This window comes from Roseomonas chloroacetimidivorans, assembly GCF_049629625.1.
Lineage (GTDB): Bacteria > Pseudomonadota > Alphaproteobacteria > Acetobacterales > Acetobacteraceae > Roseomonas > Roseomonas chloroacetimidivorans.
This window is the reverse complement of sequence record NZ_JBNBZS010000045.1, coordinates 1-44,675: the sequence shown is the minus strand read 5'-3', so window position 1 is coordinate 44,675 and position 44,675 is coordinate 1. Positions and strand designations below refer to the sequence as shown.

At 67.3% G+C, this 44,675-nt stretch carries 37 protein-coding genes and 1 pseudogene; 20 read left to right on the top strand and 18 right to left on the bottom strand.

Annotated elements, in window-relative coordinates; all coding sequences use genetic code 11:
* The 5 genes from ACO1BU_RS25145 to ACO1BU_RS25125 form a co-directional block, all read right to left on the bottom strand.
* The coding region (locus tag ACO1BU_RS25145) for a zinc-dependent alcohol dehydrogenase family protein (RefSeq protein ID WP_424138718.1) at positions 1-688 on the bottom strand (688 nt) is incomplete at its 3' end.
* Between the two features lie 5 nt (positions 689-693).
* Positions 694-1,098 (bottom strand): LLM class oxidoreductase, encoded by a 405-nt coding sequence (locus ACO1BU_RS25140; RefSeq protein ID WP_424138717.1) that lies wholly within the window; start codon positions 1,096-1,098, stop codon positions 694-696.
* Positions 1,099-1,309: 211 nt separating this feature from the next.
* Positions 1,310-1,621 (bottom strand): excalibur calcium-binding domain-containing protein, encoded by a 312-nt coding sequence (locus ACO1BU_RS25135; RefSeq protein WP_424138720.1) that lies wholly within the window; start codon positions 1,619-1,621, stop codon positions 1,310-1,312.
* Positions 1,622-1,800: 179 nt separating this feature from the next.
* Positions 1,801-2,388, bottom strand: a complete 588-nt coding sequence (locus ACO1BU_RS25130; RefSeq protein ID WP_424138716.1) for a FlgO family outer membrane protein — start codon at positions 2,386-2,388, stop codon at positions 1,801-1,803.
* 31 nt (positions 2,389-2,419) lie between these two features.
* The gene (locus ACO1BU_RS25125; RefSeq protein ID WP_424138715.1) at positions 2,420-3,064 is read right to left on the bottom strand and encodes a hypothetical protein; all 645 of its coding nucleotides are present in this window, start codon (positions 3,062-3,064) and stop codon (positions 2,420-2,422) included.
* Positions 3,065-3,686: 622 nt separating this feature from the next.
* Here ACO1BU_RS25125 and ACO1BU_RS25120 point away from each other — a divergent pair.
* Together ACO1BU_RS25120 and ACO1BU_RS25115 are read left to right on the top strand one after the other, a co-directional pair.
* Positions 3,687-5,876, top strand: coding sequence for a phage/plasmid primase, P4 family (locus ACO1BU_RS25120; protein ID WP_424138714.1), 2,190 nt, complete (start codon positions 3,687-3,689; stop codon positions 5,874-5,876).
* A gap of 470 nt (positions 5,877-6,346) precedes the next feature.
* Entirely contained in the window at positions 6,347-7,378 is a 1,032-nt protein-coding gene (locus ACO1BU_RS25115; RefSeq protein ID WP_424138713.1) for a tyrosine-type recombinase/integrase, read from the top strand.
* A 58-nt stretch (positions 7,379-7,436) separates the two neighbouring features.
* On the opposite strand, the gene ACO1BU_RS25110 is transcribed toward ACO1BU_RS25115, so the two are convergent.
* Complete coding sequence (locus tag ACO1BU_RS25110) at positions 7,437-7,631, bottom strand: hypothetical protein (protein WP_424138712.1); 195 nt, start codon at positions 7,629-7,631, stop codon at positions 7,437-7,439.
* A 28-nt stretch (positions 7,632-7,659) separates the two neighbouring features.
* Between ACO1BU_RS25110 and ACO1BU_RS25105 the strand changes: the two genes are divergently transcribed.
* From ACO1BU_RS25105 to ACO1BU_RS25095, 3 genes are read left to right on the top strand one after another with little or no spacing between them, the layout of a single operon-like run.
* A complete protein-coding gene (locus tag ACO1BU_RS25105) occupies positions 7,660-8,394 on the top strand; it encodes a hypothetical protein (protein WP_424138711.1) in 735 nt (244 codons plus the stop codon).
* Positions 8,378-9,214 (top strand): segregation and condensation protein A, encoded by an 837-nt coding sequence (locus ACO1BU_RS25100; RefSeq protein ID WP_424138710.1) that lies wholly within the window; start codon positions 8,378-8,380, stop codon positions 9,212-9,214. Before ACO1BU_RS25105 ends, ACO1BU_RS25100 begins: the two co-directional genes overlap by 17 nt.
* Before the next feature lie 22 nt (positions 9,215-9,236).
* On the top strand, positions 9,237-10,100 hold the full coding sequence (locus ACO1BU_RS25095) for a gamma-glutamylcyclotransferase (protein WP_424138709.1): 864 nt from the start codon (positions 9,237-9,239) through the stop codon (positions 10,098-10,100).
* A gap of 287 nt (positions 10,101-10,387) precedes the next feature.
* Here the strand turns inward: ACO1BU_RS25095 and ACO1BU_RS25090 are convergent, their stop codons facing one another.
* From ACO1BU_RS25090 to ACO1BU_RS25080, 3 genes and pseudogenes are all read right to left on the bottom strand, one after another.
* On the bottom strand, positions 10,388-11,020 hold the full coding sequence (locus ACO1BU_RS25090) for a hypothetical protein (protein ID WP_424138721.1): 633 nt from the start codon (positions 11,018-11,020) through the stop codon (positions 10,388-10,390).
* 79 nt (positions 11,021-11,099) lie between these two features.
* A pseudogene (locus tag ACO1BU_RS25085) lies at positions 11,100-11,608 on the bottom strand (IS5 family transposase); the annotation flags it as partial.
* A gap of 131 nt (positions 11,609-11,739) precedes the next feature.
* A complete protein-coding gene (locus ACO1BU_RS25080; protein WP_424138708.1) occupies positions 11,740-13,893 on the bottom strand; it encodes a Calx-beta domain-containing protein in 2,154 nt (717 codons plus the stop codon).
* Between the two features lie 1,576 nt (positions 13,894-15,469).
* On the opposite strand from ACO1BU_RS25080, the gene ACO1BU_RS25075 reads away from it, so the two are divergent.
* Positions 15,470-16,024, top strand: coding sequence for a hypothetical protein (locus ACO1BU_RS25075; RefSeq protein WP_424138707.1), 555 nt, complete (start codon positions 15,470-15,472; stop codon positions 16,022-16,024).
* A 165-nt stretch (positions 16,025-16,189) separates the two neighbouring features.
* Here the strand turns inward: ACO1BU_RS25075 and ACO1BU_RS25070 are convergent, their stop codons facing one another.
* The gene (locus ACO1BU_RS25070) at positions 16,190-18,547 is read right to left on the bottom strand and encodes a heavy metal translocating P-type ATPase (protein WP_424138706.1); all 2,358 of its coding nucleotides are present in this window, start codon (positions 18,545-18,547) and stop codon (positions 16,190-16,192) included.
* Positions 18,548-18,850: 303 nt separating this feature from the next.
* Between ACO1BU_RS25070 and ACO1BU_RS25065 the strand changes: the two genes are divergently transcribed.
* Positions 18,851-19,564: a CBS domain-containing protein gene (locus tag ACO1BU_RS25065; protein WP_424138705.1), complete on the top strand. Its 714-nt coding sequence runs from the start codon at positions 18,851-18,853 to the stop codon at positions 19,562-19,564.
* A 625-nt stretch (positions 19,565-20,189) separates the two neighbouring features.
* On the opposite strand, the gene ACO1BU_RS25060 is transcribed toward ACO1BU_RS25065, so the two are convergent.
* The 5 genes from ACO1BU_RS25060 to ACO1BU_RS25040 form a co-directional block, all read right to left on the bottom strand.
* Positions 20,190-20,381 carry a hypothetical protein gene (locus tag ACO1BU_RS25060; protein WP_424138704.1) on the bottom strand — a complete coding sequence of 64 codons (192 nt, stop codon included), beginning with the start codon at positions 20,379-20,381 and terminating at the stop codon, positions 20,190-20,192.
* Positions 20,382-20,424: 43 nt separating this feature from the next.
* A complete protein-coding gene (locus ACO1BU_RS25055; protein ID WP_424138703.1) occupies positions 20,425-21,180 on the bottom strand; it encodes a hypothetical protein in 756 nt (251 codons plus the stop codon).
* Between the two features lie 320 nt (positions 21,181-21,500).
* Positions 21,501-21,668: a hypothetical protein gene (locus ACO1BU_RS25050; RefSeq protein ID WP_424138702.1), complete on the bottom strand. Its 168-nt coding sequence runs from the start codon at positions 21,666-21,668 to the stop codon at positions 21,501-21,503.
* 15 nt (positions 21,669-21,683) lie between these two features.
* Positions 21,684-21,845, bottom strand: a complete 162-nt coding sequence (locus ACO1BU_RS25045; RefSeq protein ID WP_424138701.1) for a hypothetical protein — start codon at positions 21,843-21,845, stop codon at positions 21,684-21,686.
* A 548-nt stretch (positions 21,846-22,393) separates the two neighbouring features.
* Entirely contained in the window at positions 22,394-23,089 is a 696-nt protein-coding gene (locus ACO1BU_RS25040; RefSeq protein WP_424138700.1) for a helix-turn-helix domain-containing protein, read from the bottom strand.
* Positions 23,090-23,430: 341 nt separating this feature from the next.
* Here ACO1BU_RS25040 and ACO1BU_RS25035 point away from each other — a divergent pair, with 341 nt between their 5' ends.
* A complete protein-coding gene (locus ACO1BU_RS25035; protein WP_424138699.1) occupies positions 23,431-23,922 on the top strand; it encodes a response regulator transcription factor in 492 nt (163 codons plus the stop codon).
* Positions 23,923-24,011: 89 nt separating this feature from the next.
* Here the strand turns inward: ACO1BU_RS25035 and ACO1BU_RS25030 are convergent, their stop codons facing one another.
* Positions 24,012-24,698: a response regulator transcription factor gene (locus ACO1BU_RS25030; protein WP_424138698.1), complete on the bottom strand. Its 687-nt coding sequence runs from the start codon at positions 24,696-24,698 to the stop codon at positions 24,012-24,014.
* 11 nt (positions 24,699-24,709) lie between these two features.
* Positions 24,710-27,700 carry a PAS domain S-box protein gene (locus tag ACO1BU_RS25025; RefSeq protein WP_424138697.1) on the bottom strand — a complete coding sequence of 997 codons (2,991 nt, stop codon included), beginning with the start codon at positions 27,698-27,700 and terminating at the stop codon, positions 24,710-24,712.
* Between the two features lie 473 nt (positions 27,701-28,173).
* On the opposite strand from ACO1BU_RS25025, the gene ACO1BU_RS37765 reads away from it, so the two are divergent.
* The 9 genes from ACO1BU_RS37765 to ACO1BU_RS24980 all read left to right on the top strand — a co-directional run bounded on the left by ACO1BU_RS37765 (position 28,174) and on the right by ACO1BU_RS24980 (position 37,446).
* Entirely contained in the window at positions 28,174-28,848 is a 675-nt protein-coding gene (locus tag ACO1BU_RS37765; RefSeq protein ID WP_481133239.1) for a P-type ATPase actuator domain-containing protein, read from the top strand.
* A 9-nt stretch (positions 28,849-28,857) separates the two neighbouring features.
* Complete coding sequence (locus tag ACO1BU_RS37760) at positions 28,858-30,870, top strand: HAD-IC family P-type ATPase (protein ID WP_481133238.1); 2,013 nt, start codon at positions 28,858-28,860, stop codon at positions 30,868-30,870.
* Between the two features lie 194 nt (positions 30,871-31,064).
* Positions 31,065-31,484 (top strand): Hsp20/alpha crystallin family protein, encoded by a 420-nt coding sequence (locus ACO1BU_RS25010; protein WP_424138696.1) that lies wholly within the window; start codon positions 31,065-31,067, stop codon positions 31,482-31,484.
* Between the two features lie 94 nt (positions 31,485-31,578).
* A complete protein-coding gene (locus ACO1BU_RS25005; RefSeq protein ID WP_424138695.1) occupies positions 31,579-32,217 on the top strand; it encodes a hypothetical protein in 639 nt (212 codons plus the stop codon).
* 106 nt (positions 32,218-32,323) lie between these two features.
* Positions 32,324-32,668 (top strand): c-type cytochrome, encoded by a 345-nt coding sequence (locus tag ACO1BU_RS25000; protein ID WP_424138694.1) that lies wholly within the window; start codon positions 32,324-32,326, stop codon positions 32,666-32,668.
* A 140-nt stretch (positions 32,669-32,808) separates the two neighbouring features.
* Positions 32,809-33,078 carry a hypothetical protein gene (locus ACO1BU_RS24995; protein ID WP_424138693.1) on the top strand — a complete coding sequence of 90 codons (270 nt, stop codon included), beginning with the start codon at positions 32,809-32,811 and terminating at the stop codon, positions 33,076-33,078.
* On the top strand, positions 33,075-35,162 hold the full coding sequence (locus ACO1BU_RS24990) for a glycogen debranching protein (protein WP_424138692.1): 2,088 nt from the start codon (positions 33,075-33,077) through the stop codon (positions 35,160-35,162). Before ACO1BU_RS24995 ends, ACO1BU_RS24990 begins: the two co-directional genes overlap by 4 nt.
* Before the next feature lie 17 nt (positions 35,163-35,179).
* A complete protein-coding gene (gene glgP / locus ACO1BU_RS24985; RefSeq protein WP_424138691.1) occupies positions 35,180-36,868 on the top strand; it encodes an alpha-glucan family phosphorylase in 1,689 nt (562 codons plus the stop codon).
* A 419-nt stretch (positions 36,869-37,287) separates the two neighbouring features.
* The gene (locus tag ACO1BU_RS24980; RefSeq protein ID WP_424138690.1) at positions 37,288-37,446 is read left to right on the top strand and encodes a hypothetical protein; all 159 of its coding nucleotides are present in this window, start codon (positions 37,288-37,290) and stop codon (positions 37,444-37,446) included.
* A 1,783-nt stretch (positions 37,447-39,229) separates the two neighbouring features.
* On the opposite strand, the gene ACO1BU_RS24975 is transcribed toward ACO1BU_RS24980, so the two are convergent.
* Positions 39,230-40,069, bottom strand: coding sequence for a hypothetical protein (locus ACO1BU_RS24975; RefSeq protein ID WP_424138689.1), 840 nt, complete (start codon positions 40,067-40,069; stop codon positions 39,230-39,232).
* 187 nt (positions 40,070-40,256) lie between these two features.
* Here ACO1BU_RS24975 and ACO1BU_RS24970 point away from each other — a divergent pair, with 187 nt between their 5' ends.
* Genes ACO1BU_RS24970 through ACO1BU_RS24960 form a run of 3 tightly spaced genes read left to right on the top strand, consistent with a single transcriptional unit; the run spans position 40,257 to position 44,598 of the window.
* Positions 40,257-41,366 (top strand): HlyD family secretion protein, encoded by a 1,110-nt coding sequence (locus ACO1BU_RS24970; protein ID WP_424138688.1) that lies wholly within the window; start codon positions 40,257-40,259, stop codon positions 41,364-41,366.
* The gene (gene rbbA / locus ACO1BU_RS24965) at positions 41,366-44,095 is read left to right on the top strand and encodes a ribosome-associated ATPase/putative transporter RbbA (protein ID WP_424138687.1); all 2,730 of its coding nucleotides are present in this window, start codon (positions 41,366-41,368) and stop codon (positions 44,093-44,095) included. The genes ACO1BU_RS24970 and rbbA overlap by 1 nt, the downstream gene beginning before the upstream one ends.
* 5 nt (positions 44,096-44,100) lie before the next feature.
* Positions 44,101-44,598 (top strand): ABC transporter permease, encoded by a 498-nt coding sequence (locus ACO1BU_RS24960; RefSeq protein WP_424138686.1) that lies wholly within the window; start codon positions 44,101-44,103, stop codon positions 44,596-44,598.
* Positions 44,599-44,675: the final 77 nt, after the last annotated feature.

The window sequence follows — 44,675 nt, the reverse complement described above, 5'->3', positions numbered from 1 at the left end:
CGAAGGACGGGCCGCCGACCGGATCGAACACGACCCGAGCGCCCTTGCCGCCGGTGATCTCCATGACGCGGGCCGCGAGGTCCTCCTCCTGGGTGGCGATCACGTGGTGGGCGCCTGCCTCCAGCAGAGCCTGCTTCTTGGCGCTGGTCCGCGTCGTGGCGATGACCGTCGCACCGACCATGCGGGCGATCTGGAACGCCGCCAGGCCCACGCTGCTTGATGCCGCGGTGACGATGACGAAATCGCCCCTCGCGAGCTTGGCCTGCTCAATCAGGGCGCCCCAGGCCGTGACGTACTGCATCCAGGAGGCGGCGGCCTCCTCGAAGGTCAGGTTCTCTGGATGCTTGACCAGGCTGCGGGCAGGAACATTGGCCACCTCCCCATAGGTGCCCCAGCGCGCGATGTCGTGAGGCGGTATGAGGCTAACCGCGTCCCCTTGCTGGAAGCCTGTGACCGACGCGCCGATTGCCTGGACGACCCCGGACGCCTCGTAGCCGAGGCGGCTCGGAAACACGGCCTCCTGCAAATAGGCGTGGTTGCGGAACATGACCTCGGCGCGGTTCAGCCCGATGCTGCGGACAGCAATCTGGACCTCGTCGGCGGCGGGAGGCGGAACCTCGATGTCCTCGATCTTGAGCACGCTAGCATCGCCGTACTGATGGATGCGGACCACTTTGGTCATGGTCATTCCCTTCAGGCTGATATCGTTGAGATGGGGTTTAATGAGTGGCTGGCTTGGAGGCGGAGCAGGACGTGCTCGGCCGACTCGTCCAGCGCCTCCATGGCGGGACCTAGCAACGTCTTGAGGCTGTGCGCGACGTGGGAAACGCCCCCGTCCTGTTGGTGCTTCCAGAGTTCGATAGACGCCCCACGACCGACGCTGACGCCTTGCCCGACGCGCAGAGGCGCATCGGGGTCCCCGTCCAGGTCGAAGAACATGGTGTAGCTGTAGGGCTCGGAGGCATCATCCGGCACGGCCGCCCGCCAGCCCAACACGATGTCAGGCAGGCACAGGAAATCGCTCTGGCGCCAGATCCAGCCATCTATCCGCTCCGCGATCCATTCGATGGTCTGCCAGACCTGGTCCGCTTTCGGCAACAGGTGTGTACTCCTCACGGGGCCGGCATGGGCGCGAAGCCGACGCTCCTGCTGTTTCCGTATGGATGACTGCTTCGCCTTCAAAACCAAACTTTGTTAGGTGGGATTAGAAGAGTTGGAACCGGTCATTCACCAGGGCGGCTGGTATTAGGAGTTCGCCTCTGCTTTGCACAAGGTGGAGCGCGCTCCCGGCCTTGGCTTGCGGCTGTGGTTATCGCGAGCGGCTATGCGGCCATGGCTCACACGCAACCCCATCATTATCTGCGTCGAGATGCGGCCAGTAACCAGGCTCTCCCCGTCCCGCAGGGGCAAGACCCACTGCACGGGCAGTGTCGCAGTTTCGAGCTGCCAGCCGGTGTCGGGCCTCGACCGTCAGCGATGATACGTCTTGGGCTCCAGAAAACCTCCAAGGCGCAGAAGAGCCTTGGCCCGAGGTGGATGCCCAATAGCTGCCCACTAGCAAGAGAAGGACGGTGATCGGAGCGTATTGCAGAGCGCGCCGCAGCTGCCGACGCCGCCGCATTGTACGGTCGTGGCGATGCCAAGTGGACAGCTTCTGCCGCTTCGAGAACCTGATCACCCTCCCTCCTTACGATGGCGGGCCGGAATAACAGCCTTCGGGGAACAGACGAACAGCCCGCCCTGAAAAACCGTAAGATAGGGGTAAGTCGCCCTAGCCGTTCCAGCTTGGTGCGCCAAGCCTCAGCGAGAACTCACTCGCCGTTCCAGCACTGCCGGCCGCAGAAGACTCTCGACATCACCCTGGCGCGTCAGGGCGAAATCGGATGCGCCAAGCACCTGCGCGTCCAGTCCGGACACCAGCTTCAGGCTGACCCAGACCCGTTCGCCGCCAACTGCGTAGGTCCCGGTAACAATCCCCGCAACATTGGGGGAGGAGAGGAGTGCGCGAGTTTCTCGCGAGAGCATCAGCTCTCCCTGCCCGGGAGCGAGCCGCATTGCTGACCGCAGGCGTACTTCCGACACCCGCATGCCACGCTGCGCCAGCCTGGAGCGGATCATGTCCGCCACGATGTTTCCGAAAAGGGAACTCTGCTCGAGTTGTTGAGCATCGGTGAGTGAGGCGACAATGAGTGGTGTGCCAGGCGGCAACCCGACAGCTGTATCGAGCATCTTGTCCACCGCTCGATAGGTGAGATGCCCCATGTCGCCCTGCACTGAGGACCGGTCATCCGTCGAGGAGGACGCGACTGTTTCAGGAAAGCTGGGCGCAGCACAACCGGCGACGCCCAGGGCAAGCAACATCGGCGCGAGTTTGCGGAGGGGCGGCATCGGCCGTGGTCCTTCGGACGCTGGAGGATAGTTAACGAGCGAATTGAAGAGGCCGCGATATCAGCGCGACACTTGGCCCGGGCGACGGGATCGGACCAGTGCGGGTGCTCGCATGGTAAAGGGGAAGATCCGAGGTCTCGACGTAGATCGGCTCCCGGACGTGGAACAGAACCTGTGTGGGCGACACGATATACGCGCGCCAGGCTGCCTCGGAGCCCTGGGTGGGCGTGAGTGCTCGGACAACATCTGCGGTGAGCCCTAGGCCAGCTGTGAGTGCTGCAATCTCCAGGGGAGCAAGCTGCGCAATTTTGTCGGCTGGTGTACCGGCGCCGAGATCGAGTGCGCTGACGAGGAGGCCGGTCTTAAGACCCGAGAGGGTGCCGGTTCCATTCGGTGCTGCCGGCCTCGACCCCCAGCGGACCCAATCGACGTCCAGGTTAATGACGGTGGCTCCGGCCGGGAGGGCAGCGACCGAGCCTCCACGGAACAAGATTTCGGAGGTCAGCGCGTCTCGGACCGAATTCAGGAAAGCGGAGCCATTCGATACTGCATGGATGTAGTAGGCCTTGGGCGCTAGCGCCTGACCAGGAGAGGCCATGGTGCCCGGCAGCAAACCGCTTCGTTCCATGTCGCTCGCAATATGGTTGGCGACGCGGTCCCAGTCGCGCACTGTCACGGCGCTTTCCTGGAAAGCAGGTGGCTTCGGCGCTACCGCGGGCTGGGTACAGGCTGACAGCAGAGCAAGTGTAACTGCAAGTGCCGGCACGAGGCAGATATGCTTGGCGTTCACGCTTGACCTTGCAGCGATTCTGAATGCTGCAACCTACGCTAGAAAAATCCCGAACAAAATATCTGTTTTCATCTTGCGGTTGAATGGCCGTCTTCAGCTGTGCGGTTCACTCGTCGCCCAGCCGTTGGCCTTACGGGAGGCGAACCACTCGCGCCTAATTCGAAAAAGACGGTGGCGCTCGTCGGGTACGTGGTGGGATACAGAATGAGGATTGGACCCTAGTTCATCAGCCTTAGCGGCTCGGGGGTCCGCAAGGGGGCCGCTGCCGCAATGACAAATTCAGAATGCAGATCGACGTGCGGCAATTGAGGGCCGGAAAACAAGCCAAAATCAACGCTAAACGAATGGTGCCCAGGGGCGAGCCGAGAAAGGCTCGGTAGAACAGCATCCTAACCCGGAGTGGGACTTTTCGGGAACCCAAGAAATCACAGGGGTTCCCAAGGCCAAGTGTCCCACTGATGATTTCGATGGCGTTACGCTAAGTGCGCTTGGCAAGCTTCCCCGGTGGGTGGCGTGGCAGGAGGAGTATCAGAAAGGGAGGCGGACGAAGGTTCCCTATGATCCGGCGACGGGCAGGCAGGCGGCGTCCAACCGCCAGTCCACCTGGGCGGTACGGGCAGCGGCTGAAGAGCGCGTCCCGAAGCTGCGGCTGCCCTGCGGCACGGGCGGCATCGGGATCATGCTGGGCCACCAAGCCGGCCTTACTATCGGCGGCATCGACCTGGATACCTGCCGGGCCGAGACGGGCGACCTAGCGCCGTGGGCGCTGGAAGTGGTGCGCCGCTTTTCGACCTATGCCGAGGTGTCTCCCTCCGGGTCCGGGGTGAAACTGTTCTTCCTCTACGACCCGAAGGAAGCGACCGCGATTCGGCAGGCCATGGGCACGGCGACCGGCCGGAAGTGGGCCTGGAAGGGCGGCGACCATCCGCCGGGGATCGAATTCTACATCTCCGGCAGGTTCTTCGCCGTGACCGGCGAGCGGCACCCGGGGGCGCCGGAGGAACTGCGCCGCGTGGCGCTGGCCGACTTGGAGTGGCTGATTCGCGAAGCTGGCCCGGCGATGGCGGGGAAATGCGAAGCGTCCGCCCGCAAGCCTGGCCGGATCAGTAAGGCGCTGGGCGTGAAGCCAAAGGCCGGAGACGGCAGCCGCAGCGCCATGGCCTTCAAGATCGCAGCTCAGGTGAAGCGAGAGTGCGGAGACTTCCCCGCCTTCCTGGATGCGCTGGACGGCAACCCTGACACAGCCGACTGGAAGGCGGAGAAGGGACAGGCCGAAGGCGGCCGGGAGCTGCGGCGCTGCTGGGAGCGGGCCGGGGAGGCGGTAGAGCAGGACGTGCTGCTGACCGAGCACGGCGTGGCCCTGGCCTTCACCAAGCGGTTCAAGGACCGGCTTCGCTACTGCCACGACACGGGCGCTTGGTTCGAGTGGACGGGCACCCACTGGCGGAAGGACCGCAAGCACGCGGCCTTCAGCTTCGCCCGGCGACTAGTGGCCGATGCCAACCGGAAGGCGGAGTTCAAGACGCAGGCCGTTACCGGCAAGGCCGCCTTCGCTGGCGGGGTAGAGAAGTTTGCCCAGCGCGATTCGGCGCACGCTGTGACCAACGAGGCCTGGGACCGCGATCCCTACCTGCTGGCGACGCCGGGAGGGGTGGTGGACCTGCGGACGGGCCGAATGCGGACCGCCCAGCCGGCCGACATGATGACGAGGATCACCGCCGTGGCGCCCTCGCGTGCGACCCCGCCCGATCTGTGGCTCCGATTCCTGGACGAGACCACGGGCAGGGATGACGAGCTGATCGACTTCCTGAAGCGGTGGTGCGGCTACTGCCTGACCGGCGACACGAATGAGCATGCCCTGCTGTTCGGGCACGGGCCGGGCGGTAACGGCAAGAGCGTCTTCCTGAACACTGTGGCGCGCATCCTGGGCGACTATGCTGCAGTGGCGGCCATGGACACCTTCACCGCCAGCTTCGGGGACAAGCACCCCACCGACCTCGCCATGCTGCGCGGTGCACGGCTGGTGACGGCGACCGAGACGGAGGAGGGCCGGGCCTGGGCGGAGAGCCGCATCAATCAGATGACTGGCGGCGATCCCATCTCTGCCCGCTTCATGCGGCAGGACTTCTTCACCTACCGGCCGCAGTTCAAGCTGACCATCGTGGGCAATCACAAGCCCATCCTGAAGAACGTGAACGAGGCGGCGCGGCGCCGGTTCAATATTGTCCCCTTCACCCGCAAGCCGGTGACCCCTGACCGGGAGCTAGAGGCCAAGTTGGAGGCGGAGTGGCCCGCCATCCTGGCCTGGATGATCGAAGGGTGCCTGGAGTGGCAGGAGAGCGGCTTACCCCGGCCCAAGGTGGTGGCGGAGGCTACGGCAGAATACTTCGAGGCACAGGACCATTTCAGCCGGTGGCTGGAGGAGTGCTGCTTCCGCGATCCTGTGGTGAGTGAGCGGCCGGGCAAGCTCCTCGCCAACTTTACCGCCTGGTGCGACGCGAACGGCGAAGACACGGCCGACAACCGCCGGCTGCGCGGGATGATCGAGCGTGTGCCCGGCCTCCGGTACGCGAAAGTTCAGGGCTTCCCGTGGGTGCGGGGGCTGCGGCTTCTGACTGAGCAGGAGCGGGGTCAGAAGCAGGAGGAGGCCGAACAGCAGGGCGAAGGGGGGAAGGGTGGGGAGGGGTCAAATCCATGATTTGCCACACGCGCGCACCTATGTGTGGGAACAGTCTAGCCCTTCCTCACCCCTCCCCCTAGACCCGATCAAGTTGCAGCTGCTGCCCGATGCGCCGGGCAGCGATGGAGAGCCACGGGCAGGGCTGCTGATCCCGCCGGGGCCGTCTTCGGCCACTCGGGCGCCTGTGCTGCTGGTCTTTGCGACAGTCGCGGCAGCCCTGGAAGTGGCAGCCGATCCGGGCACAACGCGCATCTCCGGCGGGCCCTTGGGCACGGTAACACTTCATTATCGTGCCCAAGGGGGAAGGCGAGGGGGATTGCCATCAAGACACCGGCCCTGGCACTCTCGACGGGGCCGTAGAGGCGGGCGCGGGGGCGCCGGCTGGGACGGCTCGAGAGGGGCAGGGGGCCTGGGGCAGTGGACGCGACGGTCGCGCGGAACCGGGCAAAGTCTGAGGTTTTTGGATTTCTTCGACCGGGGCTGCGGCCGTGACCCCGCCCGACGGCGCCGGCGACAGGCCGCTTCCCCCGGCGGTGCGGCGCCTGGTGGGGGAGGCCCTTCCACCCGGGGCCCTGGCCGTGCTCGCCGGTCCGGTCGGCGAGGCGGTGGCGAGGGCGGCCGGCTATGCCGGCCGGGCGCTCTCGGAGAACACCCGGCGCGCCTACGAGAGTGACTGGCGGGCCTTTTGCCGGTGGTGCGAGGCGGGCGGCATTTCTCCTCTCCCAGCCGCTCCGGTCGTGGTCGCCGGCCATCTTGCCAGTCTCGCCAAGACGCTGGGCCGCAGCGGGCTGCGCCGGCGGCTGGCCGCCATCGCCCACCATCACCGCGGGGCCGGGCACCCCTGGGAGACGCGGCACCCCGCGATCGCGGCCACGATGCGGGGCATCCTCGCGACTCACGGCAAGACCTCGCGCCCTGCCGCGGCGCTCACCTCGGCCGAGGTGAAGCGGCTGCTCGCGGCCTGTGGCACCGACACCGCCGGCCTGCGTGACCGGGCGCTGCTGCTGCTGGGTTTTGCCGGGGCGCTGCGGCGGTCGGAACTGGTCGCGATCGACCGCGAGCACCTGCGCTTCACGGGCGAGGGCATGACCCTGTTCATCCCGCGCTCCAAGCGCGACAGGGAAGGGGAGGGGGCCACTATCGGCATTCCCAGGGGGCTGAACCCGCTCTCCTGTCCGGTGCGGGCAGTGGAGGCGTGGCTCCGCCAGACCCGCATCGAGTGGGGGGCGGTGTTCCGCCGGCTCAGCCCCGGGGGCGCGCTGGAGGATCGGCTGAGCCCTCAGGGGGTGTGGAAGATCCTGAAGAAGCGGGCGGGCCTCGCCCGACTCACGGTGGATGAGACGGAGCGCCTGTCCCCGCACGGGCTCCGGGCGGGGTTCATCACCGAGGCCTATCTCAAGGGTGCGCTCGATGAGCAGGTGATGCACCACACCCGGCAGAAGAGCATCGCCACCACCCAGGGCTACCGGCGCCGGGCCCGGATCACGCGGGACAGCCCGGCCCGGCTGCTCGACCTTTGACGGGGGCGAGCGAGCGGAGGACGGGGGAGGGCTGCCGTCGGGCGCACGATGGCACGCGTCAGCGGTTCAGGACGCGGCGGCCAGCCTCATACGCGGCCTCGGCACCTGAGAAACCCTGGGCGGCGCGGGAGACGAGCGTCGTCCCGCGCCAGATCGCCCAGCGCCAGCTGTTCCGGCCAGAGCCCTCCTTGCTGACCCGGATCTCCTTGGCCTCGGGGAGGTCCTGCATGGGGCGGAGTTGTTTCGCGAGCATGGCCAGCCTCTAAGGACGCCAGCGAGGGATGCCAAGTCAGGAGAACGAAACTTCCGCCCCCACCGATCGAGACGACGCGGCCTCCCCCGTCTGGCAGCCCACCCCAGTCCCGGTGGATTGGCTGTGGAACGTGCTGGAGGTGGGCGGGCCGGCGGAGAGGGTCGCGCACTTCCAGGCGGCCGCGGCCGGGCCGGGGGTGATCCCCTGGGTGCTGGATTTGGCCGGGCTGGAGGAGGAGTTCCTCCTGCCCATGGCGGCCCCGCAGGACGGGGTGCGGGCGATCAGCCTCTCAGGTGCCAAGATCCTGGCGCGCCGCTTGCGGGACGCCATCGCGGCCAATCACCAACGGGCGCTGGCCCGCATGAGCACCGACCGGAGCTGCCCGTTGGACCTGCACCGGCTCCTGCCGATCCCGGCATCAATCCTCGCCCTCGGGCCGGAGGAGGAGGTGAGTCGCGAGTGGCTCCGCGCCCACTGGGGCGTGACCCGGCCGCTCCGGCACGTCCAGGCGCTGCCGAGCACGCTGGACGGCCGCAAGAAGCGGATGGGCCAGCTACGGGTCGGGTTCTGGTCGGCCGACTGGTCGCCCTGGCAGGCCGTCGCGCGCCTGCGCCGCGCCTGGCCCGACCTCACCTTTGATCTGCGGCCGGACTACGCGCCGGGCACGGGGGGTGATGGTACCGGGGCCGAGGAGGGCGGGTCGGGCCCGGAAGGCAAGGGCCGAAAGCCCGGCAGCCTGCGCGGGCGTGCCGCGCGTGGCTAGGGCCGCCACCCTCGAGGCGCCGGGTGAGAGCCCGGACGGGGAGGGGAGGGAGGGCCGCGCCTCCCAGGGCAACGCCACCCCGCATCTGAGCGTGGACGGCTTTGAGGGGCCGCTCGACTTCCTCCTCGAGATGGTGCGCCGCCAGCGTGTCGACCTCGGCCAACTTTCCATCCTGACCCTGACGGATCAGCTGGTCGCCGCCATCGAGAACGGCGGCGGTCGCATTCGCCTCGAGCGCCGGGCGGAGTGGCTGGTCCTGGCGAGCCAGCTCCTGCTGCTCAAGGCAGGGCTGCTGGCCCCTGCCAGCCCGGAGGAGGCCGAGGAGGCCGGGGCGGAGGCGCGCAGGAGGCTGGCTCAGCTCGACGAACTCGCCCGCATGCGGGCCGGGGCGGACTGGCTCACGGCCCGGCCGCAGCTTGGGAGGGCGGTGTTCGGCCGGGGAGGGAGCACGCTACCCCAAGCCCGGCCACAGACAGAGCTGTACCTGGCCTTCCTGGAGGCGACGCTGGCCATGCTGGAGGGGAGGGAGGGGCAGACCACCGAGCCCGCCCCCGCCTATCGGCCGAAGCCGCCCGATCTCTGGCGCATCCCGGATGCCATCCGCCGCATCACCGAGATCCTCCCGCAGCACCCGGCCGGGCTGCCCCTCGAGCGATGCCTGCCACTCATCCCGCCCCGCGCCCCCGACCGCCCCATCCGCCTCCGGGCGGCGCTGGCCAGCACCTTCGCGGCAGGGTTGGAATTGACGCGGGATGGTACGGCCACGGTTGAGCAGCACGATCCGTTCGGCCCCATTGTCCTCGAGCCCGCTCAAATCTGAACCGCGATGATGAGACAGATGAATGTCGAGACTGCCCAAGGGTAGCCCTTCCCCATCGGATTCCGGCCAATCCGCCGCCCCAGCCTCTCCGGCTCGTGGCGGATTGCAGTCTGACCTGGCGAGCACCAGGCCAGGCGGAACGCAGGGCCAGTTTTCTCGGGGAACCGACTGGGCGGCCCCGGAAGAGCTTTCCGAGAGCGAGGGCCCGGCCACGCCGCATGCCCTGACACGCGAAAGGCTGCTGAGCGGGGCCGTGGAGCGGATGGTCCGCGATGCGGGCAGCGCGGTGCTGACCGATGCGGAACGCCAAAGATCCCTACAGGAAACGTTGGCCGCTCGCCCGGATCGGTGCTCGCCCGTTTGGCTGTTCGGCTACGGTTCTCTGATCTGGAACCCGACCATCCATTACGTGGAGAGCCGGACCGCCACGGTGCGGGACTGGCAGAGGACGTTCTGTCTTTCGACCCCGGCCGGACGCGGGACCCCGGACAATCCAGGTCTGGTCCTTGCCCTCGACCGTGGCGGATCCTGCACCGGGGTAGCCTTCCGGATCGCCGAAGAGGAGCTCTTCGAGGAGCTCTCCATCGTCTGGCGACGGGAGATGCTGACCGGAGCTTATGTCCCGCACTGGGTCGCGCTGCACGACAGCACGGGACAGGTGTTTGGCAATGGGATCGCCTTCACCATCAACCGGAGCGGGCCACAATATGCCGCGCTGCCCGAGGACGTGGTCATCCGGCGTCTCGCGACGGCGAAGGGGCAGCTCGGAACAGCGGCGGAGTACCTGTTCCAGACCCAGGATGGCTTGCAGCGTCTCGGGATCCACGATCCGCTGATCGAGCACGTGGCGCGAGCAGTGTCCGAGGTGCAGGAGCCCCAGCAGTGACGGTATGACCTATGTCCTCACTCTGGCCGTCGTAGCGCTTATGCGCGGCGGGAGTGTGCCGCATCGGTCGGCTCGGCGGTCCGCCGCGGTGGAGGGGTGTGGGCGAGGCCGCCATCACTCATAGCAGTTCGGCTCGGAGGATCTGACGTGTCTGACCTTCGGGATCGGGTGGTGCGGGAGGCCAAGGGGGTCGTCCCTTCGCCATGGACGCGCATCCATGGCAGCCGAGGCTGCGCCGCCCGGTGCATGAAGATAGCGGCCGGACGCCACCGCGCTCCTGACCCGTGCTAACGCGTCGTCGATGGCATCGCCGTGCGGCGTCTTCGCCCAACAACCGCAAGATCGAAACCGATAGGCTCGTAGCCGACGATGCCCTGCTGGGCGCAGAGCCCCTTGATGCGGTCCACGTGCCGGCCACGCTCCTTGATCAGGTTCTGCCGTTCCCGGTGCGGCCGGCGTGTATCTTCCTCCTCGACCGTCGGCACCCGCACCACGGACCAGACGCGGCCCTCGCCGCGGTGATGGGCCATGAGGCTTCGCAGAAGCGCCTGGACGTCAATGCGGTCAGTCTTCGCCCTGCGAGCCCGGCGGTCGACATGGATGCTGGCCGGGTCGACCACGTGGTTCACGACACCCGCAGTCGTCAGGGCCCGATGGAGCCAGAAGCCGTCATGCCCAACCTCGTGGCAAGCCAGCACGGGCACCTCGCTCCCAGAAGACTCTGCCGCGGCATGGCGAGCCCGCGCAATGAACGCGATGAGCCCAGCTGCATTACCTGCCGGTAACCGATGGAGTGAGATCCGGTCGCCGGCCAAGCCGCGTATCGCCACCAGCCAGCCCTTCTTGCTGAGCTCCACCGCCACGTAGACCGCCCGCTTTACGCCGGCGTCTGTCGTGACCTCTGTCGCTGCCGATCCCATTGCCCACGCTCCTCTGCTTCCGCCAGGGATGCCGGCATCTTGCCTCCAATCCGGTCGCCAATGCCCGCCTGCATAGGATCTTGTCGCCGATGAGGACCTTGGCCCGGGGCAGGCTGGATAGCATCTGCGCCGCGCCCTTGTGGTCGCTCATCTGACCTTCGGAGAGGAGAAGGACCGCGGGGCGGCCCTGACCGTCGCAGACGGCGTGGAGCTTGGAGTTCAGGCCGCCTTTGGTGCGTCCAATACGGCGGGGAACAGTCCCTTTTGGAGGAGGCTAGCGGCCGTGCGGTGCGCCTTGAGGTGAGTGGCGTCAATCATGAGCCGGTCCGGCTCGCCTTTGCGCCCGGCGAGCCCGGCGAAGATGCGGTTGAACACGCCGAGGCGGCTCCATCTCACGAATCGGTTGTAGAGGGTCTTGTGCGGCCCGTACTCGGCCGGGGCATCGCGCCAGCGCAGCCCGTTGCGGATGACGTGGATGATGCCGCTGACCACCCGCTGGTCATCCACCCGCGGCACCCCGTGCGGGAGCGGGAAGTAGGGCGCGATCCGCCGGATCTGCGCCTTTGTCAGCCAGAACAGGTCAGTCATGGTAGCACCTCCGGCCGCCTTGGAATCAGCCAATTAGATCAGGCGCTACCCCGAATTAACGGGTCCTGAGCCTAAGCGAGATTGTACGCCACGCCCAGCATTCGCGTCGTTCTGGAGCAGGTCACAGATGGTCAGGCGAACGTAAACCAATCGGCCAAGAGTGCTGAAGGCTGCAAGTCTCGAAGGGTAAGTGTTTGCCCCGCGTAGTGCAGCGCGGTGCCACCAGCACCGTCACTCGTGGCAGTGGCTATTAGCGCTGCAACATCGCTCTCGGTGGAGACTTCGATCCGGTCCCCCTCGCTTGAGGCAATCCGGACATCAGATACTTCAGCAGAAGTTACGAGCACGCCGGAGTGGCGCTCGAACCGCTCGGATTCGATAACCAGCTTCTCTATATTCCGCCAGCCCAGATGAAAAACTCTGTTACCCACAGTCGTAGAGATCTCTTCGACGATCTGGCCGCCAGAATAGGCTCTGATGAAGACCCGGAGGTCCAGAATTGACCCCGGGGGGGCACCGCCGAATGCAGAGAGATCAACGCTGCCGGGATCCGCGACATAGACGCTGCGCAGATTGAAGACCTCGCCCGGTGCGTAACGCCCGTCTGGCAGGGAGGCGAGCACCGTGTCCTCACCAGGTGAGAAGTCAGTGATGCTGTCATCGCCCTCGGACAGCGCAAAAGTGTCGGCCCCAGCTCCCCCGGTCATGATGTCATCTCCGGAGCCACCAAAGAGCCAGTCAGCCCCGGCGTCACCCCAGAGCTCGTCCTTACCGCTGCCTCCATGGAACTGGTCATCGCCATCCCCGCCATGGAGCTGGTCTTTGCTGTCGTCGCCATAAAGCAGATCGTTCCCGCCCTCACCCCAGAGCCGATCTTTTCCACCGTCTCCGTGGACCACATCGTCGTCCTCGCCACCGCGGATTTCGTCTTTGCTGCCGCCACCGTGAAGCAAGTCGTTCCCAGTCTCACCCCAGAGCCGGTCCTTTCCATCGTCTCCGTAGATCACGTCAGCACCGCCGCCACCGCGGATCTGGTCTTTACCGCCACCACTGCGGATGAGGTCAGCGCTCGAGGCTGCTGGACCACCACTGACGCCTGGCGACACAGAGGTGCTGTCGATGACGTCATTCCGGTTCGTACCGTTGATCTGTCGCACGCCGTCGTCATTCAGGATCGTGAGCGTGGTCCAGCCTTTACCGATCGGCGCCGATTCCCCTGTCGTGGAGCCTGATCCCTGCGCGCCAGCAATGCGCACCGTGAAAGCCTCGTCCAGTTCGAGTTGGCCGTCACCCCGCACAGCCACATCCAGTGTCTTCTTCGTCTCACCCGGAGCAAAATGGAGCGCGACCGCTTCAAAGCCATTGGCTAAGTCACTCGGATCGGCAGTATTGGGGCTGCTCGCATCTGGTTCCACCAAAAGGAAGACACTCGTGGGCTGATCGAGATCTCCTCCTGCGCGGTTTACACTTAGGTGAAACACAGCACCGGTGTTGCCATCACCCTCGGGCACCACAGCAGTGCTGACGAAGATGGAATGCTCGGGCAGGGGGTCATCGTCACTGATGCTGCCCTCTACGACCGACGGTCCTCCGATCGTGGCGTTGAGGCCGTCGTACAATGCTAGGGCGAACGCCTCGCCCCGTTCGTGCCGGGTGTCATCCGCGATTTGGTAGGTGACGACTTTGGTCGTCTCGCCCGGTTCGAAGATGACAGTTCTGGGCGAGATGTCCCCCACAAAGTCGCCCTTGCCGGCGACGCTGCGCGTTCCGGCGACTGAGATGAAGTGCACCTCGACCGAGCTCACCTCATCCACCTGAGCGCGGCTCAGTATGACGTGGAAGCTGTCGCCTTCTGTAACTGGTCTCCCTGGGCCCTGGAGGCTGACCATCGGGCGGGATCCTGCGTCGTCGTTGCGGATTGTTGCATCAGCAGTAGATCCTGCCACGTTCAGGCGAAAGGTCTCGTCAGGCTCCGCGAATCTATCACCCCGGATCGGGACTAAGACTGTATCCTCGGCCTGCCCCGCAGACAGATGCAGCTCGCCTTGTCCCGTGAAGGGCTGCCCATCGGAAGTCACTGCGAAGTCACTTGCCCGAAGATAGGGACCATCGCTCAGGCTGATCTCTCCTGGACCTGTCCATGCGAGAAGAGAACTAACGCCGTAGTGCAGGGTCGCCTCGTCGGTTGGATTGGCACGTGTAATGGTAAAGCGGAACTCCGTCATGCCTGTGTTGCCCTCGTCTCTGACGGGCATATCCGTGTGAACGGTAAGCGTATCGCTCATCTACCGGGCTCCCAGTGCTAACTCAACCGAATGCTCGAACTCGGACCGCTGGTGCATCTCCGGGGCGCGTGATCGTAGCCCAGCCGTTGGCGCAGCTGGCCCGCAAGCGGTCCCGTGCAATGCGGTCCGTCAGGAAGGATCCACCGCAGCCAGGAGTGCAGCGGATTTTGCCGCTACACTCCTGCGCGGCCTCGCTGCGCCTCTATGAGGTGGGCGCCATGGCAAGCGGCTCCCGACGCCGCACGACCGATCTGCTGCCATTGGCGCCGACGAGCTCGACGGCCTCCAGGCCTGAGGGCCTCACGGGCCCGCAGTAGGACTTCCACTCGGACTGATCGAGCTTGCCCGTGCTCGTCACGATCTCCCATCAGCATCTCGGGGACGGCGGCATGGCCGCCTCCGGCCATCCTGCTGCGCCGGTAAATTGGTCCCATCGACGGAGGTCTGTCACTGACACAGATCAGCCCGCTCGGGCGTAATCAGGATCAATGAAGGGCGCATCGCGCGCGGTAACGGCGGAGAACCGGCCGGGTGCCGAGATGTGGGCGCGGGGCGGTCCGGCAGGACCGGCTCAGGCTCAGGCTCAGGACTCTGGATAGGAGTTCGGGCGGGCGCTCCGTCCCACGAGGATCCCAGCCCCCGGAATACGGGAAACGGCTTGATCGGGTGCTGAGCACGGCGGGAACGTAGGTGCAGATGACTTGGACGCGGATGATGAGTTTAATCTCACGCCTTCGGGTGGGGCCAGCCTGGTTATTGCTCTGGCGGTGCGCGCTCGCGTGGGCTTGCTGCTGGTCCAGTGGTGTACCGGCCGCGGCGCGTGCAGAGACTGTTTGGTCGCGCTGGTTCGGTGCCTGGGAGGTGTCGCTCGACTGGCAGCCAGAGGGCGGAACTTGCCTCTGGTCAACCTACGACGGGCGTCCTCCGAGCAACATCCGTAGGCTCACCTTTGCGATAAGCCGGACGAGTGACGTCGTCGTCATCGTCTCGGATCGGCGCGAGCCGATCCATCGTCTCCCTGCTGGGCCGAGCGCGACGCTTAAGCTCGGCGAGCAAACATACGCACTCGAGCTCGGCCTGGGCATCCCTCTGAGCGGCGTGCCGGGAGGCATGCTGATTGGCCAGCTCGCCGTAGGGAGGGCGTCGGACTTCGTGCACGATTTCGGACGGCGCCGCAATGGAGATCCGGGGCGTCTACAGGTGACAGACCGCTGGGTATGGCACTTCAGCCTTCGCGGCGCCGCCAGCGCAGCGGAGGAGGTAGCGTCGTGTATGGAAGTGCTCTCCCGCTCCAGGACGGGCTGAGAGCAGCAGGCCTGACCAGCCAGGCCGCTAACAGCCGCCGAACCACAGTGCCGGACCAGCTGCCGATTAGCATCCTGATGCAGATCAGTGCGTGGCGGCCGCGTGCATCACAGCGTAGGGTGGCCAAGCAGGAACGGAGGTCGAGATGCGACGCCGACACATGAGGGCTTACTCTGCCGCATGTCCGCTCATGCACAGCGGCTGGAGGGCCACTCATCACGCGGGCCGCAGTATGACCGGGCGGAAGCAGACATGCAGCATTGCAGCAGCGGTGCTGTTCAGCACCGCGGTGGTTTCCCAACCGATTCTGGCGAAGCCAGCTGACATGCATCCCTGCCCCGGCTACATCTCCGCCAACGCTGTGCGACCGCTGCCTCCCGATGCCCGGATCGATGTGCGACCGACCAGCGACAGCAGGATCGATCGCGCCCTGCGTGAGCAGGCACTCTTCGCTTTGCGTGCAGCCGGCAGGAACGTCGGAGAGCCAGCGACCCACGTCTTGTCCTGGCGCGGCAGCCTTGACGTCCAGGAGGGGGCGTCCTCGCTCCCGGAGCTTTATGGATCGGCGGAGGCGTCTCAGGGCAGCGACGACCTACGCTGGTTGGAGAACCTTCCCCGCCAGCCGTGGCGCCGCAGGGCAGCACCTCCTGTTAAGCTGCGCCTCGACGCCTTCGTCGAACTCCGTGATGTTGCCTCCGGTCGAATCGTCTGGACCGGCGTTCTCTCGTGCGAGCGACGCGGCGGTGATCAGGATGCCCTTATTGGGGTCTTGAGCAGGGCGGTTGCCCCGACGGTAGGGCAAACCATTTTGGGGCGTGAATTCTGAGGCGAGGGCACCCGCACTTGCGAGTGCGCTCCGCGTGTCTCGGGAGTCCAGCAAGCAAAGTTTTCTCCGGGGACGGGAAGCTTCGCTAGGCGGCAGGAGCGACTGCCGATGTGGGATCGGGAAGGGCCGCTCGCGCGGCTTGGACCGTCGGCCACCCCCGGGGGCCTACACGGCAACGGATGAACCGGGCGCTTGGTGCTCGTCCCCGATGGTTCTGGTGGCGCCTGCTGCCGGCCGAGGCTGCTCTGCCGGGCCATCGGCGAGATCCGCCAGCATCTCCTCCTCGACGCTCAGGTGCAGCCGCAACAGTGCCTCGAGGGCGAAGAGGGTCTGCCGCAGCTCGGGGGCCACTGCGTTCCAGCCATCCTCCCGGGTCGAAAGCTCAAGGAGGACGGACAGCCGCTCTGCAAGCGCCTCGATCTCGGCATGCATCCGGATCAACGGCGCCATCGGGTCCGTCCCGCCCAGGCGGATCGCTGCCTCTGGATAGAGGGTGCGCTCTTCCGCGTGCTGGTGCGGCAGCAACTCGTCGCGAAGCCTTGCGGCCAGCCCGGCGAGCTCAGGCACTTCCACCGGCTCCGTACCGATCGCCTGCGCAGCCTCACCGAGGGCCTCCGCCAGCTGGCGCAGACCGGTGTGTTCCTGGTACCGCTCGGCATAGCCGGACTCAGGCGGCAGGCCCGCTGGCTCTGCCTCCCCTGGCCCGGGGCGAAGCGCGGTCAGCGCGTAGAGGATGGCGAAGACGTCCACGGCCTCCTGGGTAACCGCGCCGGCGAGCGGGGTGAGCCAGCCGGCGGCCGCCACGGCCATCGCCGCGCCCGACATCCCCATGCCCACTGCGATGGCGCGCAAGGCAACGCGGCGCGAGCGCGCCGCGATGGCAACGGCGTCAGCCACCCGGTCCACGCGGTCGGTCAGAAGCACCACCTCGGCCGCCTCCGCCGCAGCGGCGGTACCGGCAGCGCCCATGGCGACGCCGACGTCGGCTGCGGCCAGTGCGGGCGCGTCGTTCACGCCGTCTCCGACCATCATGGTTGGCGCGGCCGCCACCTCGGTTCGCACGGCCGCGATCTTGTCCGCCGGTGCTTGGTCGGCGAGGACCGCGTCGAGACGCAGTGCGCGGCCGACCGGGGCAGCCGCGGCCGCGCGGTCACCGGTGACCAGGACGACTCGTTGCACGCCGAGCGCGCGCAGGCGACGCACTGCCCTCGGCGCCTCGCGCCGCAGCCCGTCGGCCATGACGAAGGCAGCCGCTACTTTGCCGTCCGCGGCCAGCCAGGCGACCGAGCTGGCTGCGGCGGCGACCTGGGCCGTCAAGGCAAAGCCCGCCTGCGGGTCGATCCCGGCCGCCTGGAGGAAGCCCTCGGATCCGAGCAGGAGCGCGTGACCCTCGACCAGCCCGGTAAGTCCGTCGCCCGATGCCTCCCGGACGTCCTCGGGAGTAGGCAGGTCGACGCCTCGGGACCTGGCGGCGGCGACGAGCGCCGCCGAGATGGGGTGGGTGGAGCCCTGCGCCAGCCCAGCGGCGAGCTGCAACGCCGCGTCCCGCCCCAGGGCGGGGGTGGCATCCACGGCAGCCAAGCGAGGGCGGCCGGGCGTCAGGGTCCCCGTCTTGTCGAACAGGACCGTCCTCACCCGGGCTAGCCGCTCCAGCGCGCCGCCGCCCTTCACGACGACGCCCCGCCGCGCAGCACGACTGACCCCGGCGACGAGGGCCACCGGCGCCGCGAGGATGAGCGGGCAGGGGGTGGCCACTACCAGGACCGAGAGGGCGCGTACCGGGTCGCCGGTCAGCGCCCAGGCGCCGGCTGCCAGGACACCGGTGAAGACGGCGAAGGCTGCGGCCCAGCGGTCCGCGAGCCGGACGAGCGGGGCTCGGGCGGCCGCTGCGTCGCGTGTCAGGCGCAGGATGGCCGCGTAGGTGCTGGCCTCCGCGTCGCGCTCGGCGCGGAACCGGAACGCCGCGCCGGAGTTCACCCCGCCGCTGCGCAGGCGCGCGCCGTGGCGAAGTTCCACCGGCAGCGGCTCGCCGGTGAGCGCGCTCTCGTCAATCGTCGCCGCCGCGTCCGCCAGCGCGCCGTCGGCGGGTACGGTCTCGCCGGGGCGAACCAGGAGGAGGTCGCCCGGGCGGATGGCGGCCACGTCGATCTCCTCAATGGCCGTGGCACTAACCCGGGCCGCCCGGCGAGGCGTGCGCGCCATGAGGTCCGTGAGTGCCCGCGTGGCCCGTCCCTCGGCCCAGCCCTCCAGGGCCTCGCCCCCAGCCACCATGAGGCCGATGACCGCGGCGGCGGCGGCCTCACCCAGAAGGACGGCGCCCAGGAGGGCTGCGAGCGCAATCGCATCGACACCCACGCGCCCGGCAAGCACGGAGCGTATCAGTCCGACGCCAACATGCGCCCCGACCGGCAGCGCCGCCATCGCCCAGGTCAAGGACGCAGCTTCGGGCTTGCCGAGCATCTGGAGTGCACCGCCGGCGAGGAGGCCTGCGACCGCCCAGCCGAGAAGCAGGTAGCGCCTCATGGTGATCGGTCGTCCTTGCTGACCAGTTGGGGCGGCTGAACGGCGCGCTGAAGCTGCCCCGGCACGTCGCCAGCCTGCACGACTATAGCCCCGCGGCGGGCCACGGTGTCAGCGCCGCTCAACCATCTCACTGAGATCGAAGGCGGTGCGGCTTTCACGCCTCCGCAGGTCAGTCTCCGCCATCGCGGGCGACACTGTCGGGGATCTGGTGCCAACGCATCCATTAGCCTGATCTGGATCAGGGGATCTCCCGCGCCGCATCGGCATCCTGTCGCGAGGAACGCCACCCCACCGGAGGACGCCATGCAGACCAAGACCCTCGTTGCCAGTGACCTGATGACACGGGAGGTGGTCACCGCCCCCCCGACCATGCCGGTGAACATCCTGGCGCAGGTACTCGCCCAGCGTGGCATCTCGGCCGTTCCTGTCGTGGACGGGGCCGGGCAAGTGCTGGGGATCGTGACGGAGGCCGACCTGCTGAGACGGCTGGCAAGCGCGGAGGACCCGAAGCGGGGCTGGCTGTCACAGGTCCTCTCGAGTCAGGACCGACAGGCCGAGCGCTACGCGCGCACGCATGGCCGCACGGTGGGCGACATTATGACCACCGACGTAGTCGCCGTGGACGAGGGGGCGAGCGCCGAGCACATCGCCCACCTGCTGGAGGAGAGAGGGCTCAAGCGGGTCCCCGTCCTGCGGCAGGGCAAGCTGGTCGGGCTGGTCTCACGGGCCGACCTGCTGCGGGCGGTGCTGGACCCGCCGTCATCGATCAAGGCAGAGACCGAGACCGAGGATGACCGGATCCTGCGCGCGATCGAGGATGAGCGCGGGCGGCAACCCTGGTCCGAGGGCGCCTTCGTTTTCGCGGATGTCAGGAATGGCGTCGTGCGGCTCTATGGGGTCGTCCGCTCGGACGAGATCCGGAAGGGTATGTGCGTGCTGGCCAATCGTGTCGAGGGCGTGAAGCGGGTGGTCGACGAGATGAATGTCACGGCAGGCGTGATGATGCCGGGGCTGTAGGCCCTCCGGGACGCCGCCGTCCGTCAGCCAAGGGCCGAGCAGGGCCAGGCCGCGAGGCAGCAGCTCGGGGCCCTTCCTCCCGACCAGTGCGGGGCATGCCCTGGCACGGCTGTGATGCTGGTAGTGCGTCCCCGGTGGACGCGCTCATTCCCAATCCCGCAGCGCGCATGGACCAGGCGGCGTTGCCAGCCACGTGCCGTTATTCGAGGCGAAGCACGCCACGTCACGAGATGCCCCTTCGGTAATCCCAGGACAGCGGCGCTCTATCAAGCGGTCACGCCGCAGCTCGAGCACGGGTAGCCGGCAATGGAGACCGGCTATGCGGCTCGCTCAGCTCTTGACCGAGGAGGCCTGCGCCTGACCTCAGAACTGAGCGTCAGCGCGTCCCGGCGCTAGTCTCCTCCGCAAATGAGAGTGGAAACCGTGAGTCGAGCAGGATCGATGTTGCTATGTCTAGTTAGGCACGCACCGCCGAGTTCGGCCGCGTTCTGAGACGGAAGCTTCATTGGCCTGCAAACCATGCTGGCAGCGCGGCCATCCAGTGGCGCTGACGCATAGGCCGTTACGGCAGCATGCAGGAGAAGTCGGCGAACTCGGCACCGGCTTCGCTGCTGCCTCCGTCATCTCAGCGTTTGTCACGCCGGTCGCTGCTGCGGCCGAGCGCGCTGGGAGCGAGGGTGAGTAGGGCGAGCACCACGCAGGCGACCACGATGCCGAACAGCGCCTGGGCCACGGGGAAGCTCGGCGCTTCCCTGGACAGGAAGGCGGCCGCAAGGCCACCGCCGGCTGCAAGGATGATGCGGACAATAAGGCCCATTATATTCTCCTGTTTCTGCAGTGCCCAGACACCCGCAAACTTGCTAGTGGCTGAGCAGCCAACATTGCTGCAGCTGACTTCCCCTACTCTGAGCCGCGTCGCTGCGCTGGGCCGCTATGATGCCGGGCACCACGCTGGCGCCCGCGACGATCAAGTCTGCACCCAACTCCTGCGCGGCGAGGGTGATATGGTTAGCCCGGCGGGCGTCAGCGGGCGCCTGCCGTACAATCTCAGCGCGCACATCGTGTCGCGAGAGGTAGACGGCCACGTCGGACAGCCCCTCGCCTGCGCCGTCGCCGCTTGGAGTTGTGCCATGGACGGCTAGGATCTCTACTTGCTCCGCAAGCCTCATGATCGGCAGGGCCGTGGCAACGGCCCGCCGGGCCTGCAGCGTATCTCTCCAGGCGATGAGAATGCGCGAGGCATCCAACACGCAGGTGCGCTCCGGCACCAGGAGCACTGGGCGCCCGGCCGGACCGGCGGTTGCATCCAGTGGGCCGGGCAACTCGCCAAGGCGGAAACCCAGAACAAGCAGGTCGGCGGCTCGCGCCTCGCGCGCCAGCGCCGCGGTGAGGGGCGCCGCGAAGGCCCGCCACTCGCGGTGCCTCGCGGCCCTGCTGCTGATCGCGTGAAAGCTCCTACCGGCCGCTTGCAGCTCCTCTGCCGATGCAATCGGGTCGGCGGCGAGGCCGATCAACGTGGCCTCGAACCGGTCGGCCAAGTCAGCGGCCATCAGGATGCGGGCTTCCGATGAGCTGTGCCGCTCGACATGCACCAGGAGCACCTTGTAGCTCAACATCACTCCTCCCCTCCCGGCTGGATCTTGGCGTCTTTCGACCGACGGGATGATCTGCGGAAGAGTGCAGCACCCGGACGCGCAAGGGGCGCTGATCAGGATCAGCAGGAACGGGCGCGCCAGAAGCTCTGACGGCTCAACCGCCCCTCACGCGTAACGCGATCCCTCCTTCACGGCCTCGAGGAGGCCAGCATGCCTCCCGCCGCGAAGTCTCCTAGGCCTTGGACGAGACGCCAGATTAGCTCCGACGTGGATGGGAGGATCGCTTCGGGCTCCTCTGGCTCGGCCCTGAGGAGGATCGAGCAGACAGGATCGACTAACATCTAGAGCAGGGCAATGTGCAGGGAGCCGAGGATCAGGGGCAGGCCGAAGACCAATGGAAGGAATGCGAGGCCTGCGATCGGCACGTGCATATAGCCCATGGACTTCCGCAGGTTGCCGGAGACCCGCCACTCCATCCGAATGGAGCGGAAGTCGTCGTCCAGCAGCACGATGCTTGCGGCCTCTCAGACGACATCGGCCCCCCGTCCGCGCATGGCTACGCCAAGGTCGGCGGCCTTCAGGGGAGGTGCGTAGTTGAGGCCGCCACCGGTCATGCCGACCACCTCGCCGTCCGTCTTCAGCTTGAAGATGCGCAGCTTTTGCCCGGGCAAGATCCTGGTGGACACGGCCGCCGGGGGCGGGTGGGAACGGTCACCGCCTTCGCATGCGCGGCAACCTTCCGCACGAGCACGTCCCGCTCCAGGGCCTCAGGCGAGTCCAGCTCGCTCATGCTCTGCCTTATGGATGTCGGGCGCGCTGCTTGGTTTCAGGTCCGACGGGCGGAACCAGAAGGTGTCCCTTCGGCGCTGCGAGGCAACACGCAGATGAGCAGGGCCAACCTCATCGAGGCGCCGACCGCGGAGAGGGTGAGGGCCTGATCAGCTGCTGGTGGCGGCGCAGCGTCGAGGAGCCGCGGGCGTGCTGGCCTGCGGGGCGCCATCTCCGCCGGAGTCTGCAGGGCCACGGCACCGCTGCTGCAGTATGCGGTTTGGGAGACCCAGACGGGTGGGGCAGACCTGCTCTCGGACGCCTCAGCCCCCTGCGCCAGGATCAAGAGAAGGGCTGCAGCGCCGCTCAGGCTGCTGCCGCATCCGTGCCGGTGCATCATCGGATCTCCTCTGGGGACTGCGTCCCTCTCCTGGCCTGGGTGGCGTGTGCTCGGGGGCTGGACGGTTTATTCGTCGGCCTGATCTTCGAGTGCGTCCTGGTCGAGGATGCGCAGGCTGTGGCACCCCTGGTCGGCGATGATGCGCTTCTTGCGGAGGGTGGAGAGGACGCGGCTGACCGTCTCGGCCGTGAGGCCGAGGTAGTCGGCGATGTCGTAGCGCGACATCGGCAGGTCGACGGTGCCGGCAGATCCCTGGCCACGCTCGGCGAGGTCGAGCAGGAAGGCGGCGACGCGCTCGGTGGCGGTCCGGCGGCCAAGCAGGATGAAGCGGTCCTGGGCGGCGGCGAGCTTCTCGAGGGTGTAGGCCTGCCAGGACTGCGCGACAGCCGGGTCGCGGTCTACCCAGAGATTGATCTCGCGGCGGGGGAAGGCGACCAGCACCACGTCGGTGACGGCCTCGGCGAAGAAGCGGTGATGGCTGACGCCGTCGAGGCCGAAGAGTTCACCGGACAGGGCGAACTGGGCGACGAGGCGCCGGCCGTCCGGCAGCAGGCGGCAGGTGCGGACGGTCCCCGAGACGACCTTGTAGAGCTGGTCGGCCTTGTCACCCTCGGCGTAGATCTCGCGCCCGCGCTGGAGCCGCATGGTGCGCCCTGGGAGCGGATGGGACGTGAGGCCCGCCGCGGCAGCGCTCATGCCGAGCATGAGGAAGGGGAAGGCCGGAAGCGGCGTGGAGCTGCGGACGGCGCTGGCGACCTGCATCGGGATCTTCCACCTGCTGAGTTGGTGGATGCTGGTTAGCCCGCCGTCCCGGAGGCCGAATACTTGGGAAATCTCCTATACGCAGTTCTACGTAAGGCCAGCGGAACTCCCCAAGGAAAGAGACGCTGGGCCCCGACATGCCAGCCCAGCGAACGACCCGCTCAGCACTACGTAGAACTCCCAAGTGGCCGCAGTAGTGCCGCGAGGTCCATATTCCGGTTGTGGAGTGGAGCGGCGCCGAGAGCGACAGGTCACGAGCGCTGCATCCGGGCGACTTCACCCCGAGCCCTCCGACGATGAGGGTCCGGAACCCCGCTATGGCGGCGGCTCGGTGGAGCACGATGGAAAGGAAGTTTCAGGCCGTGTGCCCGAATGAGGTGCTCTCCTCTGCCCAGCTGCCCCTGGGTGGCGATGGCGGTGCTGAGACTCCGTCGAGCTATCCCGCCATTGTCTGCGTCGTCAGCCCGGATGCGGCCGTGCGGCGATCCCTGGTCCTCCTGCTGGAGGCTGAGGGGATTGAAACCCGCTCCTTCGCCTCAGCCGCCAGTCTCCTTTCAGAACTGTCCGCTCTCGGCACCAAGCCAACCGCGCGCCCGTGCATCTTGGTGGAGGAGCACCTTCCGGGAGGAGGAAGCGGTCTCGAACTGGCGCAGCGGTTGGCTGAAGCGGACCTGGATCTAACCACGATCGTCCTGAAGGCGGCGGTCCGCCCGGTGAGAGGCCGCCAGCTCAAGAAGGTTCCGGCCGGAGTCGTTTTCGCCGATCCCTTCCATGCGGATAACCTCCTGCAGGAGGTCAGGAGCGTGCTGGGATTTCAGAACCCGCGCCCTTGATTCCCCGGGTTCTTGGGCCAAGCGGGTCCAACGCGGTACTAGACCGCCATCGGGAAGTCGCGGAGGGACGCGGGCGGCTCCAAAGTCGTCTAGGGCGTGGCTGACGGGGCGCCGCGGGGGGCGGCCATGTCCGCGAGGACGCAGAGGCGTACCGCTTCGGCTAGGCTCCCGACGCCGAGGCGGGCCAGCAGCCGCAGGCGATGGACCTCCACGGTGCGCGGGCTGATGCCGAGTTCGTAGGCGATGACCTTGCTGGCCTTTCCCTCCATGGCCAGATCGAGAACCTCACGCTCGCGCGGAGACAGCGTCGCGATCAGGGCAGCAGCCCGGGAGATCTCTGGCCGCGCTCGACCTTCCCCTGCCGTAGTACTCGCCGCCTTTTCGGCATCTGGCGCGGCCAGCGCGGCCTGGGCAATCGTGAAGAGTGCCTCATCCTCGAATGGCTTCTCGATGAAGTCGTAGGCTCCGTCCTTCATGGCGCGAACGGCCATAGAGACGTCTCCGTGTGCCGTCATGACCACGATTGGGCGCTGGAATCCCTGTGCCCGCAGGCGCCTCAGCAACTCCAGCCCGTCCATCTCCGGCATGCGGACATCCGTCAGCACGCAGCCCGGCTCGCGGGCCAAGCCAGGCAGGGCGGCCAGGAACGCGACACCTGACGCGTGCGTCTCCACGGCAAGGCCGAACGAGGTCAGCAGGGTGGCGACGGCCCAGCACACGGCCTCATCGTCATCGATCACGTGTACGGCCTGGGCGGCTTCGGGGCCTGTCGCCATGGCGGCGTTCCTTACAGCATTGCTTCATCAGGGGCCGCCGCCGGCAGGGTAAGGCGGAACACGGTGCCGCCCCCCGGGTTCGGCTCGGCCCAGAGTCGCCCACCATGCGCCTCAACGATGGAGCGGCAGATCGAGAGCCCGACTCCCATGCCGCTCGGCTTTGTGGAGACGAAGGGCTCAAATAGCCGGGCGGCGACATGCGGGGAGAGGCCCGGACCCGTATCAGCTACGGCCAGCTCGACTTCCTCGGCTCCACGTGGGACAGCCGCAACGACCAGCTCGCGCCGCTCTGATCCCTCCTCCTCCGTCATGGCCTCGACGGCGTTGCGCATCAGGTTCAGCAGCACCTGCTGGATCTGGATGCGGTCCACCAGAACAGGGGGCAGGTCGCGGGGAAGGTTGAAGGTGACCTGAACGCCCCGCTGGCGCGCACCGACCAGACCCAGGGCGCTGGCCTCCTCGATCAGGCTTGGCAGCGTCTCCAGCTGGCGGTCGGCCTCTCCCTTGGCGACGAACTCGCGCAACCGACGCACGATCTGGCCGGCCCGCAGCGACTGCCCGACGGCCCGCTCCATCGCCTCGACGGCCCGCTCGGGCAGCGCCGGGCCGGAATTCGCACCCGCTGGTGCCGCCTGGGCCATCCGGAGGGCCGCCTTGACCGAGCTGGCGATGGCCGTCAGCGGCTGGTTCAGCTCATGGGCCAGGGCCGAGGCCATCTCACCCGCGGCGCTGACCCGCGAGACGTGCAGCAGCTCAGACTGCAACTCCTGCAGGCGGCGCTCCGATTCTTGTCGCTCAGTCAGATCCCTGACAAAGCCCGTGAAGAGGCGTCGGCCCGTTGAGCTGACTTCCCCGACGGTGAGCTCCATCGGGAAGGTGGAGCCATTGCGCCGCAGACCGGTCACCACGCGCCCGGTGCCGATGATCCGCCGCTCGCCCGTCCTCAGGTAGTGAGCGATGTAGCCGTCGTGGCGCTCCCGGTCGGGGCTCGGCATGAGCATGGAGACGTTTCGCCCGACGGTCTCCCTTGCAGGCCAGCCGAAGAGACGCTCGGCAGCGGAGCTGAACGAGGTGATGCTCCCGTGCTCGTCTATGATGATCATCGCGTCCGGGACGGTATCAAGAATGGAGCGCAGCTGCTGCTCCGCCTCGCGCAGGGCACGCTCGGCGCGGAATCGCTCCCGCAGCACGGCCATGTGCTGGGCGATGGTGCCGAGCAGGGCGAGATCCTCGTTCGAGAAGCGATCGTGTTGGCGCGTGCCGAAGGACAGCGTGCCGATCAGTCGCTCTCCCACCGCGAGCGGGAACGCCACGTAGGCCCGGACGCCCAGCCCGCGAACGAGGTCCAGCATTGGATCGTCCGACGCCTGGACGCCCTCCAGGTAGAGGGGGCTGCGGGTCTGAGCGACCACACCGCAAACCGCCGCGCCGAACCGGAGCCGCTCGATCTCGGGCCGGGCGGCGTCCGGAAGCCCGAACATGGCCACGAGCTGAAGCTCATCGCCCGCAGCCTCATCGACGAGGTAGCTGAAAGACAGGTCAACTCCCAGCCGTTCGGACAGGGAGTGGAACAGGGTTGCCAACACCTGGTCGGGGTCTGAACTGGCCAGGAGGCTGCCGGCCGCCTCGGACAAGGTCTGCAGACGCGCGGACCGGTCGAGGAGCTCCGCCCGGGTGCGCCAGAGAGGCGTGACGTCCACCATGGCCTCGACGATGCTGGCCGGCCACCCCTCGGCGTTTCGGCGTAGGGCCTTCCTTGTGGCGACGACGACTTCCTGCCCGGAGCGGATGCGATGCCGAACCTCGCCCGTCCACTCGCCGTGGCGTGCCAGGGCAGCCTCGATCTCTGGGAGGGGCACGGGGAACACGGTGCGAAGCAGCGCGTGGTAGCCACGCCCGACCGCGTCGTCTGCGGTCCAGCCAAACAGTCGCTCGCAACCTGCCGACCAGTACCGGATCGTGCCGTCCAGGTCACCTTCCATGAAGGCGCCGAGGTCCAAGGTGCTGAGCGTGTCGCGCAGCGCATCGGCGGTGGCCCGGCGCTCCGCCTCAGACCGGAGGGCTACGCGCGCCTCCGTGACCTGCCGCGTGCGGCGCACCGTCAGGATGACCAGCCCCACCAGGGTGAGCATCGCCGGCACGCCGAAGCCAGCCTGCCAGAAAAGCACCCGGCGCCAGCGGGCGACCACGGCCTCCCTTGTCTGGGTGACGGCTGTGAAGATGGGCCATCCTGCTACCCGCCGGAATGCCATCAGGCGCTCACTGCCATCAATGCCGGTTTGGCCCTCGGCGAGCGCGCGGTCAGCGCCGGTCGCCATGACGCTCCGAAGGGGGCTGTCTAGCGGGACGGGCGGAGGCGGATCCTCGAAGCCAGAGCTCCGGGCGAGCACCTCGCCATCCATCCGGATGAGCGCCACCGTCTGGTCAGATCTGTCAGCGATGCGCTGGAGCCCGAGCGCCACGTCGCCTGGGCGGAGCGAGACGAGGATCACGCCGAGGAATGGCGAGCCTTCTGGCGGTGGAGGCATGCTGCCCAGCACTGCCGCGCCGCGGCGCTCAGCAACCGCGAAAAATAGCTCACCGTCCAGGCGGCCCCGATAGACCTTGCTGACCGACGCGCCCGGTGCGTCAGCATGTCGTAGCTGCCCGAAGAAGTCGCGGTCATGAGCGCTCACGTCCCGGGGCACCGGGAACACGCTGCTGGCTACCAGCAGCCTTCCCTGGGTATCGAGCGCGTAGAGCGACTGGATGATGGGACGTGACGCGGAGAGCTGGGACAAGGCCCTGTGCAGTTCCGGCTCTCGCTCCCGGATCTGATCGTCGGACAGGCCACGCAGAAGCTCGTCTACACGGTCCACCAGCAGGGCGTGGCCGTCGAGCACTCGAGCCGCATACTCCGCCGCGGACCCAGCCGTGGCGCCCAACTCGGCGCGGGCTTGTTCCCAGACCTGTCCCCAAGCCATCAAGGCGCCGAGGGCAAGGATGCTGGCCGGCACGAGCACGGCCGTGGCCAGGAGCGCGACGAGGGTCCAGGCCTGCGATGGGGAAGGTCGATCACCAGCCCCCGGGCTAATCTTCGCTCCTGGTTGCCGCCCGGGGGCGGTCTGCGTGCTTCTCGGTAGCATCGCCAGAAGGCTGTTCAGGAATGACATTGCACCGGCCAGCCGATGTTCTCAGGGCCAGATCCCTCAATTTCCGATTATCGTGGCCGCGATAGCTGATCAAGATGTGATTTGCTTGGTGCCCAGCATGCTGGGGGCTGAGGAGCTGTCCAGCACTACCGAAGGGACCAGGGAGCTTCAGCCTCTCCCGTAAACCAGAACGCCAAGTCTGCGGTGCTTCCGAGTACCAGGAGCCACTCCAGGGCTGAAGTTCAACGGCCGCCCTGATCGGGATCAGCGCGGCGCGCTCTCAAGGATGCGCCCCAGCGTGGTGGGCCGGGGTGAGGCATAGCCTCGTCAGGAGGGGTCCCAGCATGACGATATATTCCAACAGCGCCTCAGCTCCTCTCCTGGCCCGTCCCGATCGCACGGGTTCTTCAAGCAAGCCGGCAGCGCCGTTTGATCTTCCGGAACGGTTCTGGAGTATTCCCTACTCTGAGGTCTTCCATGTACTGGACTGCACCCCAGATGGCCTGACCTCTGCTGAGGTGCCCGGGCGTCTCTCTATCTGCGGTCATAACCGGACCAATGAAGCGTCAAGACGCTACGTGCTGGCCCGGGTCGGGCGACGACTGGCAGAGCCCCTCGTGACCATCTTGCTGGTTGCGGCGGCACTCTCTGGGAGCACCGGTGACTGGGCCAGCTTCATCCTAATCCTCCTGGTCCTCGCCTCCTCGATCACGCTGGACGTGGTGCAGGAGCACCGGGCCGAAACGGCGGCCGAGGCACTGAAGCGATCCGTTGCCATCCGGTCACGAGCATGGCGGGACGGGAGCCTCGCGCAGGTTTCATCAGACGAAATAGTGCCGGGGGACATCCTGGAACTGCCCGCCGGTGACATGGTGCCCGCCGACGGGATCGTGCTGGAGAGCCGGGCCGCTCGCACCAACGAGGCGCTTCTCACCGGTGAGCCCTACCCCGTGGATAAGAGGGCAGGGCCGAGCGGGGCTGCGGTGGCCGCTGAGGCTGCCAACGCCCTGTTCGGGTGAACAACCCTGGTGAGCGGCGAAGCCCGCATGCTCGTCACCTCGACTGGCAGGCACACCCAGTATGGTGGCATCGCGGCCGCGCTCCGATCTGACGAGCCGCCAACGGCCCTTGAGCGCGGCCTACGCCGCCTGGGGATGCTGATCCTGCGGGTGACCGTCTTCCTCGCGCTCTTCGTGCTCCTCGTGCATCTGAGCTTCGGCCGGCCGGTGCTGGAATCGTTCCTCTTCGCTGTCGCCCTTGCCGTGGGGCTCACGCCGGAGCTCCTGCCCATGGTCACCACGGTTACCCTCTCGCGTGGGGCCATGCGCATGGCAGCACGCCGGGTAATCGTGAAGCGCTTGGCGGCGATCCACGACCTCGGCGCGATGGACGTGCTCTGCACAGACAAGACGGGTACTCTCACCGAGGCGACCATCAGCCTGGTCGGTCACCCTGGCCCGGACGGCTCCGATGCCGACCGAGTGCTCGAACTGGCAGCGGTGAACAGCCGCTTCGAGACCGGCGTCCATAGCCCGCTCGATGACGCTATCCTAGCCCGTGTGGACGAGCACCAGCTTGAGGGCTGGCGGCGCATCGCGGACGTCCCCTTCGACTTCGAGCGGAGGCGAGTCTCCGTCCTCGCCGAGAAGGGCGTGGGCCGCTTCCTGATCGTCAAGGGCGCGCCGGAGGACATTCTGGCGTGCTCCAGTTCGCTCGAGGCTGGGGACGGCGTGCGTCCGCTCGACGGGCCTGATCGGGCCCGCCTGGTAGCCCTGCTGGAGTCAAAGGCCGCGCAAGGCCTACGCTGCCTCGGAGTGGCATGGCGCAAGATGGAACTCGAGAGCGACCACCCCGGTGTGGGAGACGAGCACAACCTCGTCCTGGCAGGATTTTGCCTGTTCGCTGATCCGCCGAAGGAGAGCGCGGGCGCGGCCATCATCCGCCTGCGCTCGGCAGGCGTGCGGGTCAAAGTCCTTTCGGGGGATGCCGCACCAGCACTTCGGCACCTAGCATCGGCGCTCGGCCTGCCCTCTAAGGCCCTGCTGACCGGGCCGGAGATCGCGCGGCTCAGCGACGGGGCGCTGGCGGCACGGGCTTCCACGACCGACCTCTTCGCGCGTGTCACTCCAGACCAGAAGACCCGGATCATCCGGGCGCTGCAGGCGCGTAATCACACGGTTGGCTTCCTGGGCGACGGTATCAATGACGCACCCGCGATCCGCGCCGCTGACGCCGGCATGTCGGTGGAGGGCGCGACCGACGTGGCGAGAGCCGCAGCCGACCTCATTCTGCTCGCGCCGGACCTGGGTGTGGTCGCCGACGGGGTGGCTGAAGGGCGCCGCACCTCCGCGAACATCATGAAGTACGTGCGGATGGGGACCTCGTCCAATGTCGGCAACATGGTCTCCATGGCGTTCGCGTCGTTGTTCCTTCCGTTTCTGCCCCTCACAGCCCTGCAGATCCTCCTCAACAACCTGCTCTACGACCTCAGCGAGGTCGGGATTCCGTTCGACGAGGTGGAGCAGCGCGACGTGTGTCGCCCGCATGACTGGGACATGAAAGGAATCTTCCACTTCACCGCGATCATGGGGCCGCTCTCCTCGGCCTTCGACCTCCTAACCTTCGCGATCCTGATACTGGGCTTCAATGCTTCGCCGGAGACGTTCCGGGCGGCCTGGTTCCTCGAGTCGATGGCGACGCAGATCATGGTCGTCTTCCTAATCCGCTCGAGCGCGCCTGTCTGGGCGGCCTCCAAGCCGCATCCGTATCTGGTCGTCATGTCCCTGGGCGCGTTCGCGGGAGCACTGCTGCTGGTGTTCTCCCCGGTCGGCGCCTCGCTGGGCTTCTCCGCGCCGTCCTGGCCGCTCGTGCTGGTATTGACGTCCGTCGTCGTGGCGTATCTGGCAGCAGCCGAGGCGTTGAAGCACGTCGCGCTCAATTCGCAGCGCCGCCCTCGGCGAGGACATCATCGTTCTGCCAAGCAGCGGTGCGCAGCTGATGAGGGCTGCAGTCCAGCGCCGCCGCGCTCACGGCTGACGTAGATCAAGGGCAGCCCCGCCGGCTCGGTGCAGGATTGTCTCAGCGACGTGCTGGTCACGGCGGCCCGCTCTTCGCTGGCAGTCAAACTGAAGGGAAAATGACCATGCCCGAGGGTTCGATGATGAACAAGGAGCAGGCGTCCGTGCCGGCCAAGATCGATCCGGCCTGACAGCCTCTGGCGACGCTCCGTGAAGAGATGGACCGGATCTTCGACAACTTCTGGCGCGGCGTCGGCAGCGGCTTGCCGTCCGGCCGCGGCGCTCCTTCGTTCGGGCTCGGCGCGCCGGCCATCGACATGGTCGAGGGCGAGAAGGAGTATCGCCTCACCGCCGAGCTGCCTGGCATCGATACGGCCGACCTTGATCTCTCCCTATCGGGGGACGTCCTCACCATCTCCGGCGAGAAGAATCATGAGCGGGACGAGGAGGCGCAGAACTACTTCTCCTCGGAGCGGAGCTTCGGCTCGTTCCGCCGCAGCCTGCAGCTGCCTCAGAGCGTGGACCGGGAAAAGATCAGCGCGGACTTCAGCAAGGGCGTGCTCACCGTGACCCTGCCGAAGACACCCGAGGCAGCGCAGCAGCCGCGGAAGATTGAGGTCAAGGCAGCCGCCAAGTAGGCGGCCGGCCAGGGCCGGTAGACGTCCGGCTGCTGGATGTCGCACGGGCGCACCCCGCGCGGCATCTGCCGATCCGGGCCCAGAGGAGACGAGCATGGTTGGTATTACCCTGTCGCAGGAGCAGATCCATCGAGCACCACCCGAGGTCCGCCGCTGGCTGCAGCAGGAGGTCGAGAGGACCCTGGGCTGGGCCGGCCCAGCGGAGCCCCCTGCGCATGTGGAGCCGACACGGCTCGTGGGCATCGGGCCGAGGGAGGCCCGGGTGATCCTCTCGCTGATCGAGGGTGCCCTGCCCCTCGTCGCCGTGTTCTTCGAGCTAGGTCGCGACGGCGGCAGGGCGCTGCCGAGCGGACTGCACGTCTTCGGCTTGTTCGACATGACCAGCCATGCGCGACTAGAGAACCCGGCGCAAGTCCTCAACTGCTTGGACATCATCGACAGGGCCATGGCTCAGGTCTCTGGCGGCGCTGGTGGAACCCTCTACGGGGTGGATGACCGAGCGAACTGCTTCGTGGCCGAGGTCACGCATCAGAGCGTGCGACAGCTCTGGCAGGCGCTGCTCGTGGGTGGGGCGTTGAGCCCGGCAGTGGAGCCAACGCCCGTGTCCGGTCAGCGGCAGCCGGCAGCCGACGTCCTGAGGTCCGCCGCGGGACGGATGCAGAGCGACGGGGCGCCCGACCAGCTCCGCTACGCCGAACCTTCAACAGCGCCCGACGGCACCGCGCCGCACTGACAGCCTACCAAGGGCAAATCTCACTGGGGAAGGGCGCATTTCCAGCTTCGCCCCGGCTCCCCGCCCCCTGAACGGGCCCGTGCAACCTGAACTGGAAGGATCGATCATGGCTCGGATGCTACTTGTCTCGCTCGGGCTAGTGCTGGCGGCGATGCAGCCGGGCCAGGCGCAGGGTAGCCTCGGCGACGTGGAGGCGGGGCGGCGTCTGGCCGAGTTGTGGTGCAACAGCTGTCACCTGACCGGCGCTGGGACGCAGGGGCGAGTTGCCGACGCCGCACCGTCCTTCCCCAGCATCGCGCGCATGCCCTCCACGACGGCGCTCTCGCTCCGCGCGTTCCTCCAGACCCCGCATGTCCTGATGCCGAACTACCAGCTGAGCCGCGATGAGCAGGACGACGTGATCGCATACATCTTGAGCCTGAGCGATCGGGCGCGACCGTCGGCGCGCTAGGGAGGAAGCCTGGGCCCCCGGATGCTTGGCGCGCCGAATCGAATCTCACTTCGCCGCTGACCCAGATCAAGGCCCAGACGCGGAGGGCGTGGCCTGATCGGCCTTCTCAAGGGCTCCTGCCACTGCCAGAGGAGGCATTCATGACCTGCGTCACCGAACTCGAGTACCGCGTCCAGCGTGACGAGAAGCACTGGACGGTGTGCTACCAGGGGCAGCACTGCGGGCGCTTCGCCACCCGCGACGAGGCGCTCCGGTCTGCATGGGAGGATGCGGCCCGGGTCCGGAGACTCGGTCATCGCGTGCACGTGCTGCTCCAGGACACCAAGGGGTGCTTCCGGCTGGCTCCGGAGTTAGTCCCCCCCGGCGCACGCCGGAGCACTGCCACGGTGAGCCTGGGCGGCCAAGCTTGAGCGACGCGGCGGCGCCGGAGGGCAGCACGCCTGAGCAGGAGGTCGGGTTCATGCTGGCTTCCCAGCCCCCGGCAAGCGCCGTCGGGGTGGAGCCCGGCGCTCCGCTTCCCCTCGGTGCCACCGAGACGGCCGACGGGGTCAACATCGCGGTCGTGAGCCGCCACGCGATGCGGGTGTCCGTGCTCCTCTTCAGCCCCGCCGGAGACCTCCTACGCAGCGCCGTGCTCGACCCCGACCACCACCGGACCGGCGACGTCTGGCACGTGCGCTTCGTCGGCGCTCTGAGGGGCTACTCCTACGCCCTGCGTGCGGAGGGCCCTTGGGCCCCGGAGGAGGGGCACCGCTTCGACCCGCACGTCTTGTTGCTGGACCCATACGCGAGCGCCGTCACCGGTGCCCTGGTCCCGGGGAAGGCACGGTGCCTGCTCGCCGATCATCGCTTCGACTGGGCTGGCGATCGGCCGCCGAGACATCCATGGCAGAGGACGCTGATCTACGAGACCCATGTGCGAGGCCTCACCATTCATGGGTCGGCCGCCGTCCTGCACGCCGGGCGCTTCCTCGGCGTGGCGGAGATGATCCCCTATCTGCAGGCGCTCGGCGTCACGGCGGTGGAGCTGATGCCTGTCCAAGAAGCGCCTGAAAGTGTCCCGGCTACCCACCTAGGCGCGTTGGCTGTCCCGCCGCTCCGCAACTACTGGGGCTACGACCCCGTCGCGCTTTTCGCCCCTCGCTCGCTTTACGGTAGGGGAGCGCCCGGCGCTGCCGTCACCGAGTTCAAGATGATGGTGCGGGAGTTGCACAGGGCCGGCATCGAGGTCATCCTAGATATCGTCTTCAACCATACGGCCGAGGGCGGCGAGGGAGGTCCCACCTTCTCGTTCCGAGGGCTCGACAATTCGATCTACTACATCCTGCGGCAGGATGGCGGCTACGCAGACTACACCGGCTGCGCGAACACGCTGAACTGCAACCACCCCATCGTCCGCGCCATGCTCATCGACTGCCTGCGCTACTGGGTGACCGAGATGCACGTGGATGGCTTCCGCTTCGACCTGGCTGCGGTGCTAGGGCGCGGCGAGGACGGCGGGCTCCTTCCCAATGCGCCCCTGCTTGAGCAGATCGCCGAGGACCCGGTGCTGCGGGGCACGAAGCTGATCGCGGAGGCCTGGGACGCAGCCGGTGCCTTCGAGCTCGGACGCTTCCCCGGGGACCGCTGGGCGGAGTGGAATGCGCACTACCGGGACGACGTGCGGCGCTTCTGGCGCGGGGACGCCGGGATGACCGCTGCCTTCGCCACCCGGCTTTGTGGAAGCCAGGATCTCTTCGGCGAGGGCGGGCCTGGGTGCCTCGGGCCCTTCCGGAGCGTGAACTTCGTCACCTGCCATGACGGTCCGACACTCAACGACCTCGTCAGCTACGCTCGGCCCCACAACGAAGCGAACGGAGAGCCTGGACAGCGGCAGCCGGAGTCCTGGGGCGAGAACAACGGAGTTGAAGGGCCGAGCACCGACTCCGCGATCGAGGCCATCCGCGCGCGTCAGGTACGCAACCTCCTCACCTCCCTGATGGTCTCACGCGGGACGCCCATGCTGCTGGGCGGAGACGAGTTCCGGCGTACCCAGGGGGGAAACACGAACCCTTGGTGCCAGGACAACGAGACCTCATGGTACGACTGGGGAGAGGCACTCCGGCACGCGGACCTGACGCGCTTCGTGCGCCGCCTGTCGGCGCTGCGGCGGGCCCACCCGGTCCTGTCGGCTGCCCGCTTCTACACCGACACTGAGATTACCTGGCTGGGGCCGGACGGTGGGGTGCCAGACTGGCATGGGCCCCATAACATCGTCGGCTGCCTTGTCCGGGAGCAAGGCGCGACATCTGCGGCGCTCTGCATGCTGTTCAACGCTTCTCGAACGGTATCCAGCCGCTTCATGCTGCCCGCCCCGCCTGCGGGCCAGTGGCGGGTCGCGATCGACACGGCGGCGCCACCACCCTGGGACGCGGCCGACCCGGGCGCCGAGCGGCCAGCGCCGCGTGATCCCGTTCTGATGCCACGCTCCAGCCTCGTCCTCATATCCCGCTGAAGGCCCCTTCCTTGCCGATGCTCGATCCCATCCTTGCACGTACCCGGATCGCCTATCTCTCCATGGAGATTGCCCTCGAGCCAGCGATCCCGACCTACTCGGGAGGCCTCGGGGTACTCGCCGGCGACACGGTGCGCTCCTGCGCGGACCTGGAGTTGCCCATGGTCTTCGTCACGCTCGCGAGCCGGGAAGGGTACCTCCGCCAGTCGATTGGCGGGGATGGGGAGCAGGTGGACGCACCCGATCCCTGGGACCCGGAGAAGCACGCGACGGCCCTCGATGCAGCCGTGGCGGTCCGCATCGAGGGACGCGCTGTCTGGATACGCCCCTGGCTCTACCTCCACAGGTGCCCACATGGTGGCTGCGCCCCCGTCATCCTCCTCGACACCCGGTTGGAAGCAAACGTGCCGGCGGACCGTGGGATCACCGACCGTCTCTACGGCGGTGGCGACGAGCTCCGCCTGAAGCAGGAGGTGGTGTTGGGCATAGGTGGAGAGCGGGTGCTGCGTGCGCTTGGGTTCGAGATCCACACCTGGCACCTAAACGAGGGGCACGCGGCTCTCCTGCCCCTGTCTTTGCTCCGCCGGCACCGTCTCGACGACGCCCAGCTCGGGGTCGGGGCGCTCCGATACGACGTGAACCCCGTGCGCGACGCGTGTGTTTTCACGACCCACACACCCGTCGAGGCCGGACATGACCGCTTCTCCTACGACCTCGCCAGCCGCCTGCTCGGCGACTTCTTCGAGACGGACCAGCTGCGCCTGATCGCCGGGCAGGACGCGCTGAATATGACCCGGCTAGCCCTAAACCTCAGTGGCTGGGTCAACGGCGTGGCGGCCCGGCACGCCGAGACCGCCCGGGGCATGTTCCCTGGCTACCACATCCACGCCGTCACCAACGGCGTGCATGTTCCGACCTGGACGCACCCGGCATTCGCTCGATTGTTCCAGGCCGTCACGCTGGAGTGGGCGCACGATCCCGACGTCCTCTCCCTCATGGACCGGCTGCCGGACGCGGCCGTCTGGGAGGCCCACGAGCAGGCGAAGGCAGAACTCCTGGCCGAAGTGCAGCGGCGTTGCGGCACGAGCCTGCGGCACGACTGGCCGGTCATCGTCTTCTCCCGCAGAATGACGGGCTACAAGCGGCCGGACCTTCTCTTCACCGACCTCGACTGCCTCCGTCGCATCGCGCGCGACCTGCCGTTCCAAGTAGTAGTCGCGGGTAAGGCGCATCCTCGCGACGAGGGCGGAAAGGCGCTGATCCGCGAGTTGCACGCTCACGCACAGGCCCTGGTCGGCGCCGTACCCGTGGTCTTCGTGCCCAACTACGACATGGCGCTGGCGCGGGTGATGGTGGCCGGCGCCGACCTCTGGCTCAACACGCCCATGCCGCCTCTTGAGGCGTCTGGGACCAGCGGCATGAAGGCAGCGCTGAACGGCGTGCCGCAACTGAGCGTACTTGACGGCTGGTGGGTGGAAGCCTGGGATGAGGGTGTCACTGGGTGGGCAATCGGCCGAGATGGGAGCGTGCCGACCGAGCACGCGACGGACCTCTACCAGGCGCTCGAGCGGACGGTGCTGCCGCTTTGGCACCATGACCGGCCGGGCTGGGTCGGCGTAATGAAGCAGGTGATCTGCAGGACGGGCGCGCGCTTCCACAGCCAACGCATGATGCGGCGGTACGCGGCCGAGGCCTACCTGCGTTAGCAGCGGTCCTAGGGCGCCGACCTCCTGGAGCAAGGCTCGAACCCCTCCGCGTAGGAAACAGCATCAGCTGAGCGTCCGTCCTCGCCAACCCTGGCCGGCATCTCTTGGCGGCCGCCCGCGAGGCGGCTGTCGCCGTGGCCGGTTGCACCGCCTCAAGTTCAGACCAAAGATATGCTACCACCTTCTGGCGTGATCTGGATCAGCGCAGCTGCTGGAGAACCGTCTGTATCCTACGAAGAAATGGCGGCGCGCGGTGGTGCAAGGTGGAGCGGCAGCGCCGGTCCACCCAGATCGCGAGATAGCCGCAAGCGACAGGATGCAAGATGAAATCGAGAAACGCTACGGGCCGCCTCAGGGCTTAACTCATCAAGCTGCGTGAGGCCAATGCCAACCGCCCTGACAGCGCTGCCCCGCCTGGCATGTCTGAGGCACGCCATCCCATGCCGCGCCCGATAGCATATGCCGAGGAGGGCCGGGCGGACCGGTCGGAATGGTGGTCGCTCGTCGAGGTGATACTTATCGCCACCGCACTGCTGGTACTGCTTACCTGCCTGCTTACCTGGCTGCTCACCCGCTGACCGATATACTGCCAGCGCACCCTCTGCCCAAGAGGACCAACGACGAGCTCACGCTGGGAGCTGACTTTGAGTGTTAGTTGAGGGGAAGACTGCATTTCAGCTCGCCGCCACTCCGCTCTGCTCTCCACGGCAGGATCCTTCCCGGGGCAGCATGGGGCGTTCTAGTCCGGCACACGCGACAACATCTCGAACCAGGCTCGCAGTGCAGGACCGTCGCCAGGGCCGAAGGGAACTCCCCACATCGGGTGCGGCGGGCGCAAAAGGACGCCGTCCAGGTACTCCGGATTCCGTTTAGCTATCCAGCTAAACGGCGGAGGCTTACTAGGATCGGGCTCCCCACCGAGTGGCTGGGGCGCAACTTGGTGACATTTGACACAGACGCCATATGCAATCTGGCGCCCCGCCTCCAGGTCATCTGCGGCTCCAGCCCATTGAAACGGGCTCACGACGATAAACATCAGTAAGCCAAAAGCGGCGCAGCGGTACATCCCATCCCTCCATATCGTCGGGATGCTAACAATCCGACGACCTAACTTCCTTGATCTGCCTCAGACCCAGCGGCGCGTGGAGAAACTGGGCGGGCCTGCTTGGCAAGCATCCCTTGCTTCGCTCTGTTCCTTGAGGACAGTCACATGAGCAGATCGGAGTGGCTGAGCGAAGTAAAGGATGTCCAAGCGATTACCGCGCCATATCCGCAGAGAGGCGGCCCGGGCAGGCATCGCGCCGACAAAAGGTGCGTGATCAGTGGCAACCTGCTGTACTGCGGTCGGACTGCCGTCGATGGCGCCACCGTAGCACTTGAAAAAGCGGTGCAGTGGTCCGGTTGGAGCCGACACGCCGTGATGAACCTGGAACCAAGCACCACTTCGTTGCAGATCGTCGCGGCCCCTCTCGAGCTATCGCTGAGCAGTGCCACCCACCATGGCAGACGCAATCCGGCCGGCCTTGCCGCGGGCACCAAGCTCCACCCAACGGTTTATGGCAGCTGTCCCCGTCGCCACGAGTGACGCGCCCATATAGCGCCCTCCGGGTCTCCCTACATGGCATCGAGAGCAGCACACGTTTCGTTGTCACTGGTGTGTTGTCGTGCTGACTTCGCATAGTTGAGCCAATACCGGCCTTGGGCCATCCGGTACGAGCGTCGTACCGGCGTCCACGTGGCTCTCGTGAAATTTGTCCGCACTCGCGTCTGTATCAGTCAGATCGGGCAGTTCTGCCCGGTCACTTGAACGTGGTCAGCCATCTGCAATGGATGCGGACCCCTTGCAGGGTCTGGCGTCTCTCACACGCGGGCTCGGAGCGTCAGAGCTGGGCGGCCGCGGGACGGGGGCCGGCAAGTTCGAGCGCATCAAAGATTGTTTCCTCCTGACGAAGCTTCCTCCCCATCGAGCCCAACTCGCTGAGCATGCGTTCGGTCTTTCCTCGTGCTCAGCGCGATGGCTCGGATGCTGTGTCGATCCGGGTGTGCCTAAACCTCCAGCACGATGCCCTCTGACTTCGAGGGGCGGATTCGCGGGCCGCACTGCTCCGTGGCGGAACGCCTCCATGAAGTGGAGGTGGGGCGGAGCACTGTGCATCGCAAGAACCGGATCGAGTGCAGGCTCCACTTGACGGGACGGAAGGAACGACCGTCAGGTCAGGCCCGCGTTCCCATTCGTAGATCGCGGCACGTAGCCGACACGGCTGTTCCTGAACGGCTACACGGGGAGGGCGGGCCGCGTGGTCACGCAGGAGTGCCCAGGCCGCGGCGCGGGCACCTCCCTGCACAGCCACGTACCGCGCCTCAGTGGCTCAGCAGGCAGCACAGATCGGAGTGCTGGAGCAGGTCCCGTGTCATCCCACCGAAGACCCACTCCCGCAGCCGGGCGTGCCCATAGCCGCCAGAGATGATGAGGTCGGCACCCTGCGCCTGAGCCGCCAGTGCAATCTGCGCCCAAACCGTTCTCTCGCGGAGGGCGCAGGCGCTGCCCTCCGCGCCGATCCCATGACGAACGAGGTAACGCGCCACGTCGTTTGCGCGACGGGCAGCATTCTCGATGTCAAGCTCGTCCTCACAGACCTCAAGCACGCTGACCCGCTCGGCGCCGTGGAGCAGCGGCAGCGCGTCCATCACGGCCCGACGGGCCTCCCGCGTCTCCTTCCAGGCGATCAGGACCCGGGAGGCTTCAAGCCTCTCAACTTTGGGTGGAACGAGCAGGATCGGTCGCCCGGCCCGGAGAAGGACGTCCCCGGGGCTGGCCGCGCAGCTGTAGTTGCTGGTCGCTGGCGTCCACTCGCGCCCAAGCACGATGAGATCGGCTGCCCGGGCCTCCCGAGCAAGTGCGTTCGCCGGGAAGTCCGTGAAGGCGCGCCACTCAGCCTTATTTGCCTTAGGGCCGGTCGAAACGAAAAATCGCTTCTCGGCCGCGCGCAGTTCGTGCTGCAGGTCCTCCGTCTCGATATCAATCAGCACCGCCGCGGCGCTGCCGTCTCCCATGGGGTCCACTGGAAGGTTGATGCAGCCTGCACCGAGACCGATGAGGTGCGCGTCTAAACGCTCCGCTAGGTCGGCGGCGAGGGCGAGGCGCGCGGACGCGCCTTCCTCCGTTGTCACGTGCACCATGACGCTCTTGTAGCCGCGCATTGGGGGTCAACCTCCTCGTGTCCGCCCACACGGCGGCCTGCTCGGGACGACGAGAGCAGCGACTGTGGGCAGGCGCGCTGATGCAGATCAGCGCGCCGGCGCGAGCCGGCCGGCAGGATGCATGGAACGACTCCTGACGTTGGACCGTGGCTCAAGGCCGGGTCTTTCAGTGCAAGCCGAGGGTACTGTGGCTGACGATGACACCATGCAGGCGACGCAGAGCGCGCCGACGGGAACCTCGGTGGCACTGGTTGCGGAGCACCCCGTCCTCCTGGCCCCGCGCGGGAGCGGCCCGAACCCGCGTCGTGCGCGCCGGTGGCTGGCTGGCATTGCCCTCCTGATCGTTACCCTGAGCGGAGGTGCGGCCGCGCTGTGGCACTGGTGGCAGGAGCGACAGGCGCAACTTCCGCCCGGCATCGCGGCGGGAAATGGGCGCATTGAGGCCGAGCCGGTGGACGTGGCGGCCAAGACCGCGGGCCGCCTCTCGGCAGTCCTCGCCGAGGAGGGCGACATGGTTCGTGCCGGCCAGGTACTGGCCCGCATGGACACCAGGGAGATCGAGGCGGCCCGTCGCCAGGCTGAGGCACAGATGCGGCAAGCCCAGCGCGCACTGGATGCCCGGCGGTCTGCGGCCGCGCAGCAGCACACCCACCTCCAGCTTGCCCAGGCCGAGTTCGAGCGGACGCGTAGCCTGCTCCAGGGCGGCTTCGCAACGCGCCAGGCCATGGACCAGCGCACCAGTGCCCGGGACGGCGCGGCCGCGGCGCTGAACACGGCGGTCGCACAGATCGGCGAGGCCGAGCAGGCGGTGGAGGCCGCACGCGCCGCGATCGAGCGCCTGGACGCAGAGCTGGCGGACAGCCTCCTTACCGCACCCCGGGACGGGCGTGTCCAGTACAAGCTCACCAATGCCGGGGAAGTGCTTGGCGCCGGCGGCCGGGTGCTGACGCTGATCGACGTCACGGACGTCTCCATGTCCATCTTCCTCCCCACCGAGCAGGCCGGGCGCGTGGCGCCGGGGGCGGAGGCGCGGATTGTGCTTGACGCGCTGCCGGGGGTGGTCATCCCCGCGCATGCGACCTTCCTATCGCCCCGCGCGCAGTTCACCCCCAAGGCGGTGGAGACGCGCTCCGAGCGCGAGCGGCTGATGTTCCGCGTCAAGCTCCGGATCGACCCGGCGCTGCTCCGCGCCCACGCGGAGGAGGTCCGGACGGGCCTGCCGGGCATGGGCTACGTCCGGCTGGATCCTGAGACCGCATGGCCCGCCTGGCTGCAAACCACCAAGGAGGGGCGCTGATGCGAGCGAGGCGGGGCATTGCGTCGCTCGCCGAAGTGACGCAGCGCTACGGGCAGGTTACGGCGCTTGACGCGGTGACGCTCGAACTGCCGGCCGGGGGCCTCGTGGGACTCGTGGGCCCGGACGGCGCCGGGAAATCGACCCTGCTCTCTCTCGTTGCCGGGGCCCGGCGGATTCAGGCCGGGCAGTTGCAGGTGCTCGGGGGTGATATGCGGAGGCAGGACCACCGGAACGCCGTTTGCGCGCGCATCGCCTTTATGCCGCAGGGCCTTGGGCGAAACCTCTACCCTGACCTCAGCGTGCGGGAGAACGTCGACTTTTTCGGCCGCCTCTTCGGGCTATCGCAGGTTGAGCGCGCGGCGCGAGTCCAGGAGCTTCTCCGGAGTACGGGGCTCGCGCCTTTTCGGGACCGGCCGGCCCGCAAGCTTTCCGGCGGTATGAAGCAGAAGCTCGGCCTTTGCTGCGCCCTGATCCACGACCCGGATCTGCTGATCCTTGACGAGCCAACCACCGGCGTCGATCCGCTCTCCCGGCGGCAGTTCTGGGAACTGGTCGGGCGGATGCAGCGGCGGCGGCCGAGACTGAGCGTGGTCGTGGCAACGGCCGCCATGGAGGAGGCGGCGGGGTTCGACTGGCTCGCCGCGATGGACGGCGGGCGGATTCTCGCGACGGGAGCGCCCGCCGCGCTGCTGGAGCGCACGGGCTGCACGACGCTGGAGGATGCCTTCATCGCCCTGCTGCCCGAGCCGCGTCGCGCCGGGCACCGCCGCGTGGTGATCCCACCTCGGCCCGCCCAGGACGGGGCGGCGCCCGCTATTGAGGCTAAAGGACTGACGCGCCGGTTCGGCGATTTCACGGCCGTTGACCATGTCAGCCTGCGGGTGCAGCGGGGAGAGATCTTCGGGTTCATCGGCTCGAACGGCTGCGGCAAGACGACGACGATGAAGATGCTGACCGGTCTTCTGCCCGCCACGGAGGGCGAGGCCCGGCTCTTCGGCCAGCCCGTGCGGGCGGGCGACCTCGAGACGCGCCGCCGGGTCGGCTACATGTCGCAGGGCTTCGCGCTCTACGGTGAGCTGTCCGTGCGCCAGAACCTCGTACTTTCCGCACGCCTCTTCGGCCTCTCCTCCAAAACGGCACGGCTGCGGATCAAGGCGCTGGAGGCACAGTTCGGCCTGGCGGAGCACATGGAAACGTCAGCAGGCGGCCTGCCGCTCGGCATCCGGCAACGGCTCTCGTTGGCCGTCGCGGTGCTGCACGAGCCCGAGATGCTGATTCTCGACGAGCCGACCTCAGGCGTCGACCCGGTTGCCCGGGACAACTTCTGGGAGTTGCTTGCCGACCTGGCGCGGCGTCAGGGCGTCACGGTCTTCATCTCGACTCACTTCATGAATGAGGCGGCGCGGTGTGACCGCGTGTCATTAATGCATGCGGGCCGGGTCCTCGCCACGGGGTCCCCCTCCAGCCTCCTCCAGGCCAGGGGCGCGGCGACTCTGGAGGAGGCCTTTGTCGGCTATCTTTCCGACGCCGCGGCGGGCGACGGACTCCCCGCTGTCGAGGAGCCCACGCCTGCCGTACCAGGACCGCAGGGCAGGGGCCTGCCCTGGCCCATCGGACTCCGCCGCTTGGCTGCGCAGGCCCACCGCGAGGCCCTGGAGCTATTGAGGGATCGGGTCCGGCTCGCCTTCGCGCTGCTGGGCACGGCCTTGCTGATGCTTATCTTCGGCTTTGGCATCACCATGGACGTGGAGGGGCTCAGCTTCGCCGTATTGGACCTCGACCAAACTCCCGAAAGCCGGGCCTATGTGAGAGAGTTCGAGGCGAGCCGCTACTTCGTGGTTCGGCCGCCGATCAACAACGAGGCGGAGATGGAGCGTCGGATGCAGGCAGGCGAGCTCCGCCTCGCCCTAGAGATCCCGCCGCGCTTCGGGCGTGACCTCGTGAGTGGACATCGCCCAGAGGTCGCGGCCTGGGTCGACGGGGCGATGACCTTCCGCGCGGAGACCGTGAAGGGCTACGTGCAGGGGGTGCATGAGGGCTTCCTGGCCGACTGGGCAGCGCGGCACGGGACGCCCGCTCCCGCCGCGGCATCCATTGAGACCCGGTTTCGCTACAACCAGGACTTCCGCAGCCTCTACGCCATGGTGCCCGGCGTCATCATGCTGCTGCTGATGTGTATCCCCGCCATCCTCATGGCGCTGGCCGTGGTTAGGGAGAAGGAGCTCGGCTCGATCGCCAATCTCTATGTAACCCCGACGCGCCGGGCTGAGTTCCTGGTTGGCAAGCAGATCCCCTACATTATTCTGGCCATGCTCAACTTCGCCGGCCTGACCCTCACGGCCGTCCTGGTCTTTGGGGTGCCGATCAAGGGCAGCCTGCTCGCCCTCAGCCTCGGCGCACTCCTCTACGTCACCGCCGCCACGGGAATCGGGCTGCTGGTCTCGGCGTTCACCTCTACGCAGATAGCCGCACTCTTCGGGACCGCCATCTTGACCATGGTTCCAGCGACCCAGTTCTCGGGAATGGTCGTCCCAACCTCGGCACTGTCCGGGGCCGGCTCGGTCATCGGGGCGATATTCCCCTCCACCTACTTCATGGCCGTGAGCGTCGGCACCTTCACCAAGGCGCTGGGGCTCCAAGACCTAGCCGCTCCGCTGCTCACCCTGGCCGGCTTCGTGCCGGTACTGACTGTGCTCAGCATCCTCGCCCTTCGCAAGCAGGAGAGGTGATTGCCGTGCAGCGCCTCAGGAACATACTCTGGCTTGGCCTGAAGGAGCTCCGGAGCTTGGCCTCCGACCTCTTCCTGCTCGGGTTCGTGATCTACTCCTTCTCCCTCGCGGTCTATTCCCAGGCGACCGGCATCTCGCACGAGCTCCGCAATGCCTCAATCGCAATCGTGGACGAGGACCACTCGGCACTGTCGAGACGCTTTGCGGAAGCCTTCCTGCCGCCCTTTTTCAGGACGCCGGGCCTCATCACGCAGGATGAGGTGGATTCCCGGATGGACGGGGGACGGGACACCTTCGTGCTGGACATTCCTCCGAACTTCCAGGCAGACCTGCTCGCCGGGCGACGCCCGGTGGTTCAGATCAACGTGGACGCGACGGCGATGATGCAGGCTGGCATCGGCGCCTCCTACATCCAGCAGATTCTGGCAGATGAGATGGCAGCCTTCTTGGGCTCTAGTGGGTCACTTGCCTCGGACTGTGCCATACTGGCTGCTTCCGGATGACGAGGTGACCCATGTCACGGCGACAGGGGGATCCGCTCCGCCTACTGAGCGAAGCGGAGCGGACATTGCTCTCACGG

Coding starts and splice junctions, on each gene's coding strand:
- ACO1BU_RS25135 (WP_424138720.1), bottom strand. CDS start 1,621: ATGCGGCGGCGTCGGCAGCTGCGGCGCGCTCTGCAATACGCTCCGATC.
- ACO1BU_RS25130 (WP_424138716.1), bottom strand. CDS start 2,388: ATGCCGCCCCTCCGCAAACTCGCGCCGATGTTGCTTGCCCTGGGCGTC.
- ACO1BU_RS25110 (WP_424138712.1), bottom strand. CDS start 7,631: ATGCTCGCGAAACAACTCCGCCCCATGCAGGACCTCCCCGAGGCCAAG.
- ACO1BU_RS25105 (WP_424138711.1), top strand. CDS start 7,660: ATGCCAAGTCAGGAGAACGAAACTTCCGCCCCCACCGATCGAGACGAC.
- ACO1BU_RS25095 (WP_424138709.1), top strand. CDS start 9,237: ATGTCGAGACTGCCCAAGGGTAGCCCTTCCCCATCGGATTCCGGCCAA.
- ACO1BU_RS25090 (WP_424138721.1), bottom strand. CDS start 11,020: ATGGGATCGGCAGCGACAGAGGTCACGACAGACGCCGGCGTAAAGCGG.
- ACO1BU_RS25080 (WP_424138708.1), bottom strand. CDS start 13,893: ATGAGCGATACGCTTACCGTTCACACGGATATGCCCGTCAGAGACGAG.
- ACO1BU_RS25070 (WP_424138706.1), bottom strand. CDS start 18,547: ATGAGGCGCTACCTGCTTCTCGGCTGGGCGGTCGCAGGCCTCCTCGCC.
- ACO1BU_RS25065 (WP_424138705.1), top strand. CDS start 18,851: ATGCAGACCAAGACCCTCGTTGCCAGTGACCTGATGACACGGGAGGTG.
- ACO1BU_RS25060 (WP_424138704.1), bottom strand. CDS start 20,381: ATGGGCCTTATTGTCCGCATCATCCTTGCAGCCGGCGGTGGCCTTGCG.
- ACO1BU_RS25055 (WP_424138703.1), bottom strand. CDS start 21,180: ATGTTGAGCTACAAGGTGCTCCTGGTGCATGTCGAGCGGCACAGCTCA.
- ACO1BU_RS25040 (WP_424138700.1), bottom strand. CDS start 23,089: ATGCAGGTCGCCAGCGCCGTCCGCAGCTCCACGCCGCTTCCGGCCTTC.
- ACO1BU_RS25035 (WP_424138699.1), top strand. CDS start 23,431: ATGGAAAGGAAGTTTCAGGCCGTGTGCCCGAATGAGGTGCTCTCCTCT.
- ACO1BU_RS25030 (WP_424138698.1), bottom strand. CDS start 24,698: ATGGCGACAGGCCCCGAAGCCGCCCAGGCCGTACACGTGATCGATGAC.
- ACO1BU_RS37765 (WP_481133239.1), top strand. CDS start 28,174: ATGACGATATATTCCAACAGCGCCTCAGCTCCTCTCCTGGCCCGTCCC.
- ACO1BU_RS25010 (WP_424138696.1), top strand. CDS start 31,065: ATGGACCGGATCTTCGACAACTTCTGGCGCGGCGTCGGCAGCGGCTTG.
- ACO1BU_RS25005 (WP_424138695.1), top strand. CDS start 31,579: ATGGTTGGTATTACCCTGTCGCAGGAGCAGATCCATCGAGCACCACCC.
- ACO1BU_RS25000 (WP_424138694.1), top strand. CDS start 32,324: ATGGCTCGGATGCTACTTGTCTCGCTCGGGCTAGTGCTGGCGGCGATG.
- ACO1BU_RS24995 (WP_424138693.1), top strand. CDS start 32,809: ATGACCTGCGTCACCGAACTCGAGTACCGCGTCCAGCGTGACGAGAAG.
- glgP (WP_424138691.1), top strand. CDS start 35,180: ATGCTCGATCCCATCCTTGCACGTACCCGGATCGCCTATCTCTCCATG.
- ACO1BU_RS24980 (WP_424138690.1), top strand. CDS start 37,288: ATGTCTGAGGCACGCCATCCCATGCCGCGCCCGATAGCATATGCCGAG.
- ACO1BU_RS24975 (WP_424138689.1), bottom strand. CDS start 40,069: ATGCGCGGCTACAAGAGCGTCATGGTGCACGTGACAACGGAGGAAGGC.
- rbbA (WP_424138687.1), top strand. CDS start 41,366: ATGCGAGCGAGGCGGGGCATTGCGTCGCTCGCCGAAGTGACGCAGCGC.